The sequence below is a fragment of the Labrys neptuniae genome (genome assembly GCF_040797145.1).
In the GTDB taxonomy this organism is placed as follows: domain Bacteria; phylum Pseudomonadota; class Alphaproteobacteria; order Rhizobiales; family Labraceae; genus Labrys; species Labrys neptuniae.
In genome coordinates, this window is sequence record NZ_JBFNQD010000001.1 from 39062 (window position 1) to 96732 (window position 57671).

The 57671-nt window shown below is 63.6% G+C and carries 45 protein-coding genes and 1 tRNA gene (1 of these 46 cut by a window edge); 27 read left to right on the plus strand and 19 right to left on the minus strand.

The genetic code is table 11. From position 1 onward, the window contains the following. Positions 1-266: 266 nt before the first annotated feature. The 5 genes from ABXS05_RS00190 (at position 267) to ABXS05_RS00210 (ending at position 4107) form a co-directional block, all read left to right on the plus strand. Entirely contained in the window at positions 267-1169 is a 903-nt protein-coding gene (locus ABXS05_RS00190; RefSeq protein ID WP_367622507.1) for a cell envelope integrity EipB family protein, read from the plus strand. Between the two features lie 94 nt (positions 1170-1263). Beyond that, entirely contained in the window at positions 1264-2076 is an 813-nt protein-coding gene (locus ABXS05_RS00195; protein WP_367622508.1) for a phosphatase PAP2 family protein, read from the plus strand. A 13-nt stretch (positions 2077-2089) separates the two neighbouring features. Continuing rightward, the gene (locus ABXS05_RS00200) at positions 2090-2839 is read left to right on the plus strand and encodes a glycosyltransferase family 2 protein (RefSeq protein ID WP_367622509.1); all 750 of its coding nucleotides are present in this window, start codon (positions 2090-2092) and stop codon (positions 2837-2839) included. Further along, positions 2829-3182 (plus strand): lipid-A-disaccharide synthase N-terminal domain-containing protein, encoded by a 354-nt coding sequence (locus ABXS05_RS00205; RefSeq protein ID WP_367622510.1) that lies wholly within the window; start codon positions 2829-2831, stop codon positions 3180-3182. Before ABXS05_RS00200 ends, ABXS05_RS00205 begins: the two co-directional genes overlap by 11 nt. Before the next feature lie 145 nt (positions 3183-3327). Further along, positions 3328-4107 (plus strand): SIMPL domain-containing protein, encoded by a 780-nt coding sequence (locus ABXS05_RS00210; RefSeq protein WP_367622511.1) that lies wholly within the window; start codon positions 3328-3330, stop codon positions 4105-4107. Positions 4108-4133: 26 nt separating this feature from the next. Here the strand turns inward: ABXS05_RS00210 and metC are convergent, their stop codons facing one another. Beyond that, positions 4134-5324: a cystathionine beta-lyase gene (gene metC / locus ABXS05_RS00215; protein WP_367622512.1), complete on the minus strand. Its 1191-nt coding sequence runs from the start codon at positions 5322-5324 to the stop codon at positions 4134-4136. A gap of 727 nt (positions 5325-6051) precedes the next feature. On the opposite strand from metC, the gene ABXS05_RS00220 reads away from it, so the two are divergent. The 7 genes from ABXS05_RS00220 (at position 6052) to pip (ending at position 13809) form a co-directional block, all read left to right on the plus strand. Further along, positions 6052-7065, plus strand: a complete 1014-nt coding sequence (locus ABXS05_RS00220; protein WP_311940406.1) for an amino acid ABC transporter substrate-binding protein — start codon at positions 6052-6054, stop codon at positions 7063-7065. 110 nt (positions 7066-7175) lie between these two features. Further along, on the plus strand, positions 7176-8189 hold the full coding sequence (locus tag ABXS05_RS00225) for an amino acid ABC transporter substrate-binding protein (protein ID WP_311940404.1): 1014 nt from the start codon (positions 7176-7178) through the stop codon (positions 8187-8189). Between the two features lie 113 nt (positions 8190-8302). Continuing rightward, the gene (locus ABXS05_RS00230) at positions 8303-9316 is read left to right on the plus strand and encodes an amino acid ABC transporter substrate-binding protein (protein WP_367622513.1); all 1014 of its coding nucleotides are present in this window, start codon (positions 8303-8305) and stop codon (positions 9314-9316) included. Positions 9317-9542: 226 nt separating this feature from the next. Then, on the plus strand, positions 9543-10733 hold the full coding sequence (locus ABXS05_RS00235; RefSeq protein WP_311940400.1) for an amino acid ABC transporter permease: 1191 nt from the start codon (positions 9543-9545) through the stop codon (positions 10731-10733). 4 nt (positions 10734-10737) lie between these two features. Then, positions 10738-11895 carry an amino acid ABC transporter permease gene (locus ABXS05_RS00240; protein WP_311940398.1) on the plus strand — a complete coding sequence of 386 codons (1158 nt, stop codon included), beginning with the start codon at positions 10738-10740 and terminating at the stop codon, positions 11893-11895. A gap of 8 nt (positions 11896-11903) precedes the next feature. Then, positions 11904-12674, plus strand: a complete 771-nt coding sequence (locus tag ABXS05_RS00245; protein ID WP_068295475.1) for an amino acid ABC transporter ATP-binding protein — start codon at positions 11904-11906, stop codon at positions 12672-12674. Between the two features lie 133 nt (positions 12675-12807). Beyond that, positions 12808-13809 (plus strand): prolyl aminopeptidase, encoded by a 1002-nt coding sequence (pip, locus tag ABXS05_RS00250; RefSeq protein WP_367622514.1) that lies wholly within the window; start codon positions 12808-12810, stop codon positions 13807-13809. Positions 13810-13995: 186 nt separating this feature from the next. Here the strand turns inward: pip and galE are convergent, their stop codons facing one another. Further along, positions 13996-14973 carry a UDP-glucose 4-epimerase GalE gene (galE, locus tag ABXS05_RS00255; RefSeq protein WP_367622515.1) on the minus strand — a complete coding sequence of 326 codons (978 nt, stop codon included), beginning with the start codon at positions 14971-14973 and terminating at the stop codon, positions 13996-13998. A gap of 237 nt (positions 14974-15210) precedes the next feature. Here galE and ABXS05_RS00260 point away from each other — a divergent pair, with 237 nt between their 5' ends. The 3 genes from ABXS05_RS00260 to ABXS05_RS00270 all read left to right on the plus strand — a co-directional run bounded on the left by ABXS05_RS00260 (position 15211) and on the right by ABXS05_RS00270 (position 18677). After that, positions 15211-16491: a DUF3422 family protein gene (locus tag ABXS05_RS00260; protein ID WP_367622516.1), complete on the plus strand. Its 1281-nt coding sequence runs from the start codon at positions 15211-15213 to the stop codon at positions 16489-16491. Between the two features lie 1252 nt (positions 16492-17743). Then, positions 17744-18247, plus strand: coding sequence for an ABZJ_00895 family protein (locus ABXS05_RS00265; protein WP_367622517.1), 504 nt, complete (start codon positions 17744-17746; stop codon positions 18245-18247). A 181-nt stretch (positions 18248-18428) separates the two neighbouring features. Then, positions 18429-18677 (plus strand): hypothetical protein, encoded by a 249-nt coding sequence (locus tag ABXS05_RS00270; protein WP_068298675.1) that lies wholly within the window; start codon positions 18429-18431, stop codon positions 18675-18677. Positions 18678-19118: 441 nt separating this feature from the next. Here the strand turns inward: ABXS05_RS00270 and ABXS05_RS00275 are convergent, their stop codons facing one another. Together ABXS05_RS00275 and ABXS05_RS00280 are read right to left on the minus strand one after the other, a co-directional pair. Then, the gene (locus ABXS05_RS00275; RefSeq protein ID WP_367622518.1) at positions 19119-19973 is read right to left on the minus strand and encodes a cupin-like domain-containing protein; all 855 of its coding nucleotides are present in this window, start codon (positions 19971-19973) and stop codon (positions 19119-19121) included. Positions 19974-20746: 773 nt separating this feature from the next. Beyond that, positions 20747-20822 (minus strand) — tRNA-Lys (locus tag ABXS05_RS00280). A 178-nt stretch (positions 20823-21000) separates the two neighbouring features. Here ABXS05_RS00280 and ABXS05_RS00285 point away from each other — a divergent pair. Next, complete coding sequence (locus tag ABXS05_RS00285) at positions 21001-23316, plus strand: xanthine dehydrogenase family protein molybdopterin-binding subunit (protein WP_367622519.1); 2316 nt, start codon at positions 21001-21003, stop codon at positions 23314-23316. Between the two features lie 132 nt (positions 23317-23448). Here the strand turns inward: ABXS05_RS00285 and ABXS05_RS00290 are convergent, their stop codons facing one another. Both ABXS05_RS00290 and ABXS05_RS00295 read right to left on the minus strand, forming a co-directional pair. Further along, complete coding sequence (locus ABXS05_RS00290; RefSeq protein WP_367622520.1) at positions 23449-23877, minus strand: VOC family protein; 429 nt, start codon at positions 23875-23877, stop codon at positions 23449-23451. 69 nt (positions 23878-23946) lie between these two features. After that, positions 23947-24759 carry a helix-turn-helix domain-containing protein gene (locus ABXS05_RS00295; protein ID WP_367622521.1) on the minus strand — a complete coding sequence of 271 codons (813 nt, stop codon included), beginning with the start codon at positions 24757-24759 and terminating at the stop codon, positions 23947-23949. Between the two features lie 262 nt (positions 24760-25021). On the opposite strand from ABXS05_RS00295, the gene ABXS05_RS00300 reads away from it, so the two are divergent. After that, positions 25022-25633 carry a helix-turn-helix domain-containing protein gene (locus tag ABXS05_RS00300; protein WP_311940376.1) on the plus strand — a complete coding sequence of 204 codons (612 nt, stop codon included), beginning with the start codon at positions 25022-25024 and terminating at the stop codon, positions 25631-25633. Here the strand turns inward: ABXS05_RS00300 and ABXS05_RS00305 are convergent. The 4 genes from ABXS05_RS00305 to ABXS05_RS00320 all read right to left on the minus strand — a co-directional run bounded on the left by ABXS05_RS00305 (position 25623) and on the right by ABXS05_RS00320 (position 29440). After that, the gene (locus ABXS05_RS00305) at positions 25623-26729 is read right to left on the minus strand and encodes an S-adenosylmethionine:tRNA ribosyltransferase-isomerase (RefSeq protein ID WP_367622522.1); all 1107 of its coding nucleotides are present in this window, start codon (positions 26727-26729) and stop codon (positions 25623-25625) included. The two genes, ABXS05_RS00300 and ABXS05_RS00305, sit on opposite strands and share 11 nt — an antisense overlap. Further along, entirely contained in the window at positions 26726-27445 is a 720-nt protein-coding gene (locus ABXS05_RS00310; RefSeq protein WP_367622523.1) for an SDR family NAD(P)-dependent oxidoreductase, read from the minus strand. Before ABXS05_RS00310 ends, ABXS05_RS00305 begins: the two co-directional genes overlap by 4 nt. A 103-nt stretch (positions 27446-27548) precedes the next feature. Continuing rightward, positions 27549-28634, minus strand: coding sequence for a DNA polymerase IV (gene dinB / locus ABXS05_RS00315; RefSeq protein WP_367622524.1), 1086 nt, complete (start codon positions 28632-28634; stop codon positions 27549-27551). Between the two features lie 149 nt (positions 28635-28783). Beyond that, on the minus strand, positions 28784-29440 hold the full coding sequence (locus ABXS05_RS00320) for a TetR/AcrR family transcriptional regulator (RefSeq protein ID WP_367622525.1): 657 nt from the start codon (positions 29438-29440) through the stop codon (positions 28784-28786). Positions 29441-29547: 107 nt separating this feature from the next. Here ABXS05_RS00320 and ABXS05_RS00325 point away from each other — a divergent pair, with 107 nt between their 5' ends. Further along, positions 29548-31104 carry an FAD-dependent monooxygenase gene (locus tag ABXS05_RS00325; RefSeq protein WP_367622526.1) on the plus strand — a complete coding sequence of 519 codons (1557 nt, stop codon included), beginning with the start codon at positions 29548-29550 and terminating at the stop codon, positions 31102-31104. Between the two features lie 22 nt (positions 31105-31126). Here the strand turns inward: ABXS05_RS00325 and ABXS05_RS00330 are convergent, their stop codons facing one another. After that, positions 31127-32536 (minus strand): helix-turn-helix domain-containing protein, encoded by a 1410-nt coding sequence (locus tag ABXS05_RS00330; protein ID WP_311940364.1) that lies wholly within the window; start codon positions 32534-32536, stop codon positions 31127-31129. A 172-nt stretch (positions 32537-32708) separates the two neighbouring features. Here ABXS05_RS00330 and ABXS05_RS00335 point away from each other — a divergent pair, with 172 nt between their 5' ends. Together ABXS05_RS00335 and aceA are read left to right on the plus strand one after the other, a co-directional pair. Then, positions 32709-32942 (plus strand): hypothetical protein, encoded by a 234-nt coding sequence (locus ABXS05_RS00335; protein ID WP_068298726.1) that lies wholly within the window; start codon positions 32709-32711, stop codon positions 32940-32942. A gap of 150 nt (positions 32943-33092) precedes the next feature. Further along, positions 33093-34391: an isocitrate lyase gene (gene aceA / locus ABXS05_RS00340; protein ID WP_367622527.1), complete on the plus strand. Its 1299-nt coding sequence runs from the start codon at positions 33093-33095 to the stop codon at positions 34389-34391. 151 nt (positions 34392-34542) lie between these two features. Here the strand turns inward: aceA and ABXS05_RS00345 are convergent, their stop codons facing one another. Together ABXS05_RS00345 and ABXS05_RS00350 are read right to left on the minus strand one after the other, a co-directional pair. Next, on the minus strand, positions 34543-35916 hold the full coding sequence (locus ABXS05_RS00345) for a sigma-54-dependent transcriptional regulator (protein WP_367622528.1): 1374 nt from the start codon (positions 35914-35916) through the stop codon (positions 34543-34545). 85 nt (positions 35917-36001) lie between these two features. Further along, entirely contained in the window at positions 36002-37834 is a 1833-nt protein-coding gene (locus ABXS05_RS00350; RefSeq protein WP_367622529.1) for a sensor histidine kinase, read from the minus strand. A 243-nt stretch (positions 37835-38077) separates the two neighbouring features. On the opposite strand from ABXS05_RS00350, the gene ABXS05_RS00355 reads away from it, so the two are divergent. Beyond that, a complete protein-coding gene (locus tag ABXS05_RS00355; protein ID WP_311940357.1) occupies positions 38078-39400 on the plus strand; it encodes a dicarboxylate/amino acid:cation symporter in 1323 nt (440 codons plus the stop codon). Positions 39401-39496: 96 nt separating this feature from the next. Here ABXS05_RS00355 and ABXS05_RS00360 read toward each other — a convergent pair whose 3' ends face one another. Then, on the minus strand, positions 39497-40555 hold the full coding sequence (locus tag ABXS05_RS00360) for an Ntn hydrolase family protein (protein ID WP_311940355.1): 1059 nt from the start codon (positions 40553-40555) through the stop codon (positions 39497-39499). A 449-nt stretch (positions 40556-41004) separates the two neighbouring features. Between ABXS05_RS00360 and ABXS05_RS00365 the strand changes: the two genes are divergently transcribed. Next, entirely contained in the window at positions 41005-42339 is a 1335-nt protein-coding gene (locus ABXS05_RS00365) for an OmpP1/FadL family transporter (RefSeq protein ID WP_367622530.1), read from the plus strand. Between the two features lie 153 nt (positions 42340-42492). Here the strand turns inward: ABXS05_RS00365 and ABXS05_RS00370 are convergent, their stop codons facing one another. Together ABXS05_RS00370 and ABXS05_RS00375 are read right to left on the minus strand one after the other, a co-directional pair. Then, on the minus strand, positions 42493-43341 hold the full coding sequence (locus tag ABXS05_RS00370) for a fumarylacetoacetate hydrolase family protein (protein WP_367622531.1): 849 nt from the start codon (positions 43339-43341) through the stop codon (positions 42493-42495). A 445-nt stretch (positions 43342-43786) separates the two neighbouring features. Then, positions 43787-44212, minus strand: coding sequence for a DUF2852 domain-containing protein (locus tag ABXS05_RS00375; RefSeq protein WP_367622532.1), 426 nt, complete (start codon positions 44210-44212; stop codon positions 43787-43789). Between the two features lie 236 nt (positions 44213-44448). Between ABXS05_RS00375 and ABXS05_RS00380 the strand changes: the two genes are divergently transcribed. From ABXS05_RS00380 to ABXS05_RS00390, 3 genes are all read left to right on the plus strand, one after another. Then, positions 44449-45309, plus strand: a complete 861-nt coding sequence (locus ABXS05_RS00380) for an undecaprenyl-diphosphate phosphatase (protein ID WP_367622533.1) — start codon at positions 44449-44451, stop codon at positions 45307-45309. 299 nt (positions 45310-45608) lie between these two features. Next, complete coding sequence (locus tag ABXS05_RS00385) at positions 45609-46424, plus strand: UDP-2,3-diacylglucosamine diphosphatase (protein ID WP_367622534.1); 816 nt, start codon at positions 45609-45611, stop codon at positions 46422-46424. Between the two features lie 9 nt (positions 46425-46433). Beyond that, positions 46434-47498: a glycosyltransferase family 4 protein gene (locus ABXS05_RS00390; RefSeq protein WP_367622535.1), complete on the plus strand. Its 1065-nt coding sequence runs from the start codon at positions 46434-46436 to the stop codon at positions 47496-47498. A 52-nt stretch (positions 47499-47550) separates the two neighbouring features. Here ABXS05_RS00390 and ABXS05_RS00395 read toward each other — a convergent pair whose 3' ends face one another. Together ABXS05_RS00395 and ABXS05_RS00400 are read right to left on the minus strand one after the other, a co-directional pair. Continuing rightward, the gene (locus tag ABXS05_RS00395) at positions 47551-48192 is read right to left on the minus strand and encodes a LysE family translocator (RefSeq protein ID WP_367622536.1); all 642 of its coding nucleotides are present in this window, start codon (positions 48190-48192) and stop codon (positions 47551-47553) included. Between the two features lie 193 nt (positions 48193-48385). After that, positions 48386-55441 (minus strand): apolipoprotein A-IV repeat region-like domain-containing protein, encoded by a 7056-nt coding sequence (locus ABXS05_RS00400; RefSeq protein WP_367622537.1) that lies wholly within the window; start codon positions 55439-55441, stop codon positions 48386-48388. 399 nt (positions 55442-55840) lie between these two features. Here ABXS05_RS00400 and ABXS05_RS00405 point away from each other — a divergent pair, with 399 nt between their 5' ends. Both ABXS05_RS00405 and dgcA read left to right on the plus strand, forming a co-directional pair. After that, positions 55841-56161 (plus strand): 2Fe-2S iron-sulfur cluster-binding protein, encoded by a 321-nt coding sequence (locus ABXS05_RS00405; RefSeq protein WP_068298777.1) that lies wholly within the window; start codon positions 55841-55843, stop codon positions 56159-56161. A gap of 8 nt (positions 56162-56169) precedes the next feature. Next, a complete protein-coding gene (dgcA, locus tag ABXS05_RS00410; protein ID WP_367622538.1) occupies positions 56170-57153 on the plus strand; it encodes an N-acetyl-D-Glu racemase DgcA in 984 nt (327 codons plus the stop codon). On the opposite strand, the gene ABXS05_RS00415 is transcribed toward dgcA, so the two are convergent. Beyond that, positions 57123-57671, minus strand: partial view of an MFS transporter gene (locus tag ABXS05_RS00415; protein ID WP_367622539.1) — the end only. 654 nt of this gene lie beyond the right edge of the window; the window shows 549 of its 1203 coding nt (coding positions 655-1203); the start codon falls outside the window, past its right edge; it ends in the stop codon at positions 57123-57125. The genes dgcA and ABXS05_RS00415 overlap by 31 nt on opposite strands.

Consider the following 57671-nt stretch of genomic DNA (forward strand, 5'->3'; position numbering starts at 1 on the left):
AGGGCGTTTTCCAGCTGGCTCCTGTCGGTCTCCACCGCCCAGCCGTCCGGCGCCAGGATCGTACTCTGCTTGGCGATTCGCAGTTCGGCTCATTATGGCATGTTCGTATCGCGGCCGCGAACGGATCGTAAACGGTGTTGTTGATGAATGTGGAATGGCACAATCTTTGGGCCTAATTCCGTCATGATTGGCAGGCTCTTTGAGCATTGTGGCATCAGGGCATGCCACTTATGGTAATGCCGATTTTTGAAACGGAAATTTGCTTCATGCGGATGACACTTCCGGTCCATCCAAGGATCGTGCTTCTTCCGGCCGTGCTCTTCCTGGCTGTGCCGGGGATGGCCTCGGCGCAGGACGGCGTTGCGCCCCAGAAGGTGGCGGCGAGCGCTGCGATCCCCGCGGCGGCGACCGTTCCCTTCGTCGCGCACCGGGCCGTCTACGATCTCAATCTCGACCGCCGCAAGGACCAGTCGAGCGTCGACAGCATGCGCGGGCGCATCGTGTATGATTTCTCGGGAAATGCCTGCAGCGGCTACGCGCTCAATTTCCGGCAGGTCACCGAAATCGGCCTGAGCGGCGGCGGCGTCAACACCTCGGATCTGCGCTCCACCACGTTCGAGGACGAGAAGGGGCGCAATTTCCGCTTCAATTCCCAGAATTTCACCAACCAGAAGCTGGATGGCAGCGTCGATGGCCAGGCCAACCGAGCCGAGAGCGGCACGGTCGGCGTCGCGCTGAAGAAGCCCAAATCCACCAAATTCGATCTGTCCGACCGGGTTCTCTTTCCCACGGGCCAGATGAAGGCGATCGTCTTGGCGGCGCGGGCCGGCGAGCATGTGTTCGAGAGCCAGGTCTATGATGGATCGGATGGCGGCCAGAAGATCTACAACACCCTCGCGGTGATCGGTGCCAAGATCGGCCCCGACAAGCCGCGCGAAGGCGTCGAGGCCAAGGCCAAGCAACTCGATGGCGTCGATCGCTGGCCCGTGACGATTTCCTATTTCGACCCGACCAAGAAGGCCGTCGGCGAGGAGACCCCCGTCTATACCATGTCCTTCGAGCTCTACGCCGATGGCATTTCAGGCAGCCTGACCCTGGATTATGGCGATTTCCGCCTGAAGGGAACGATGGTGTCGCTCGATTTCCTGCCGCAGACGGAATGCAAGTGAGTGGCATGATGCGGTGGGCTGGCCTTCGGGACGGCGCCGGCCGCGCCAAGCTCGTGCCTTCGCCCGATGGCGCTGTAGAGACCGGCCACGCGTCATGAGAAATGCCATTCGTCAATGGTCGCATACGCAGAATTGGCGCGCGCTTGGCCAGCGGCTGCGGGCACCGGCGCGCCTGCCGGCACGGCCGCTGTTCGGACGGGTGGCGACGCCCGCCGCCATCGCCTTTGGCGGCGTGCTCGTCATCGCCTTGATGGTGCTCGCCGATCCGGCTTCCCTGCACATCCTGCCCGAATGGCCACATCTTGTGGTGCGGCTGGCGCGTTTCGTCACCTATCTCGGTGATTCCGGCCTTTATCTCATTCCGCTCGGCGTGGCGCTTGTCCTGCTCGGCGTGGTCGATCTGGAGTTGCCGCCACGGCTCGATGCCGCCCTGCGCCAGCTCTGGCTGCAGCTTGCCTTTGCCTTCGTCGCCATCGCGGGAACAGGGCTTGCCGTCAATGTCATCAAGCGCGCGATCGGCCGTGTCAGGCCGCTGCATGTCGAGGCGGGCGCAAGCTGGAGTTTCGAACCCTTTTCCTGGCGCGCCGCCAATGCCAGCTTCCCCTCCGGCCATGCCACCACGGCCTGGACGGTGGCTGCGGTGATCATCCTGCTCTGCGGGGCGCGCTGGCGTCCCTGGCTGTTCGTGCTGGGCGGGCTGGTCTGCCTCAGCCGGGTGATCCTCGGTGCCCATTATCCCGCCGATGTGGTCGCCGGCGCCCTGTTCGGCTGGTTCGCCACCTTCTGGTTCGCCGACTTTCTGGGTCGTCGGGGGCTTGTTTTCCGGCAAAACCGCGATGGTGCTCTTGCGTTGCGGGGGCAAGACGCGGCAAAGACGCTGATCGAGGCGTGGCGAGCGCGCCGCTGAGGTTCGACTCTTCATGTCATCACAAGACAATGCGCCTGAGATCAGCGTCATCGTTCCGGTCCGCAACGAAGCCGGCAATGTCGAGCCGCTGATCCGGGAAATCGCCGCGGCCCTGGCCGGGCGCAGTTTCGAGATCGTCTATGTCGACGATGGCTCGAGCGATGCGACGCCGACGGAGCTGGAAAGGCTAAAGGGCGAACTGCCCTACCTGCGCAGCCTGCGCCACAAGGCATCCTGCGGCCAGTCCTGCGCCGTGCGCACGGGTATTCGCCATGCGCGGGGCCGCCTGATGGTCACTATCGATGGCGACGGCCAGAACAACCCGGCCTATATCCCCGCCCTCGTCGACGCCCTGATCGCTGGCGGCGCCGCGACCGGCATGGTCGCGGGGCAACGGCTCGGCCGCAAGGACACCGGCTTCAAGCGCTGGCAGTCGCGTACCGCCAACAAGGTTCGCGCTTCTGTCCTCAAGGACGGCACGCGCGACACCGGCTGTGGCCTCAAGGCCATCCGCCGCGACGTCTATCTGGCCCTGCCTTATTTCGATGCGCTGCATCGCTTCATGCCGGCTCTGGTCAAGCGCGAGGGCTTCGAGGTCGGCCATGTCGATGTGGTCGATCGGCCCCGGCTGACCGGCGTTTCCAACTACGGTTTCTTCGACAGGCTGTGGGTCGGCATTCTCGATCTCGTCGGCGTATGGTGGCTGATCCGCCGGCGCAAGCGCGTGCCTGATGTCAGCGGAGGGGGACAGAATGCTGATTGAGTTGTCGAATGCCCTCGGCGGCTATCTCCACAATGTCTTCTACACCAATTTCGACTTCTGGCTGGTCCTCGGCCTGTTCGCCCAGGCGCTGTTCACCGCCCGCTTCGTCATCCAGTGGTGGGTGAGCGAGCGGGCTGGCAAGAGCGTCATTCCCTTCAGTTTCTGGATCCTGTCGATCGGCGGCGGCGGCCTCCTGTTCCTCTACGCCCTGGTCCGGGCCGACCTCGTCTATATCATCGGCCAGGGCTCGGGCCTGGCGATCTATATCCGCAACGTCTCGCTGGTGCTCAAGGAGAAGCGCGAGGCGAAGGAAGCCGCGGAGGGGCAGGGCGCCTCAAGCTAGCGCCATAACTACCTCAGCGCCGACGGCCTTCGCGACCGGTCATTGTGATGACGAAACTTCCGGCCGAAGAAAGCAAGATGCCGGCCCTTTCGCTCCGCATGGCGGTCAAGGATCCGGACGGTTCGCAACCAGGGGATACTGCGCGATGAAGCCTGCCAACTGGAGACTGCTCTTCCTGGGGTTTGTTTGCGCGGCCTGGCCGATGCCCTCGGCGGGACTGGCGGCCGATCTTCCCATGAACCGTGCCGAAGCGATGGCCTATGTGACCGGTGTGGACAACGCACCGAGCATGACCGTTCAGGCTCAGGCGCGAGAAGACGCAGTGCCCGATTTTGCTGTGATCCGCCTAATGATCCGCACCGAAGCACAGGATTCCGATCAAGCGACCGATGACAATGCGCGCGCGACCAAGGCGGTGTTTGATCAGGCGGCATCTGCAGGAATTGCAAGTTCCGACATCAAGACCGAGGATCTCACCCTCAGGCCCGTCTTCGAGGAAGAGAAGGCAGGGGCGGGCAACGTGGTTCACGGCAAGCAGAAGGGCTATCGCACCGACCATGTTCTCAAGATTGCGGTTCGCGATCCGGCCAGGGCAGGTGCCCTCGCCAGTGCGCTTATCCGCGCAGGTGCCAACAATGTCTTGGGTGTGACGTTCGGCGTCGAAAAACGTGAAGAGATTACGGTTCGGCTTCGCGCAAGAGCACTGGAGGCGGCCCAGCGACAGGCGAAGATCTACGCGGATGCTGCCGGCGTCCGCCTCGGTCGTGTTCTGAGAGTCATGCCGCAGACGGAGATCCTTCCCTTGGCTCTTCGTGCGGACTACCGTGTCTTTGGAAAGGACGATGCCTCTGCAGTTCCCCTTAAACTAGGCATTCAGACCATCGAAGTAAATGTCGGTATGACCTGGGAGTTGCTACCGAAATAGCAAGAGGGCGGCAGGGGCGCCCGATGCTACCCCCGCGCCGCCCTGAATCGCGCCAGGCCCGCGTCGAGATCGCCGATCAGGTCGGCGACGTCCTCCAGGCCGACATGGATGCGCACGCAGGGGCCGCCCGGATCCCAGCTCGTGGCACTGCGATAGGTCTTGCAGTCGAAGGGGAGGGCAAGGCTCTCATAGCCGCCCCAGGAATAGCCGAGCCCGAAGAATTTCAGATCGTCCAGGAAGGCGCCGATCGCCTCCATCGGCGCCGGCTGCAGCACGATGGAGAACAGGCCGGACGAGCCCTTGAAATCGCGCTTCCAGATGGCGTGACCCGGATCGCCCTCCAGCGCGGGATGCAGCACGCGGTGAACCTCGGGGCGCTTGGCCAGCCATTTCGCTACCCGCAGCGCGCTTTCCTGATGCTGGCGCAGGCGCACGCCCATGGTGCGCAGCCCCCGCATCGCCAGATAGATGTCGTCGGGCGCGACGCATTGACCTGAATCGCCGTGGAAGCTCTTCAGCGCCGGCCAGGCCTTGCGTGAGGCCGAGACCACGCCGAACATCGCATCGGAATGGCCGACGATATATTTGGTTCCGGCCTGGATCGAAAGATCGACGCCATGGCCGAATGCGTCGAAGAACAAGGGGGTGGCCCAGGTATTGTCGAGCAGCACGGTGGCGCCGTGCCGGTGTGCGACCTCGGCGATCGCAGGCACGTCCTGCATCTCGAAGCTCTGCGAGCCGGGGGCTTCCAGATAGACTGCCTTGGTATTCGGGCGAATGAGCGTTTCGATGCCGGCGCCGATCAGCGGATCGTAATAGGTCGTCTCGATGCCGAAGCGGCCGAGCACCTTGTCGCAGAACTGGCGGGTGGGCTGATAGGTGGAATCGACCATCAGCAAATGGTCGCCGGCCGAAAGGCAGGAGAGAAGGGCGGTCGAGACAGCTGATAGCCCCGAGGGACACAGCACCACACCGGCGCTGCCGTCGAGCGTCTTCAGCGCTTCTTCCAGGGCGTCACTGGTCGGATTGCCGCGGCGGCCATAGCTGTAGCGCGGCGTGTGGTTGATGAGATCCTTCGTCGTCGGAGCGAGAACGGTGGAGCCATGGTAGACGGGCGGGTTGACGAAGCCGTGATATTCGGATGGTTCACGCCCGCCGATGACCAGACGCGTATTTTCACCGAAGGTCGCGATCTCGTCCTTGCTGATCTTCTTCATGATAGATTCGATTGGGTCCTGAAACGGTTACATTCGTCCCCGGCCGCCCCTGCGTCAATCTCGAAGGCCGCGACATCTTCCACAGGCCAGTTTTGTGAATATTCGCCCGCTTTTCGCGAATTCCGCTTGACGTGGGCGGCCAAAGCGCTTGCAATCGGCTGCAAGGCACGGGTCGTAACCGGCGAGAACAAGCTGGGCGCTTTTGCCGCGGGACAGATCGATACGGGGGACCTTGCAATGACCGCTTCAGCACGCACGGCCGGCAGGTCGCTCCTCATCTCCGGCGAGGCATGTCCGGATCGTTGAGCTCGTCATCATACCTCCTCGACGGAACGCCCGTTCCTCCCGGCCATTGACCGGGAACGCTCGAAACATCCATTCGCGAACGCAGGAAGAGGTGGCGGCAGTTCAAAAAAATCACGACGTTCAACAGTCTGGCGATGGTTTCAGGCCTCGCCCTGTCGTCGATAACAAAGATGTGGTTCAAAATGCGTTCCGTCTAAGCGTGTTTTGTCCTAAAGCGTTGAGGGATTTGGCGGATACGCCGAAGATCGCCACGACGCGTCGAAACAAGAAACCAGAGTCAGAGGGCGCTCGCGACAGAACGCGCTTTGAGCTTTGGAAACGTCAAACATGCCCGGTGGGGCGGCCCGGTTCTGACGCCGCGGCCAGCCGTCCAAGGGCCTTCTCGTTACACTGACAACGAAGCGAACAGGGGCCTCCATCCATGAGAAAGACACTTCTTACCGCGGTAGCCGGTGCGGCGCTGGCGTTGAGTGGGGTCGGCGCACACGCCGATACGCTCGATACCATCAAGCAGCGCGGCCAGGTGATCTGCGGCGTCAACACCGGACTGCCGGGCTTCGCCGCCCCCAATGAGAAGGGCGAATGGACCGGCCTCGACGTCGACTATTGCCGCGCAATCGCCGCAGCCGTGCTGGGCGACGCTACCAAGGCCAAATTCGTGCCGGTCTCCACCAAGGACCGCTTCACCGCGCTGCAGTCCGGCGAGATCGACGTGCTCAACCGCAACTCGACCTGGACGCTCGGCCGCGACACCGCCGGCATGCTCTTCGCCGGCGTGAATTTCTATGACGGCCAAGGCTTCCTGGTGAAGAAGTCACTCGGCGTCAAATCGGCGACCGAACTCTCGGGAGCCTCGATCTGCGCCCAGCAGGGTTCGACCGGCCAGCTCACGATCTCCGACTACATGCGGACCCACAATCTGCCCTACAACATCGTCAGCTTCGATACGCCGGAAGAAGCGGCAAGGGCCTATGAGGGCGGGCGCTGCGACGTCAACACCGACGACGCCTCCGGCCTCTATGCGGTGCGCGTCAAGATGGCCAATCCCGACGACCATGTCGTGCTTCCCGAAATCATCTCGAAGGAGCCCCTGGCCGCGGCCGTGCGCCAGGGCGACGATAAATGGTACAATGTGGTCAAATGGGTGCACTACGCCATGCTTTCGGCTGAAGAGGCCGGCGTGACCCAGGCCAATGTCGACGAGATGGTCAAGTCCGACAAGCCGGACATCAAGCGCCTGCTCGGCACCGAGGGTGACTTCGGCAAGCAGCTCGGCCTCGACAATCAGTGGGCCTACCGGATCGTCAAGCAGGTCGGCAATTACGGTGAAAGCTTCGACCGCAATCTCGGCCCCAAGACCGTGCTGAAGATCGATCGCGGCCTCAACAATCTGTGGACCAAGGGGGGCCTGCAATACGCCCCGCCGATCCGTTGAGAATTGCGGAATAAGTCCTGAGGGACCGTTGCGGAGCGGAATTCGGGTGGCGACTGACTGCGCTGCTCCGGCCCCGCTCCAAACCAGCCACTGACGAAGGGATTTCATTCATGAAGAAGCAATTTTCTCTGGCGATTGCAGGTGCGTTTGTCGCCCTGGGTGTCGCGGCCGCGAATGCCGGGACGCTCGATACTGTCAAGCAGCGCGGCCAGCTCGTCTGCGGTTCGAATGCGGGCCTTGCCGGCTTCGGCATCCCCAACGAGCAAGGCAAATGGGCGGGCTTCGACGTCGACTATTGCCGCGCTCTCGCGGCCGCCGTGTTGGGAGACGCCGAGAAGACCAAATATGTGCCGCTCTCGGCAAAGGACCGCTTCACGGCGCTGCAGTCCTCCGAAATCGACGTGCTGCCGCGCAACACGACCTGGACCCTGTCGCGCGAGACCGGCGGTTTTCTGTTCGCCGCCACCAATTACTATGACGGCCAGGCCTTCATGGTGAAGAAGTCGCTGGGCGTGGCGTCGGCCAAGGACCTCGACGGAGCCACGATCTGCGTGCAGCAGGGCACGACCCAGGAGCTGAATCTCTCCGACTATTTCCGGAGCCTCGGCAAGAAGTACCAGATCCTGACGGTTGCCACGATCGGCGAGGCGCAGAACGCCTATGAAGGCGGTCGTTGCGATGCCTTCACGTCGGATTCGTCTCAGCTCTACGGCGTGCGCCTCGCCCTCAAGAATCCGGACGAGCATGTCGTGCTGCCCGAAATCATCTCCAAGGAGCCGCTGGCGATCGCGGTGCGCCAGGGCGACGACCAGTGGTTCAACATCGCCAAATGGGTCTATTATGCGCTGGTCCAGGCCGAGGAATCCGGCGTGACCCAGGCCAATGTCGACGAGATGCTCAAGTCGGACAAGCCGGACATCAAGCGCCTGCTCGGCACCGAGGGTGATTTCGGCAAGCAGCTCGGCCTCGACAATCAGTGGGCCTATCGCGCGATCAAGCAGGTCGGCAATTACGGCGAGATCTTCGATCGCAACCTCGGCTCCCAATCCAAGCTGAAGATCGAGCGCGGCCTCAACGCCTTGTGGACCAACAAGGGCCTGCAATACGCCCCGCCGATCCGTTGAGATCGCCAAGACCAGCCCCGGAGGTTTGCCTCCGGGGCTGGCACGCAGACAGGGCGGCAGGGCACTTCGGCGAGGGCGCTGTCGAGCCGGGCCGAGATCGAAGGGGGACATTGATGAGGCAACAACTCTGCGCGGCGACCGTTGGCTTCTTCGCTGCCTTGAGTGCTTCCATGGCAGATGCGGCAACGCTCGATACCATCAAGCAGCGCGGCCAGTTGATCTGCGGCGCCCATCAGGGGCTGGCGGGCTTCAGCATCCCCAATGAACAGGGCAAATGGGCAGGCTTCGACGTCGATTACTGCCGGGCCCTCGCTGCGGCCGTGCTGGGCGATGCCGACAAGACCAAATTCGTGCCTCTCTCCGCCAAGGATCGTTTCACCGCGCTGCAAGCCTCGGAGATCGATGTCCTGCCGCGCAACACCACCTGGACCTTGACGCGTGAGACCGGTGGCTTCCTGTTCGCCGCCACCAATTACTATGATGGCCAGGGCTTCATGGTGAAGAAGTCGCTGGGCGTGAAATCGACGAAGGAACTGGATGGCGCGACCGTCTGCGTCCAGCAGGGCACCTCGCACGAGCTCAACCTCTCCGACTATTTCCGCAGCATCGGCAAGCCCTACCAGATCCTGACGCTGGCCACGATCGGCGAGGCGCAGAATGCCTATGAGTCCGGCCGCTGCGACACCTTCACCACCGATGCCTCCGGGCTTTATGGCGTGCGCCTGGCCCTCAAGAATCCGGACGAGCATGTCGTGCTGCCCGAGATCATTTCGAAGGAACCGCTCGGCATCGCCGTGCGCCAGGGCGACGACCAGTGGTTCAACGTGGTCAAATGGGTCTATTTTGCCCTGGTCCAGGCCGAGGAATCCGGCGTGACCCAGGCCAATGTCGACGACATGCTGAAGTCCGACAAGCCGGACATCAAGCGCCTGCTCGGCAGCGAGGGTGATTTCGGCAAGCAACTCGGCCTCGACAATCAATGGGCCTATCGCATCATCAAGCAGGTCGGCAATTATGGCGAGGTGTTCGACCGCAATCTCGGCTCGAAGTCACCGCTCAAGATCGAGCGCGGGCTCAATGCCCTATGGACCGACAAGGGCCTGCAATATTCACCGCCCATTCGTTGAGGGCGCACGGCCCCGGCAAGATGCATTCCGTATTTGCCGGGTGATTTTTCAAAGCGTCGTGCGATCGGGCGGGGGCAGTCAAAATCGCAAGGACGCTCCAGCCAATCCGTCGGATTGGCCTGGAAACAAGATGTTGGGGCAGGAGGCTCAGCCGTGAGCGCACCTTGTTCCAGAGGAATCCGTAAAAAAGGGTGAGGACTATCTGCGTGTTGGGGAGAATGAGACAATGACGTTGGCAGTCGACCGGGGAGACGGCGGCGGGCGTACCCACTGGTTCAACAATCCGAAGTTACGGGCTGTTGTCTTCCAGATCGTGCTGCTGGCAATCGTCTTGCTCATCATCTTGACGGGCGCTTGGAATGCCGTCGAAAACCTGGCCAGGCAGGGCCGTTCGCTTGGCTTTGACTTCCTGGGACGCACGGCGAGCTTCGACATCGGCCAGACGCCGATCGAATATACCTCGCTGTCTACCAATGGCCGCGCGCTGCTGGTCGGCATCACCAACACACTGATCGTCGCCGCTCTCGGCATCATCCTTGCGACGGTCCTGGGTTTCATCATCGGCGTGGCCCGCCTGTCCAACAACTGGATCGTGGCCAAGATCGCCATGGTCTATATCGAAGTCGTGCGCAACATCCCGCTGCTGCTGCAGTTGCTGTTCTGGTATGGCGCCGTGCTCAAGCCCCTGCCGGGCGTGCGCCAGTCGATCACCTTCGGCGAGAGCATCTTTCTCAACAATCGCGGCATCTTCTTTCCGGCGGCCATGCCGCAGGCGGGTGCCGGTCTGGTCGGTGGTGCCTTTCTGGTCGGTGTTCTCGGTGCCATCGGCTTCTCCATCTGGGGCAAACGCAAGCAGATGGAGACTGGCAAGCGGCCACCGGTGCTGCTGGTCAATCTGGCGCTGGTCATCGGCCTGCCGCTGCTGGCCTTCTTCGCTTCCGGCATGCCTTTCACCATGGATTACCCCAAGGTCGGCGGCTTCAACGTCACCGGCGGTTTCCGGCTGCAGCCCGAATTCGTGGCGCTGCTCCTGGGCCTGACCATCTACACCGCGGCCTTCATCGCCGAGACGGTGCGCTCGGGCATCCGCGGCGTGCCGCATGGCCAGACGGAAGCGTCCGGCGCTCTCGGCCTGCGCTCGAGCCACAATCTGCGCCTGGTGGTGATCCCGCAGGCGATGCGCATCATCGTGCCGCCGCTCGCCAGTCAGTATCTCAACCTGACCAAGAACTCGTCGCTGGCAGTGGCCATCGGCTATCCGGATCTGGTGCAGGTGTTTTCCGGCACGGTGCTCAACAACACCAACCAGGCGATCGAATGCATCGGCATCACCATGGCAGTCTATCTGATCATCAGCCTGTCGATTGCCGGCTTCATGAATTGGTTCAACAAGCGCGTTGCGCTGGTGGAGAGGTAGGGCCATGAGCGACGCAACTTCCGCCGCCGGCAGCCCGGCCTTCGTCTCGACCAAGACCTTCGAGCCGCAGCCGCCGCCGGCTGCGACCACCGGCGTGCTCGGCTGGCTGAAAAAGAACCTGTTCTCGTCCGTCACCAACTCCATCCTCACCGTTCTGGCGGTGCTGCTGGTGCTCTGGGTGCTGCCGGGCGTCCTGCGCTTCATGATCTTCGATGCCGTCTGGACCGGCACCGACCGCAATGCCTGCCTCGAGGCCAATGTCGGGCGGCATGTCGGTGCCTGCTGGCCGTTCGTCGAGACGCGTCTGCAATATTTCATCTATGGCCAATATCCGGTCGACGAGCGCTGGCGCGTCAACCTCACGGGCCTGCTGGCCGCCATCGGAGTCCTTTGGCTGCTCTGGCCGCGGATCGGGGCGAAGGGCTGGGGCGTTCTCTACTTCTTCGTCGTCTTCCCGCTGCTGGCCTTCTGGCTGCTGGTGGGGGGCTTCTTCGGGCTGGTGCATGTCCCCACCAATCTGTGGGGCGGCATTCTCGTGACGCTGGTGATCGCCGTGGTCGGCATCGTGGCGTCCCTGCCGCTCGGTGTGCTCCTCGCTCTCGGGCGGCGCTCGCGCATGCCCATCGCCCGCACCATCTCGGTCATGTATATCGAGTTCTGGCGCGGCGTGCCGCTGATCACCGTGCTGTTCATGGCCAATGTCATGCTGCCGCTGTTCCTGCCCGAGGGCTGGCGTCCGGATTCGCTGCTGCGCGTGCTCGTCGGCGTGGCGCTGTTCTGGTCGGCCTATATGGCGGAAGTGGTGCGCGGCGGCCTGCAGGCCATTCCCAAGGGCCAGTATGAGGGGGCCCAGGCCCTGGGCCTGAACTACTCCTACATGCTGATCTTCATCATCCTGCCGCAGGCACTGCGCCTGGTGATTCCCAGCATCGTCAACACCTTCATCGCCCTGTTTAAGGATACCACGCTGGTGGCCATCGTGGGCATTTTCGACTTCCTGAAGACGATCGAGGCGTCCATTCCCGATCCGAACTGGGCGACGCCCGTGACCTACTATACGGGCTATGCATTCGCCGCTATCTTCTTCTGGATCTGCTGTTTCTCGATGTCGCGCTACTCGCAGGGCTTGGAGCGTCGTCTCGATACCGGTTACAAACGTTGAGGGGAAAAATGGCTAACGCCGCTCAAAACACTGCTGGAGAACTCAGCCCGATCGCCGTTCAGATCACCGATATGAACAAGTGGTATGGTGAGTTCAACGTTCTCAAGAACATCAACCTCACCGTGAAGCGGGGCGAGCGCATCGTGATCTGCGGGCCGTCGGGCTCGGGCAAATCGACGATGATCCGCTGCATCAATCGCCTGGAGGAACACCAGAAGGGCTCGATCGTCGTCGATGGCATCGAGCTCACCAACGACCTCAAGCGCATCGACGAGGTGCGGCGCGAAGTCGGCATGGTGTTCCAGCACTTCAACCTGTTCCCGCACCTGACCGTGCTGGAGAACTGCACGCTCGCCCCGATCTGGGTGCGCAAGATGTCGAAGGCCGATGCCACCGAAAAGGCGATGCACTTCCTCAAGCGCGTGAAGATTCCCGAGCAGGCCAACAAATATCCGGGCCAGCTTTCGGGCGGCCAGCAGCAGCGCGTGGCGATTGCCCGGGCCCTGTGCATGAATCCCAAGATCATGCTGTTCGACGAGCCGACTTCGGCTCTCGATCCGGAAATGGTGAAGGAAGTGCTCGATACCATGGTCGGCCTTGCCAATGACGGCATGACCATGCTGTGCGTCACCCATGAAATGGGCTTTGCCCGCCAAGTTGCGGACCGGGTGATCTTCATGGATGCCGGCCAGATCGTCGAGAGCAACGAGCCCAACGCCTTCTTCTCCAATCCCCAGCACGAGCGCACCAAGCTCTTCCTCAGCCAGATTCTGCACTGAGGATTACAGCGCGGCCGGCCTCGTCGGCCGCAGCCACTTCCGTGGCTGGCTTCCCCCGAAGCCAGCCATTCGCATTGTCAGGGCTTCCCTGCGTCCATCGGCAGGGATCACTTCAGTACGCAGGAATTTCATCATGGCGTTTGATCGCTCGAGCGAGCCCGACGGCACGCCGAGGCGCGGGCTTTATCCCGAAATCGAGGCTTATCGCTCCGGCATGCTCGATGTCGGCGACGGCCATTCCATCTATTGGGAATTGGCCGGCAATCCCGACGGCCTGCCGGTGGCCTTTCTGCATGGCGGCCCGGGTGCCGGCTGTTCGGCCAAGCATCGGCGCCTGTTCGATCCGCGCCACTGGAACATCCTGCTGTTCGACCAGCGCGGATGCGGCCGTTCCCGCCCGCATGCCAATCTCGACGCCAACACCACCTGGCATCTCGTCGCTGACATGGAGCGCCTGCGCAAGGAGGTGCTGAAGGTCGAGCGCTGGAGCCTGTTCGGTGGTTCCTGGGGCTCGACCCTGGCGCTCGCCTATGCGCAGACCCATCCCCAGACGGTGCAGGCACTCATGCTGCGGGGCATCTTCACGCTGCGCCGCATGGAACTCGACTGGTATTATCGGGAGGGCGCTTCCTATTTCTTCCCGGACAAATGGGAAGCCTTCCGCAAGGACCTGCCGCAGGATGCCTGGGCCGATCCGATCCTGACCTATCACCGGCGCCTGACGGGCGACGATGCTGCGGTTCGCCTGGCAGCGGCCCGGGCCTGGAGCGTGTGGGAAGGCGAGACCTCGACCCTGATGCCGGAAGGCCCCGCCACCGGCCATGCCCAGGAACAGTTCGCCCTGGCCTTCGCCCGCATCGAGAACCATTATTTCGTGCATGGCGGCTGGATGGAGGAGGGGCAGTTGCTGCGCGACGCGGGCAAGCTCGCCGATATTCCCGGCACCATCGTACAGGGGCGCTACGACGTGGTCTGTCCGCCGGTCACGGCCTGGGAACTGGCCAAGCGCTGGCCCAAGGCGGAATTGCAGATGGTGGAGGATTCCGGCCATTCCTTCTCCGAGCCGGGCACGCTGCATCGTCTGGTCGAGGCCACAGACAAATATGCACGCCTGCTGGGAACAGACGGAGCTTAATACAACAACTGCATTTGTGGTTCGGCGATTTCGGGATGTCAGCCTCACAGCTCCATCAGGTGATGGAGCGGGGCTGGCATTTGGCCTGCCGGCAAGCGGTTTGTTTCAGATGCCAGCCGGAGGCCGACACGCCAAATCCTACTCAAATGGAAGCCGCGACTACAGTTTGGAGCCCATTGGCATCGCTCAGCCCGGCGACTTCTCGATCCAGGCCGCGGCGCTGGCGACGATGCCATGGAGGTCGCTGTTGGCCGGGGTCCAGCCCAGCACATCGGTTGCCCTTTCGATATTCGCATAGAGGGCGGCCGGGTCGCCGCTGCGACGGGGGCGGGGCTCGATCGGTACCGGGCGTCCGGTGACGGCTTCGATCGCATTCAGCAGTTCTCGTACAGTGACGCCACGGCCACTGCCGAGATTGAGCGTGAGGCTGCCGCGTCCTGCCTGCAGGTGATCGAGGGCCCGCAGATGTGCATCGGCAATATCGGCGACATGGACATAGTCGCGCATGGCGGTGCCGTCGGCAGTGCCGTAGTCCGTGCCGAATAGCTTGAAGGCGGGGCCGAGGCCCAGGGCAGCCCGGATGGCCTTGGGTATGGCGAGGCTGCTCGTCGCATGCCTCTCGCCGATCTCGCCGTCGGGGTCGGCGCCGGCTGCGTTGAAATAGCGTAGCACCACGCTCGGCAGGCCATAGGCCGCGTCATAGTGCCGGAGCGCCTGCTCGCCGATGAGTTTGGTGGTGCCATAGGGGCTGACGGGCGCCGTGGCAGAGGTTTCGGTCACCGGAAGAGCCGGAGCGTCACCATAGACGGCGCAGGTCGAGGAGAAGACGATCGGGCAATTGCCGTTGTGCCGGGCTGCCTCGGTCACGGCGAGCGTGCCTGCAACATTGGCCTCATAGCAGGGCGAGGGATCGGTGACCGACGACCCCACGTCGGCATAGGCGGCAAGATGCATGACCGCCTCGGGTCGATGGCGAGCGAAAACGCCGGCCAGCCAGTCCGCATCGGTGATGTCGCCCCGTTCGAGGGGCCCCCAGCGTACATGGGCTTCTCTGCCGTTCGAGAGGTCGTCGCAGGCGACGGGGCTGTACCCGGATGAGGCCAGGGTCTTGCAGACATGGCTGCCGATATAGCCGGCGCCCCCGGTGACCAAGATGATACTCACGATGGCTCTCGTGCTCCTGACGGGCGATTGCGACATGCCGGTGTAAGGGCCGCAACCGTCGATGAGAAGCAAAGAATGGGCGTGCCGCGTCAAATGGAGGCGGGCGAGAGCGCCTGTTCAGCCTTTCGCACTGCAACGCTGGCGTGTATTTCCTGCGGGTACGGGTGGGTGAACCAGCAGGCCATGGCCCGGAAATTGCTTCGAAAGGCTCGGCGCAATGGAATTGGAGAAATCACGATGACGGCGATCGGCGTCTCGGAAGCGAGCGAGCCCCCGTTTGTCGACCATCCGGAGCGAGCGGCCATCTATGCCGAATTGCATGCCCGGCCGACGGAGCCGATCGCAACCTCGGCTCGGATCCGCAGGATCGCCTTCATGCCAACGGGCGCCGGACCTTCGCTGGAGGAGGTGGCACGGCGCTTCGCCCTTTTCGCCGGCCAGTCCCTGCTGCCCTTCGATGACGCCCGTACACGCCATATCAAGGTGGAACGGGGAGGGCGCAAGGCCACCTTCGAACTCCACAACGAATTTGCGACCCTGACCTGGCAGTCCGATCTCACCGACCGCGAGCCCTGGCCGGAGGATATCGGCCTGGATTGCTTTGCGGGGCTGCAGCGGGTCAGCGCCACGCGTGTCGACCTGACAGAAACCCACACGATCGCGGAAGCGGCGCTGGTCGGCTTCAACCCGGTCAGCCTGTGCTATTCCGAGCTCTATGACGGCAGGGCCCAGGTCGCGACCGACTTCAATCGTGATCGCGACGGCTTCACCCGCTACGAACTCGCGGCCGGCCAGTGCAACGTCTTGCGCCGCGGCGTGCTCGTGCGCCGGCTCCTGGAGATCGAGACCTACAGCAATTTCGTCCTGCTCGGCCTGCCGGTGGCTCGGGCGCTCGGCTCGACGATCCGCCAGTTCGAGGGGGCTGTGAGTCAGGTGATGGGACGCGTCGGCCATGCCCACTCGACCGGGGAGAACCGGGAGGCACTGGAGAGCATCCACGCGCTGTCGGCCGCGGTCGGCCGCAGCATCGAGGAAACCAGCTTCCGTTTCGCGGCGAGCCAGGCCTATGCGGCCGTGCTCGACACCCGTCTGCGGCAACTCGTCGAGCGACCGATCGGCGAGTTCACCACCATCGACCGCTATCTGACCAATCGGACCACACCGGCGGTAGCCACCTGCCTGGCGACGGAAAAGCGCCTGCAGGCGGTAGCGATGAAGCTGGAACGTTCGGCGGAACTCTTGAACGCCCATATCAGCCTGAGCCTGGAAACCCAGAACCAGACGATTCTCGATACCATTTCGCGCACATCGGAAAGCCAATATCGTCTGCAGGAGACGGTGGAGGGGCTCTCCATCATCGCGATCTCCTACTATGCCCTTGCCATCATCGGCTACATGATCGAGGGCGTCAGCCATATCTGGCATGTCGACAAGGCCATTGCCATGCTGTGCGCGGCGCCGGTGGTGCTGTTCCTGGTCTGGCGCGGCATCAAGAGCCTGCGCAAGCGCGCTGCCTGAAGGGCCTATTCGAACTACGCAGAAGGGTAACGAAGGGCTCACGGGCCCTTGGGTCCCTCTGCTGCCGGCCGATGAGGGGGCAATTCGGCAGTATCGGTCGTTTTCGAGGTGTGTCGGCTCCCGTCAACCGTTGGGAATGCATTGGCCGGCGTGATTGGGACGCTGCGATGGCGGACACACGTCGATATTCTTGCGATGCTCCGATGTCTGGCCGACCGAAGCACTCGACACCATGCGTCGGGGATCGAATGCATCGCGACTGGCGTCATTGATGGAGCGGTTGGGTACGCATCTGCGCCACTGATTGAAATGGAAGCCTGGAGCGCAAGCGGAGGCCGTTGCAGGAGCGTTCGCCATGGCGGCCTCTTGAGCGGCAAGCCCGGTGGGCGCAAGCGCGACCAGGCACATCAACGCGGCGGGCAGCAGGATAGGGGCTCTGGCGATCATGGAGCGGGCTCGGGTCTGATGGAGATGTGTCGAGATGCACTGCGTGGACCATCGAGATGATCCATGCGCGGCTTAGCCTGTGCCGCGGCACATGGTTGTGCGTTTTCGCACAGGGCGCACATTGCCTCGCTCACTTCTTCCCGACCGAGGATCAGGACAGATGGGCTCGCGTCCTCCGCGAGAAAAAGGTCAATCGCGGTTGCATATGCAAAGGATGGATCGCCCAAAAAGGGGGGAGGCCCGGGGAGGACGCCTTGCTGAGGTTGTCATCCGGGCCTCCGGGTTCCCGGGGTGGGAACGCCCGTGAGTTAGACTGCTGAAACTTAGATGAGAATTAGACGTCAGGCGCAGTCGGGCCATACATAGGTATTGGCGTTGCATACCTTGATATAAACGAAATTCCCGATCTTGGTATATGGTGAAGAACATTTGGAATACAGTCGAGGTCCAAGGATATGATCCGACGGGGCAATGGCCAGTTTAGCTGCATCGCATCCCTGTCATGCTCTTCGATCTATTGATCGATTGTTGCTTACCGCGCTCTGACCTCGGTGACATCATAGCATCCGGAGATCCCGGCACGGAATGCCTTGTCGCGTCGGGCTTTTCTTTGGCTATATGCATCATGCTCCCATACGCCTCGATCCGGCGTTCCTATGTAAGCAGAGGTGACGATGCGTTTCGCTTGGAACTGCCTAGTCCGAACGTACAACTCATAACAGCAAGGAGAATCAGCTAGAGGGACGCTCGAATGCTGGTTGAGTACAGCCTGCTGAGTTTCGTTTGAGCCTTGGGGGGCTTGTAAGTGGATAGTTACGTTCCGGCGACCAATACCGTTTCATTCGGAGCAGCGGTCTTTCGCTTTTCATGGATATATGTTCTTGCGGCGGTCGCCGTCGTGGTCATTGCCTTCTTGCTGGAGGCCTTCTTGCATATCGACATGAGCAAGAATTCCTTCCTGGGCGTGCTGCCCTTGATGACGGCGGGCTCAGGAACCGGAAAATACTATGCCACCCGCACCGGCACGAAACCCAGGGGCGGCAAAGCGTGGCTGATAGCGCTTGTCGGGCTCGTCATATCGCTGGCTTTCAATCTGGCAGTGGTCCTCGGCTTCGTTGCCTTGACCGACAGTTGGCAGGAGCTGGGCAGTCTCGGCTCTTTCCGCCTGCGCGGCGAAGAGCAATGGTTGGTACCCTTGGTGCTCGGTGGGTTGTTCCTGCTCTTTGTGGCCCTGACGCGCCTGTTCCTGTGGATGGGGGCCAATCCCGTCGTGAAGAAGATGCGCAAGGACGCCACCAACGCGTTCTGAAGCAAAACGCAGGAAGCTCCTCCAGCCCGAAGGCCGGAGGGGCAGGTCGTCCTCTTCAGCAGGAGCGGCGAAGGAGGGCTGTCGTCGCGGAGGAACAGCGGGTGTGAATGCCGGACTTGCGTGATCGACATAGCTGCGTCGCAAACATCGGGCTATGTTACGCAAGGGCATAGGAGACCTGATGTTCAAACTGTTTTACGACATGTCGATGCTTGCTTTTGAATCGCAGCAGGCCATCTGGCTGCGTACGCTTCGGCTGGCACAGGGTGGCAGCCGTGCCGAGCGCGAGGCCAAGCTGATGATCAGCGAGAAAGTCGCTGCCGCACAGAACGCCGCTGGCAAGCTGATGACGGGCGCGGCGCCTGGTGCCGTGGTTCGAGACTATCGACGCAAGGTTCGGTCCAATGTGAAGCGGCTATCCAAGCCGTGACGGCCGGCGATGGCAGCAGGGCGCAGAGATGGGGTAGCAAGCGGTCTCTTCATCAAGAAACTGGCTGCGATGAATGGCGGAGGCATAGCGGGCCGAGCTCTATCACGCTCCCGTCACACCATTTGGTCTAATCATCGCGCGTTGTCGGCCGTCCCAATACCGGCCCGATACGTCGCATCCGATCTTGGCCCGGCAGGTAGCGTATCGCCGGGCTTTTTCTTTGGTGGGGAACGCCGGGATCAGGGCAGCGTGTCCGTCCAGCTTTTGCGTCCCAGCTTTCGCGTCACGCGCGTATCACGTGATATGAAATTTATCACCGCTGCCTCGCGATTCAGCGAGACAGCAACCACCTTGGCCCGGCGTTCCGACAGCGCCGGGTTTTTCTTTTTGGCAGCCCCATCGATCGCTCGAATGGCGCGCGACCGGAAGGCACCTCGACTTTCAGGCGCTCCCTCGATGGCCGGAAACTTTCTTCAGGAATTGCATGGGCGATTTCAGCCGGGTCATCGGGGAATAGACGATGTCCTGGAAGGTCTTGGGATTGGGCATTTCGAGGGCTGAGACCAGCTTGGCCTTGAGGGCATCCCGTCTCGGGGAGAGGCCGGGCGGTCTGGGCTTCAGCCGAAGCTGACGCAGCATGAAATTAGCCTGATAGATCCTGGCTCGCTGCTCCAACGGGCGCATGCAGAAGGAAATGCTCAGGCTGACCGAGATGTTGCTGCCGTTCTTGACCCAGTGGGGCGCCACCGGCGGATGGTGCACGGCTTCGCCAGGCGTCAGCTTGAAGATCTGGCCGTGGCTCTGCAGTTCGGGCTTGTAGCGCGGGGTGTTGTAGCTGCTGGCATAGAAGCGTTCGAGCTCGATTTCCGGCAGGACTTCGCGATCCCCGGGATCGAACAGGCAGACATCCTTCTCGCCCTGAATCTGGAACAGGAAGTTTGATTCGTGGTCGATATGGAAGGGGGTGGAAATCCCCGGCGAAGTCAGAATCACGGTCAGGGTTGCCCAGGTCACCTCCTGGCGGAACGGACGATCGGCATAGATCCCGATTTCGTCGATGAGCTTGGCCAGAACCCGGGCATAGTCGCCATTGTAGTCCTGCGTACGCGAAAGCCTGATCCAGGAACCGCCCTCGCCGAGGCGCTCGATCACCTCTGTCAGGCGATCATGCTGCGCAGCCTCGGTGAATTTGCTGCTGATCGATTCCTTTCTCAAATCGAGTGCGAGAAAGTCGGCGGCATTGCCACTCTCGATGATGCTGCGAGCAGTTTTGACGATCTCGGGGATCTCGAACAAGCCGCTCCGGCAAAGTGTGTGATGAACTTTGAAAGGTCGAATGTTGTAATTTTCTTTGAATGCTCGTTCGCTGGTCTCGAGTATGTGATCTATTTCAACGGAATTTGATGGCGGTCCTCTCTCTATTTTGCTTTCAAAGGCGATGTTCATGGTCAGTAACTCGCTCTTTCTGGAATGCCCCCAGTCCAGTAACACTGATGATATCACTTGGGTGAAATTTTATAAGGAGTAGAGACGGTACAAATATTAACTCTTTAGGAGGGGGAATGCCGAAACCATGTCATCATCTGAGATGATTAGTTTCGAAGATTGTCTCGTTGAGGAAAATTCGTTTCCGATATGAAGGATAATTGGGAATTCAGGTCGTGATAACATCCGAATTCCGGCCAATATACATTACGATGCGGCACCCTGTAGTTATTGCCGACGAAAGCAATATTCATCGCGAATGGACCAGCCAGAACTATGGATGCCGTAAGCGCCTGCCGCGGGTCCGGCTTGTTCTCAAGTAAGCTTCCGGGACAGCGCGCCGACTTTTTATTGGGCAACGCCGACATCATCCGGGCTCGATGGCGGCATGATTTACCGGCATCTTCTGCCTCCAGGAGGCTTGTCCGAGCCACAGACCGGCGAGCATCATTGCGCAAATCTCTGCGCCTTGCGCATGACGGAAAGGAAAGTGGAGGGGCCTTACGCGGAGTGGTTCGGTTTGAAACGAAAGAAGGCGCCTCGAAGGGCGCCTTGCTTTTCGTCAGCGATATCAGGAGTTTCGATGGTGGGCGCACTAGGGCTCGAACCTAGGACCCGCTGATTAAGAGTCAGCTGCTCTACCAACTGAGCTATGCGCCCATCGAAACCACCGAAGCGCGACGCGGTGCCGCGTTCGATGGCCGCGATGTAGCAAAGCTCTTTGTGTGTGTCTAGCGTGTGACGGAAAAATTCTTCAGCTTTTTTGAAATTGCGCTTCGGCGTGCTATTCGAAGGCTCTATTCAAAAGCGCCATTCATTAAATCGCCGGAGGTCCCCTATGCCGCCCACCAAATTTGGCGTTGGCCAAGCCGTGCGCCGCAAGGAGGATCAGTCCTTCATCACGGGCGCCGGCCGTTATGTCGACGACGAATCGCGTTCCGGCGTGCTCAGGGCCTATGTCCTGCGCTCTCCCTATGCCCATGCCCGCTTCAGCATCGGTGATCTCTCCGACGCCGCGGCGATGCCGGGTGTCAGGCTGATTCTGACGGCCAATGACCTCGACGGGCTCGGCGACCTGCCATGCCTGGCCTTGATGAAGAACGCCGACGGCTCGCCGCAACGCCCGCAACCCTATCCGCTTTTGGCGCGTGACGTGGTGCGCCATGTCGGCGATGCGGTGGCTTTCGTGGTCGCCGATTCGCTCACCGAGGCCCGCGATGCCGCCGAGGCGATCCCGGTCGACTATGATTCGCTCGACGCCATCGTCGGATCCGTCGCGGCCCTGGAACCCGGGGCTCCCCTGGTCTGGCCGGAGCACGGCTCGAATCTGGCTTTCGATGCTCAGATCGGCAACACCAAGAAGGTGGCCAAGGCCTTCGACAAGGCGGCCCGCGTGGTCTCCCTGGATGTGGTCAACAACCGCCTGGTCGCCAATTACATGGAAACTCGCGGCTGCCTCGCCGAATGGGACGGCAAGCGCTTCACCCTGACGGTCGGCAGTCAGGGCGTGCACTCCATCCGCGATACGCTCGCCAATCATGTCTTCAAGGTCGAGCCCGACAAGGTGCATGTGAAGACCGGCGATGTCGGCGGCGGCTTCGGCACCAAGGCCTTCATGTATCGCGAATATCCGCTTTCGCTGGAGGCGGCGCGGCGTCTGGGCAAACCCGTGAAGTGGTTCGCTGATCGCGCCGAGCATTTCCTCGCCGACACCCAGGGCCGCGACAATATCAGCCGCATCGAGGCAGCGCTGGACCGGCGTTCGCGCATCCTGGCGGTCAAGATCGACATTATCGGCGACCTCGGCGCCTATCTTTCGCAGTTCGGGCCCTTCATTCCCTGGCTCGGCGCCCTGATGGCGACCGGAGCCTATGCAATCGACGCCATGGATGTGCGGGTGCGCGGCGTCTTCACCAACACGCTGCCGGTCGATGCCTATCGCGGTGCCGGCCGGCCGGAGGCCGCCTATCTCATCGAGCGGCTGATGGACGCCATCGCCTTCGAGACCGGGCTTTCGGTCGATACGGTGCGCTCGCGCAATTTCGTCAAGCCGGAGCAGATGCCGTTCAAGGCGCCCACCGGCCGTACCTATGATTCGGGCGAGTTCGAGGGCCACATGCGCAAGGCCATGGAGGTCGCTGGCTGGGGCGACTTCAAGGGCCGCTGGCAGACCTCGAAGAAGGCGGGCAAGTTCCGTGGCATCGGCATGTCCACCTATATCGAGGCCTGCGCCGACGGGCCCAAGGAAGCCGCCAGCGTCACGCTGGAAAAGGACGGTACCGCCACCGTGCTGATCGGCACGCAGACCAACGGGCAGGGCCACCTGACGGCCTACGCCCAGTTCGTCTCGCAATATCTCGATCTGCCGCTGGAGCGTATCAACGTGATCCAGGGCGATTCCGACCTGATCAAGACAGGGGGCGGCACAGGCGGCTCGCGCTCGATCCCGGTGGGCGGCGCGTCCGTGGCCCGGGCCAGCCAGACCCTGGCAGAGAAGCTGAAGACGCTCGCCTCCGACGAGCTCGAGGCCGGTATCGCCGATCTTGAAATCGTCGACGGCCGGGTGCGGGTGGTCGGCACCGACAAGGCGATCGACTTTGCAGCGCTCGCCCGCCTGCCGAAGGCGACGCCGGATCTGCTCAGTGCCGAGACCGACTATCAGCCCGGCGAGGCGACCTATCCCAACGGCACGCATATCTGCGAGCTGGAGATCGACCCGCAGACCGGCGTCACCGATATCCTCGGCTATACCATCGTCGACGATTTCGGCATGGTGGTGAACCCGCTGCTGCTTGAGGGACAGGTGCATGGCGGCGTGGTACAGGGCATCGGCCAGGCCTTGTTGGAGCGCACGGTCTATTCGGAAGACGGTCAGTTGCTCACGGCTTCGCTCACCGATTATGCTCTGCCGCGGGCCGACGATCTGCCCTTCATCCATTTCGAGACGCGCAACATCCCCTGCAAGAACAATCCGCTCGGCGTCAAGGGGGCCGGCGAGGCCGGCACCATCGGCGCTGCCCCGGCGGTGATGAATGCGGTGATCGATGCCCTCAGGCGCGGCGTCGGCGTCACCAGGCTCGACATGCCGGCGACGCCGGAGGTGGTATGGCGCACGATCCAGGATGCACAGGCAAGGAAGCTGGCGGCGGAATAGCGTGAAGGCAGCCGCGGCGCCGGCCCCGATTCCGGAAGAAGGTCCGACGCCGCGGATTGTCTCTGCCGCGGCGTTCGTGTCGAAAACCTCTATCTGCTTTCCGGTGGCTTTCGTGACTGCCGCCCTTGCTTTTCAGGGGGCGGCCGGCTCGGATGCCTTAGGCCAATAGGTGCCGAAAGCCCAGATATTGCCTTCCGGATCACGGCAGATGAATTCGCGGCTGCCATAGTCGCGATCGACAGGTTCTTCCTCGATCTTTGCCCCAGCGGCCTTGGCGCGCTCATAGGCGGCATCGGCGTCGTCGACGGCGATATAGATCGACTTGCCGCCGCCCGATCCCGGCGAGCCGACGATCTTGCAGAAATTGTCATCGCGCGCCGTGCCGAGCATGATCATCGAGGAGCCGAGGGCAAGCTGGGCGTGCTCGACGATGTCGCCCTTGGCGTAGCAGGCGTGCAGGGTGAAGCCGAAGGCCTCCTGCAGCCAGTCGATCATGGCGCGGGCATTGGCGTAGCGCAGGGCCGGGTAGAGGCGTGGGGCTTCGGTCGATGATAGCGGCATGGGGGATGTCTCCGTTTGCGAACCGGAGCGATCCTTGTTCGCATGGCCATGGGCCGTCTTGAAGAAATGTTACCCGCCCGTGCGCCACGCCGTCGGCGAACAGCCGGCCAGCGCGGTGAATTCGCGGGTGAGATGCGCCTGATCGGCATAACCGCAAGCCGCTGCGATATCGGCCCAACCCGTTGCCGTGCCCTTGGTGGCGAGATCCTGCGCGGCATTGAAGCGGATGATGCGGGAGACGGATTTCGGATGGAGGCCGATCTCTTCGCGAAAACTTGCGACCAGGCGCCGGCGGCTCCAGTCGAGTTTTTCCGCCAGCGCGCCGATGCGCACGTCGCCGCCTTTTCGCATGAGCTGGCAGAACGCCCAGCCAATGGCGGGATTGGCCTGCGAGGCCCGTCCAAGGCGGGTTGCGACGAAATGTTGGGCGAGATCGAGGCGCGCTTCCCAGCAGTTCAGGTCAGCGAGCCGTCGGGCGAATCGGTTGATGCCGGCATCGGCCAGATCATCCAGTGCGACCATGCTGTCGGCCAGCTCGCTCATCGGCAGCCCGAAGAACAGCCGGCCGCCGAGTGGCGTGAAATTGATCTGGATGCATTCGGCCGCACCGTCCGAATCCATGACGATGGGGCCGGCAAACAGGCCAGCGGCAAAGCTGCCATAAGTGTCCGTGCAGGTCGGTGGCTGGCCGAGGCCGATGCGGAACGGGCTGCCGAAATTGACGATCAGCGGCACGGTCAGCGAGGCCGCTTCGGTGAGGCCCTGCATGGCAGTGCCGTTCTCCCGATAGCCGTAGATCCCGCTGACCAGCGCGTTCAGGCCGACGGCCGGAGGCCGGTACCAAAAGACAGGCTCGCCCGAACTGTTTTGCCCACGTCCCATCGTCGTCCCATTGTCGATCCTGCAGCCCGCTTGCATGCAATCGAGAGGCCGATCTTAAGACGATCTGCTTCGCTGAGGGAGTCTCGCGCCAAAGTTCGCCTTCCGCAGCTTTGACAGCGTCGGCACCATGCAAGGTTCATAGAGGATAGACAGGGCACCGGACTGTCCCTGTTTCCCATCAAAGGGCTTTTCTCCTGCGCGGCTTGGCCGTATTGTCCGCCAGAACAAACAATCGTTCGTCATAACAAACGAAAGGCTGGCAATGAGTGGGTTGGACAGGCGGGGTGAGCTCGATGCGGGCGCGGTTGCGCTATCGGGACAGCTCGGCAAGACGGTCCAGCGCCTGCGCAAGGCCTATAATCTCTCGCTGTCGGAACTGGCCGAGCAGTCGGGCGTGGCCAAGTCGATCATCAGCCAGATCGAGCGCAACGAGACCAATCCCACCTTGGCGACGATCTGGCGCCTGTCCCAGGCTCTCGACGTTTCGATCGAAAGAGTGCTGGGTTCGAGCGACGACGAGCCCTTCATCGAGAAGACCACCCGTGTCGATACGCCCGTGATCATTTCCGACGACGGCAAGTGCCGTCTGGCGGTGGTCGGTTGGCTGAAGACGGTGGAATGGCTGCAATGGTATGATTTCCGGGCAGAGCCGGGCGGGGTGCTCGAAAGCGACGCCCACCAGCGCGGCTCGGTCGAATGCCTCTCGATCCTGGCCGGCATGGTCGAGGTCGACGTGGCCGGCGTGCGCGAACGGGCGGAGCCCGGCGAGACGCTGCGCTATCGCTGCGACCGGCAGCACGCCATCCGCGTGGTCGGCGACGAGCCCGTCCACGCCACCATGGTCTGCTTCATGAAGGCGGCCCTCATGGAGTAGGGGCCGTGCCCGCCCATAAGGAGCTTGCCGTCAGGCGCCCCGGCCGATCTGCGCCCTGTTCTTTCCGCTTCGACGCCCGGCGCTCGATCAGCACGGAGTCGCCGAATTCGTGGGCGCGATAGTTCCAGGCTTCCAGCATCAGCGAGACGCGGTCGAGAGTGAGATCGTCGGCGAAGGCGCGCAGCAGTTCGAAATGGCTCTCGCCCGGCTGATGGACGCCGCTGAGCACGGCATCGACGAGGCGAAGCCTCGACTTCGGCCCGATTCGGCCCTGCGCCAGGCCGTCGCCGGCCCTGAGGCCGCCAGGAGCCGAGGCGGCATGTTCGAGGGCCCGCACCACGCTGGTCCCGATGGCGATCACACGTCCCCCGGTGGCTTTCGCGCGTGTGATCGCGGCCGCTGTCGCTGCCGGGATGCGATAGGGCTCGTCGAAGGGCAGGCGCAGATCCATCACCGCGTCGCCTGTCGAGGAAATGCCGGCGGCGTGGGTCAGGCTGGCAAAACCAACACCGCGGCGTCGCCAGGCGGCGATCGTGCGCCAGTCGAGCGCGAAACCGGCCGAGGGTGGTTCGAAGGCGAACGGTTCGGCCGCGATTGCCGTCCACATGGCCCAAAGAGCGAGAGGCTCGGGCACATGGGCATATTGGATCGGCCGCCCGTGCCGCGCCAGCCCGGCGAGAATCCGTTCCGGGGGACCGGAGAAACGCAGCGATACCAGGCGGGGATAGCCGTGCAGGCGCTCGACCACGGCCGTCAGTGGGCCAAGCTCAAGCTTGTCGCCGGCGAGAAGCTGCGGTGGTGCGGGGCGGTCTTCCGTGCGCATGCGGTGATCGCCGGCTCCGAAGACGATGGCGATGAAGCGACGGGGATCACCGGCCGCGACCCAGGCGGCGAGCCGGACCTCGAGAGGCCTGCCGCTGTCGGCATGGCTGCCGGCAAGGCTGGCGGGAAGCGTGGCCGCATCATTGGCGACGACAAGGTCGCCAGGATTGAACAACAGCGACAGGGCGCTGCGCGGCAAATGGCGGATCTTGCCGGAGTTGGAGACGGCGAGCAGCCGCGCAGAGCCTGGTTCAGGGTTGCCGGCGGCGATCATGGCCGGGTCTCCAGGGTCAAGGCGAGACGCGGTTGGTCCAGGCCCAAGGCACCGATGATGTGGGCAGCCGCTTCCTCCGGGCGCTTGAGCGCGGATCTGTCGGCCTCCGGAACGGCTTGCGCGTGCAGGGGCGTGTCCATGTCGCCGGGGTCGATGGCGAGGAAGCGCACACCCTCTTCGCGGGCTTCCTCGGCCCAGATGGCGGTGAGATGCTGCAGCGCAGCCTTGCTGGCGCCATAGGCGCCCCAGCCCGCATAGGCGTTGACGGCCGTATCGCTGGTGATGTTGACCACGACCGCGTCACGCCCTTGCCGAGCCGAGGCCGTGAGGGCACCGAACAAGGCCTTGGTCAGGCGAAAAGGGCCGACCAGATTGGTGGCGAGGGCCTCTTCCAGTTCCTCGCATTGGGTATCGGCCAGCAAGGCGAGGGGAACCGGCCCCAGGCTTGAGGCATTGTTGACGAGGAGATCGAGGCCGCCGAGATTGCCGGTGATCTGCAGGGCGATGGCATGGATATCGGTCTTGCGTCCGACATCGCCGACAATGCCGAGCGCACCGGTTTCCACGGACACGCGCTCGACGGCCTCCCTGGTGCGGGCGACGAAGGCCACCTGCGCGCCCCTTTTGGCCAGCGCCCGCACGAGGGCCAGCCCGAGCCCGGAGGTGCCGCCGGTAACGGCGGCGCGCAGGCCCTTGAGATCGCTATGAACGCTCATCGATCGAGACTCCCTGAATCACTCAGGGCATATTGATAAAAGTTCAAGTGAACTTTAAGTCAAGTGGCAATTCGACGGGCGGCTGGGCACGCTTCTTCGGCGGTCATGGCTCCCCGAAGCCGAGTTCGAGCTGTTCGCTGTCCGACGCGTCCTCAGAGGCAAAACCGGACATGGTGACACCGAGCAGGCGGATGCCCTTCGTCGGCGGAAACACGCTGCGGATGAGGTCCAGGCTGACGGATCGCAGACTTTCATGGGTGTGCACCGGTGCGGCCAGGGTGCGGCTGCGGGTGGCCTGCTGGAAATCGGCATATTTGATCTTCACTGTCACGGTGCGGCCGAAGGCCTGGGTTTTCTCGCACCAGGCCCAGACTTCGTCGGCCATGGCGAGGACGCCAGCCTCGATATCCTCGGGTTTCGTCAGGTCGTCGGCGAACGTCGTCTCCGAACCGGAGGATTTGCGCGGGCGGTCCGGTTCCACCGGCCTGTCGTCCTCGCCCCGTGCAATTGCATGGTACCAGGCGCCGGCCTTGCCGAAATGGCGGACGAGATCCTCCAGGGGCTGCGCCTTGAGGTCGCCGCCGGTCATGATGCCGAGCCGGTTCATCTTCTCGGCCGTGACCGGGCCGACGCCGTGGAACTTGGCCACCGGCAATGTCTCCACGAAAGCCGGTCCCATCGCAGGTGTGATGACGAACTGGCCATTGGGTTTGCGATGATCGGAGGCGAGCTTGGCCAGGAACTTGTTGTAGGAGATGCCGGCAGAGGCGGTTAGGCCGGTCTCTTCGAGAATGCGGGCGCGGATGGCCTGCGCCGTTGCCGCAGCGCTGGGCAGGCCCTGTAAATTCGCGGTGACGTCGAGATAGGCCTCGTCAAGTGATAGAGGCTCGATCAGCGGCGTGAACTCGGCGAAGACAGCGTGGATCTGACGCGAGACGGCTCGATAGACCTCGAAGCGCGGCCTGACGAAGACGAGATCGGGGCAGTTGCGCAGCGCGGTCGAGGAGGGCATGGCGGACCGCACGCCGAAGGCTCGCGCTTCATAGCTTGCCGCCGCCACCACGCCGCGGCGTTCCGAATAGCCCACCGCCAGCGGCCGTCCGCGCAGTGAGGGATCGTCACGCTGTTCGACGGAGGCGTAGAAGGCATCCATGTCGATATGGATGATCTTGCGGATGAGGGCGGACATGGAGACAGTCTATACCAATGGTCGCGATGACGGTGCCTCATCGGGCAAGCAGCAATACCGTCGGCACCAGCAAAGCTGCAGCGATGAGGAGAGGTTGGCTGTGAGGCCCAGCCTGCGTTCTGACGCCTCGCTTCGGAACAATGGCCGCTTCAGAACTCTTTCGCCAGCAGGCCGAAACTTTGTTCGACATAATGGGCGAGAGGAAGGGCCGCCTCGTCCTGCTTCCATCTCTCCAGGGCCAGTCGCAGTGTACCGAGCGCCACCATCGCCACCAGCCGAAGCCCATCCCGCCGTTCCGGCGATGGCCATAGTTCGCACATCGCTTCGAGCAGGATTCGCTCGGTCTCGACGAAGCCGGCCTCCTTGCGCGCACGCAGGGCCTCAGTCGATTGCATCAGGCGGTCGAAAATGACGGACTCTTTGGTCTCACGCCGTGAGGCCAGCTTGACCAGGCAGTTCTGGACGGCAGCGAGCGGACGCTGCTCGGGAGATTCCGCCAGCATGGCCGGCTTGAGTTCCTCACGGAAGCCGCCGTCATGCGCGGCCAGCAGCACATCCTCCTTCGACTTGAAATAATAGAAGAAGGTCCGGCGTGAAATGCCGGCGGCCTGCGCGATCGCTTCCAGCGTCGTGCCTTCGTAGCCGTGCTTCACGAACAGTTTAAGGCCCTGTTCGACGATGCGCCCGGAGGTTTCACGCCGCTTGCGTTCCCTTAGGCCATCAGGCCTTTCCGAGGCGTTTTTCATGCGAACCGGTTCCATTGCGACCTCTTGCAAAATTACACTGAGTGTAATAAAAAATCGCACTCAGTGTAATTTTTATAATGATATTGGTGACATGCCTCAAGGGATGATTGGGCCTATGGCGACGCCTTCGAGCGAGGTAATGCCGCCTGGCATGCCGGCGTGTACCGATGCGATGGAGGATCGGTTCCTTGCTGTATGATGTCGTGATTGCCGGCGCGGGGCCGGTCGGGCTGTTCCTTGCCTGTGAACTGCGCCTTGCCGACCTGTCCGTGCTGGTGCTGGAGCAGAACGAGGACACACGGTCCCCTCTGAAACAGCTTCCCTTCGGCCTGCGGGGCCTGTCGGTGCCCAGCGTCGAAGCTCTCTATCGTCGCGGTTTGCTGGAGGAGATCGCGTCCTCGCAGCCCGCGAAAGACGGTTCGGGCCATGGTGCCCAGGCCAGCGCGCATTGGATGCAGCAGCCCCGCCGTCCCGGCGGGCATTTCGCCGGTATCCAGTTCTTTCATGACAATATCGATGCTTCCAGGTGGCCCTATCGCCTGCCAAGCCCGGCCGACTCCGGCATCGCAGTCACGATGGAGCATCTCGAAACCGTCCTGGCCGCGCGTGCCCATGCCCTGGGGGCGGAGATCCGGTACGGTGTTGGTGTCGAGAGCTTCGATCAATCGGAGGAAGACGTGACCATTCGTGCCGGCGCCTCGACCTTTCGCGGGCGCTGGCTCGTCGGGTGCGACGGCGGCCGCAGTACGGTGCGCAAGGCCGGCGGCTTTGAGTTCGCCGGCACCGATCCCGAGTTCACCGGCTATTCCGTCGACGTCGACATGGCGGATCCGGACAGGCTCAGCCCGGGCCGTCACTATACCCCGACAGGCGTGTACACCTATTCACAGTCCGGGACGATCGCGATGGTCAATTTCGACGGCGGCGCCTGCCATCGAAGCCAGGCGATCACGCTCGACCATGTCCAAGCGGTGCTGCGCCGTATTTCCGGGACCGATGTCACCCTGACCGCCCTGAAGATGGCCGCGACTTGGACGGATCGCGCCTATCAGGCCACGGCATATCGGAAGGGGCGAGTGCTGCTGGCCGGCGATGCCGCGCATATTCATTCTCCGCTGGGCGGGCAGGGCCTCAATCTCGGCGTTGGCGATGCGATGAATCTCGGCTGGAAACTAGTCGCCACCATCCGGGGCGATGCTTCGGCCGGCTTGCTCGACAGCTATTTCGAGGAGCGTCATCCGGTGGGTGCACAAATCCTCGACTGGTCCCGCGCTCAGGTCGCGGTCATGCGGCCGACCGCCAGTACACGCGCGCTCGAAGCCATCATCCGCGACCTCGTCGAGACGCGCGATGGCGCGACCTATTTCGCCGAGCGCGTCTGGGGGGTGTCGCTGCGCTATGATCTCGGTGACAGCCATCCGCTGGTGGGCCGCAGTGCCCCCGACTTCGCGTTGAACGACGGTACCAGGCTGGCCGAACTCCTCAGGACAGGCAAAGGCGTCTTCCTGGACTTCGAGGCCCAGCCCCATCGTCGCGCCCTTGCCTCGCAGTGGAGCGACCGGATCACCTATGTCGCCGCTGGCGTCCATGATCGGCTCGACCTGAGCGCCGTTCTGGTTCGCCCCGATGGTGTCGTCGCCTGGGCCAGCGATGGCACTGCCGCCGACCCGGAGGAAGCTTCTCAGGCCCTAGCACGATGGTTCGGCAAGCCTGGTGAGGCGTAGTATTTCTTCCCGCAGCCGGTTTTCAGATACGCGAATAGAGACTTTCGGCATGCTCGTGCTCGTTCAGCACCAGCTTGTGCTCGGCCGGAGGATGGGCCCGTTGCCCGCAATCGAGACGCGGACAGATGCGGCAGCCCACCCCAATCGCCACCGCCTGGGCGGCATTGGAGACGTCCATGCCGTCGGAATAGACCATCTCGGCGGCATGGGAGATGTGACAGCCCAGGCCTATCGAGAGATGGCGCCGGGGAGCGTTGTGGCGATGCCCCCCCTTTGTCAATGACTTCGCAATGCAGAAATAGCGCGTGCCTTCCGGCATCTGGCTGATCTGGATGTTGATCTGCCCGGGCAGCAGGAAGGCGGCATAGACGTTCCAGCGCGGGCAGGCGCCGGAATGGCGCGGGATGTGAATGCCGGAGAGCGAGAAACGCTTGGAAATGTTGCCGGCAATGTCGGTGCGGATCAGGTGCAGCGGGATGCCGCTGGCGCCGGGGCGCTGCAGCGTGGTCATGCGATGGCAGACCTGCTCGAAGCTGGTCTTGAAGCGCCGGGCGATCCTGTCGATGTCGTAGCGCGTCTCCCGGCAGGCGGCGAGGAAGGGCTGATACGGCATGATCACGGCGCCGGCGAAATAGGCGGCGAGGGCATGGCGGGCCAGGGCCGGTGCATCGGCCGGCAAGGCGCTTTCGGTGATGAGATGCTCGATCTCGCGCGAGGCGGCGAGCAGGCCGAGGCGGTGGGCAGCCGTGAAGGTGGCGCTTTCGGGTGAAAGCACGTCGGCCGTCTCGAAGGTTTCCTCGTCGCGGCCGAGGCGACCGGCCAGGCCCTGGGGCAGGGGGGCCAGCCGCCACTGCACGCCGAATACGTTGGAGAGGTAGAGCTTGAGGCCGGGCTCGAAGGAATCGGAGAGATTGTCGATCTCGCCGCGAATGCGTTCGGCCTGGGCCTCCAGACCCGGGAAATAGTTGGCGTTGGCCTGCAGGAAGTCCGAAACCGCATCGGTGGCGACGTGATAGCCAGCCTCCTGCGCCGAGGTGGCGCCCTGATTGGCATTGCGCAGCGAGCGGAAGCGATCGAACAGATGGACGATGGCCCGGCCGATCTGCGGGTTGGAGCTGGCGAGATCGCGCACATCCTGGTTGGTGACGTCGCTGTCGGCGAAGAGATCGTCGCCGAACAGTTCCATCAGGTCACCGGCCAGGCGCGAATCGTCGTTCTCGGCAAGCTCGGTGGCATCGACACCGAAATAGCTCGCGGTTTTCAAGAGAAGCGGCACCGTCATGCGCCGGCGATTGTGTTCGATCAGATTGAGATAGCTCGCCGAAATGCCGAGCGAGCTGGCGAGCTGCGCCTGCGAAATCCGGCTCTGCCGGCGCAGTCTCTGAATCTTGCCGCCGATGCGCGGATCGGCTTCTTGCATGGCGCTTGTCATGGCTCGTCCCTGGTCCCGACACGTTGTAAATATTTACAGGATTTACAACATTACAAAATTTTCTTTACAGCGCTTTTCCGGTTGACGCCCCGGAATTGCGATACGTCTTGCTTTATTGCGCCGCAGTGTCAATCATTGACTTAACACGAAACGCGGCACGGAGGAACGTGTTATGGACCAGATGCGCCAGAGCAACGAACACGACGAATTCATCACCATCATCGGTGCCAGCATGGCCGAGATCAACGCCGAGTATCACGCCCAGGGACTGGCGGATCGGGACTTCTCGATCGTCCACAAGATCGGCCGGCATCGCTTCACCCGCGTCGGCGGCGGCGCTTCCGAACACATGTTCGACGGGCAGTCGATGATCGCCGCCACCTTCACCCGCACCCGGCGCAATTGAGCCGTAGGACCGCCGGTATCTCGGCCACGACCGCAGCATGGTCGTGGCGACAGCCGGCCTTTCCTTGCCAGCAGGTGGCGCAGCACCAAGGCAGGCAGGGATGCTGTCACCGTCAATCTCTTTACACGTCTCCACGTTAGGAACTTTGTGATGCTCGATACCCAGAAGAACCGCCCCGCCGAGACCTTCCCCGCCCCGGAATGGGCGCCGGATCGCTGGCGCAACGTCCGCCGCAACTACACGCCGCGTGACGTGGAGCGGCTCGCCGGGTCGCTGCCGATCCGCCATACGCTGGCCGAGAATGGTGCCAAGCGCCTGTGGGAGCTGCTGCACAAGCGCGACTATGTGCCGACGCTCGGTACCTTCACCGGCAACCAGGCGGTGCAGCAGGTCAAGGCCGGTCTCGAGGCGATCTACCTGTCCGGCTGGCAGGTGGCGGCGGATGCCAACACCTCGGGCAACATGTATCCCGACCAGAGCCTCTATCCCGTCGACAGCGTGCCCTCGGTGGTGCGCCGCATCAACAAGGCCCTGCAGCGTGCCGACCAGATCCAGACCATGGAGCGCGTCGACGGCAAGGGCGGCGAGCAGCTCGATTATTTCGTGCCCGTCATCGCCGATGCCGAGGCCGGCTTTGGCGGCCAGCTCAACGCCTATGAATTGATGAAGGCGATGATCGAGGCCGGCGCCGCCGCGGTGCATTTCGAGGACCAGCTCGCTTCGGAGAAGAAGTGCGGCCATCTCGGCGGCAAGGTGCTGGTGCCGACGCGCACCTTCATCAAGACGTTGAATGCGGCGCGCCTTGCGGCCGACGTGATGGGCGTGCCCACCTTGATCATGGCCCGCACCGATGCCGAGGCGGCCCGCCTGATCACCTCCGATGTCGACGAGGCCGATCGGCCCTTCATCACCGGTGAGCGCACGCCGGAAGGCTTCTATGTGCTCAAGGGCGGCTTCGAGGCGGCGATCGCCCGTGGCATTGCCTATGCGCCCTATGCCGACCTGATCTGGTGCGAGACCTCGACGCCCAGCCTGCCGGATGCCAAGCGCTTCGCCGAAGCGGTGCGCAAGGTCCATCCCGACCAGATGCTGGCCTATAATTGCTCGCCGTCGTTCAACTGGGCCAAGCATATGGATCCGGCGGCGATGAAGGCGTTCCAGCGTGAGTTGGGTGCGATGGGCTACAAGTACCAGTTCATCACGCTGGCTGGCTTCCACAACACCAGCTACACCACCTTCGATCTCGCCCGCCGCTACAAGCAGGATGGCATGGCCGCCTATTCGCAGCTGCAGCAGGCCGAGTTCGCCGCGGAAGCCGACGGCTTCACTGCAACCCGCCACCAGCGCGAAGTCGGCACCAGCTATTTCGATGCCGTCGCCACCATTCTCGGCGAAGGCCAGAGCTCGACCACGGCGATGGAACATTCGACCGAGACGGCTCAGTTCTAAGGCGATAGCCAGGTCCTGAAGTCATGGAGGCCCTTCCCGCGACAGTGGGGAGGGCCGTTGTGTTTCGGGCTGCGCGGATATCTTGCCCGCTCTTGGAAATGCGACGCACTCTGGAAGGGGAGAACGGCCAAGATGCCCGTGCACCCGCAGATTATGGTTCTCCCGCTTCGAAGCTCGCGCGGTTGATGCCGTATTTCGTCAGCTTGTCGTAGAAGGTCTTGCGCGGGATGCCGAGGGCTTCGAGGCTGGCCCGGACATCCCCCTTGTGCTGGGTGAGAACCTCGCGGATGAGGTCGGCCTCGTAGCGCTCCAGGCGTTCGGGCAGGGAGGCGCCTTGCGGCCCGGCCGAAGGAGGGGAGGCTTTCCCCGTCGCGGCGAGGTCGATCTCGGCGAGGCCCAGCACTACGCGCTCGGCGAAATGCACGATCTCGCGCACATTGCCGGGCCAGTCGTGGCTGGCGAGGTGATGGCGCACGGCCGGTGTCAGCATCGGTACCTCTCGTTGGAAGCGCCGGCAGGCCCGGTCGAGATAGACGGCGAACAGCAAGGGCACATCCTCTTGCCGTTCGCGCAGGGGCGGAATGCGCAGCGTCACCACATTGAGCCGGTGAAACAGGTCTTCGCGGAAGCTCGCTTTGTGCGCGGAGGAACCGAGATCGCTCTTGGCGGCGGCGACCACGCGCAGATCGACCTGCCGGGCCGTATTGGAACCGAGCGGCGTGATTTCGCGCTGTTCGAGCACGCGCAGCAGGCGGGCCTGTGCGCTGAGCGGCATGCTCTCGATCTCGTCCAGGAACAGCGTGCCGCCGCTGGAATGCTCGATCAGGCCAACCCTTTTCTTCAACGCGCCGGTGAAGGCGCCGCTCTCATGCCCGAACAGCTCGCTTTCCAGCACCGTCTCGGGCAATGCGCCGCAATTGAGGGCGACGAAACGCCCGCTGCGCCGGCGGCCAAGATGGTGGAGCTGGTCGGCCACCAATTCCTTGCCGGTGCCGGTTTCGCCCACGATCATCACGTCGACATCGGCATCGGCCACCGCCTTCAGCGTCTCGCGCAAACGCTCCATTGCGGGAGCATCGCCGAGCAGGGGCGAGGGGGCATGGGCCTCCTCCGCCGCCTGGCGCAGGCGCCGGTTCTCCATCACCAGCGCCCGCTTTTCGGTGGCGCGCCTGACGCTCTGGATCAACCTGTCGGAGGCGAAGGGCTTGGGCAGGAAATCATAGGCCCCTTCGCGCATCGCCTCGACGGCGGTGGCGATGTCGCCATGGCCGGTGATCATGATCACCGGCAGGTCGGGATCGCGAGCGCGCAAGGTCCGGAACAGTTCCATGCCGTCGATGCGCGGCATGCGCAGGTCGGTGATCACCACGCCCGGAAAGCGCTCGTCGATGGCCTTCAGGGCCTCGACGGCGGATTCGAACAGGAAAGGCTCGAAGCCGGCAAGCCGCAGCGTCTGGGCATTGGCTTCGCGCAGGACGGCATCGTCGTCGACGAAGGCAACGGGCAAGGCGGAGCTGGCAGTCATAATGCGCGCCTCGCCGGGAAAAGGCTCGCAATGACGGGAGGCGAAGACCGAATGAAGTGGAATACCAAAGTGTTGCCCATTCCGTTCATCCTTCTTTCTCGGCTCGCTTCAATGTCACCAGGAAGCGGCAGCCCTGTCCCGGCTGGCTTTCGACCTCGAGACGGCCACCGAATTCCTCTACGATGTCCTTGGAAATCACCAGCCCGAGGCCGAGCCCGCCGGCTTTCGTGGTGGTGAAGGGCGTGAAGAGGTTGGCCGTCACCTCCGGCGCGAGGCCGGGGCCGTTGTCGGCGACGACGAGCCGGACCAATTCGCCCTCGCAGGCGACGCCGATCTGGATTGTTTGCTCGGACCGTCCCTCCAACGCTTCCAGGGCATTCTGCAGGAGATTGACGAGCACCTGCTCGAGCCGAACGCGATTGGCAGCCACCTGGAGATCCTCGGCGACCGGCTCGACCTCGATCTCGGCCCCTTGGCGCCGTGCCCTGATGCCTACGAGCAGCAGTGCGCCGTCGAGCACGTCCTGCAAGGCAACTGGACCGACATCGCCACTGGCCTTGCGGGCAAAGCGGCGCAGTTGCGCGATGATGTCGGCGATCTTCTCGGTCAGCCCGGCAATGGTCGCCAGGTTCTGGCGTGCTGGCTGCGGCTCGCTGCGATCGAGGAAAATGGCGGCGTTGTCGGCGAAACTGCGGATGGCGGCGACCGGCTGATTGACCTCATGCGCAAGGCCCGCCGTGATCTGGCCGAGGATCGCAAGGCGGTTGGCCTGGGTGAGTTCGTCCCGCGCGGTCTGCAGCTTGGCCTCGACCTTGCGGCGCTCGTCGATCTCGGCCGAGAGGAGGGCGTTGCTCTGGCTGAGGTCGAGCGTGCGTGCCTCGACGCGATGCTCGAGTTCGATCTGCGCCTCGGTGAGTTCGGCGGTGCGCGCGATCGCCCGCTGGCGCCTGTGCAGCAGAATGCCGAGCAGGACCAGAATGGCGCCGACCACGGCAAAGGCGATGGAGCGCAAGGTCGCGGCGCCGGCCGCAAGCGCTCGTGCGGCGGGCTCGAGCAGATGCAGCTGCCAATTCGTGGAAGGGACCTCGCTTGCGCTGGCAAGATGCAGTCCGCTGCCGCGCAGCGAGACGAAGTCCGCGCCCGGCGTCGCCGCCTGGCTGCGTCGGATCGGCAAGACGGCCAGTGGCGAGTCGCCGAATTGCAGAGAGGCGCGGATCTTGGCTGCCTCCTCGGCGGTGATCGGGGCCTGCGCCATGAAACGCCATTCCGGCTGGCTGGTCAGCAGCACGATGCCGCGAGGGTCGGTGACGTAGACGATGGCGCCCGAGCGATGCCAGTCTTCCTCGACCGAGAAGAACTCCACCTTGACCACGATGACGCCCTGCATGCCGCCTGGGCCGTCGATGCGTCGGGCGATGTAGAGGCCGGGCCGCTGGCTGACGGTACCGAGGGCGAAATGCTCGGTATCACCCTTGGCCACGGCTTCGGTGAAATAGGGGCGGAAGGCATAGTTGGTGCCGACGAAGCTGATGTCCTCCTTCCAGTTGGAGGAGGCGATCGCCAGGCCCGTGCGGTCGATCAGATAGATCACGGCCGAGCGCGCGCCCGCGTTCAGGCTTTCGAGCTTGGCGTTCATGGCGCCGATATGGGCCGTATCCGGCGTGCTCAAGGTAGTAAGCACATCGGGATCGCGCGACAGCACCAGGGAAAGCGTGCGCTGTTTTTCCAGCTCGCTGCGCAGGACCGCGATATCCAGCGTGGCGCTGCCGGCAGCCTGGGCCCTGAGGGCGTCGGCGGCCTGGCGCGTGCCGTAATTGCCGGCGAGCCAGACGGAGAGTGCCAGGCTTGCCAGGCTGAGGGCAGCAAAAATCAGCCATTCGATCCGTCGCCTTCGCCGTCTTTGTGCCGCTCCGCTCATCGGTTTCCGCTGTCATCCTTCATATCGAGCATGTGCGGAAATCCGCACAAGAGCAAGGTCGATGTGCGGGACTTCGCTCAATGCTGCCGGCGCCGTCATCGGGTAAGAATCGTGAAGGCAAGCAATATCAATATCTTGGAAGGTTGGCACGAGACTTGCTGTTCACAGGGAAGCCGCTAGCAGAAAGCGGCGTCGAGGAAACCCATGGGCCAGGCTGCCTGCCAAGGCCCCACGGAGGAACAGATGATCGCCCTCAGCGAGACGCCCAAGGCAGAAGCTCCGCGCAAGCGCCCCTTCTATGCAAACCTCTATTTCCAGGTCCTTGTCGCGATCGCGCTGGGGATTTTGCTCGGTCATTTCTATCCCGATATCGGCAAGTCCCTGAAGCCGCTGGGCGACGCCTTCATCAAGCTGGTGAAGATGGTGATCACCCCGGTGATCGCGCTGACCGTGATCACCGGCATTGCCGGCATGAGCGATCTCAAGAAGCTCGGCCGTGTCGTCGGCAAGGCCTTCATCTACTTCCTGACCTTCTCCACACTGGCCCTGATCATTGGGCTTCTAGTCGGCAATGTCGTGCAGCCGGGCGCAGGACTGAACATCAATCCGGCCACGCTGGATCCCAAGGCAGTGGCCGATTATGCCGCCAAGGCGCATGACCAGACCATCACCGGCTTCCTGATGAACATCATCCCCAACAACCCGATCAGCGCGCTGGCGGGCGGGGACGTGTTGCAGGTGCTGTTCTTCTCGGTGGTGTTCGGTATCGCGCTGGCCCAGATCGGCAGCGCGGCCGAACCGCTGATGATCGTGCTGAACTCGATCTCGCGCGGCATGTTCCGGCTGGTCGCCATCCTGATGAAGGCCGCCCCCATCGGCGCCTTCGGCGCCATGGCCTTCACCATCGGCGCTTATGGCATCGGTTCGGTCGCCAATCTCTTGATGCTGATCGGCACCTTCTACCTGACCTCGCTGCTTTTCGTGCTGGTCGTGTTGGGGGCAGTCGCCTGGTATAACGGCTTCTCGATCCTTGCCTTGATCCGCTATATCAAGGAAGAGCTCTTGCTGGTGCTCGGCACTTCTTCTTCCGAGGCGGCGCTTCCCAGCCTGATGGACAAGATGGAGCGGGCCGGCTGCCGCAAGTCGGTGGTGGGCATCGTCATTCCGACCGGCTATTCCTTCAACCTCGACGGCACCAACATCTACATGACCCTGGCGGCGCTGTTCATCGCGCAGGCCACCGGCATCCAGCTGAGCTGGGGCGACCAGATCCTGCTGCTTCTCGTCGCCATGCTGAGCTCGAAGGGCGCGGCTGGCATCACCGGCGCCGGCTTCATCACCCTGGCGGCGACGCTGGCCGTGGTGCCCGCCGTCCCGGTTGCCGGCATGGCGCTCATCCTCGGCATCGATCGCTTCATGTCCGAATGCCGCGCCCTCACCAATCTGGTCGGCAATGCCGTCGCCACCATCGTGGTGGCTCGCTGGGAGGGCGAACTCGACAAGGCCCAGCTCGCAGCGGCGCTGAGCGGCGACGACGCACCGCAAACGGTCGCTGCGGCGGCCTGAGGTCCCACGACAGGCAATACCGGAGAGGGGCGGGCCAACGGTCCGCCCCTTCTTCTATGGTGACGCGAGTGCGCGTGTTTCCCGCCAGCGCTGTCGTCAGACCTGCAGCTCAAGGTCGGCAGTGACGGGCATGGCATCGCTGCGGTCCGGTGTTGCCTCATAGCCGCGGACACGCAGGCTGCCCTGGCGGGCGTCGGCCTCGACGGCAAGCCGGGTGATGGCATTGCGCAAGGGGGGCTCCACCCAGGCGAAGGGCGCCATGGCCCGGCCGGCATGGGAGGCGATCGCCAGTCGGCGGCTGGGACTGTCGCTTTCGCACAGCATCCCATTGTTCCAGCTCGGCGCATTGGCCCAGTCATTGGCGGCGGCGACCGGGCCGGGCTGCGTGACGAAAGCCTCAGGCCTGCGCTCGATCACGCAGGTCTCGGCAGGCGAGAGGCCCGTCAGCGTGAAGATCGTCTCGGCGGCGATCGGTATACGTTCCATCAGGTCCCGCGCGGTGGCGAAATCGGGAGCCTCCTCGAAGACGCGGCGAAGCAGGTGCATGGCGGGCATCAGCCCGCGCCGCAAGCCGGACAGATCCGGCACGATCGCACCGCTGGCGCTGGCCGCGCCGGCTGGTGCCGGACCCTTGTTGATCGTGGCGGCAAAGCGGCCGGGCGCCAGAGCCGTCAGCACCCCCACCGCACCAGGCCAGGTCACGTTGAGGAATTCTCCTGCAGGGCCGCGCTGGCGGACCACCTCGACGAAGCGGCCGAGACCGTCGAAATCCCAATCGAGCGTCCGCAGCAGCCGGGCACCGCGTCCGTCCGGAGCGGCCGCCGCCAGGGTTGTGCAGCCCCACTCATAGGCTGCGTTGATCAGGAAGGCGCCAGGCATCGGCAGGAGCGCGGCGATCGCCTCGATCTCGCCGACATAGGGGGAGGGGCTGGCGAGCAGCCAGGCATGCGCGCCGGCATCGAGTTCGGCCACCTTGCCATGGGCCTCCGCCGGCATCGAGATCAGGCAGGAGCGCAGCAGCGCCCGCACCGTATCCAGGCGGGCCTGGGCGTGCAGGGCCAGGCCGCTGTCGCGTGCATCGAAGATGGGAATGGGCGGCAACAGGGCTGCAGGGCCTTTCTGCAGGCCGACGCGAGGAAAAGGGATGACGCTCATTGCCGAGCTCCCGCCTGAAGAAGTTCTCGGGAATTATCTAAGCTTTGCGATGTATTGTCATCCAACAAGATGATGATGGAGACGTTTGTGTTTCACTCCTCTTTCATCGAGCCGTCGGAGTGCCCCCGACCCGCGTGGTCGCGAGCAAACGAGCTTTGGGATGGTTTTTCACTCGGTAAAGCATGTTTCTCGCCCCAAGTTGACGTAAAAACCGAGTGTTACAGGAACGCAACAACCCCGCTGAATTGAGACACAGGTGTGACGGAAACACGATGAAACGGCGACCCCGGCCGTTACGAAGCGTCGAATATTCTGGTACGAAGAATCATGAGTTCGAATGAACCGTCCGCAAGCAACACTTACTTGCTTGTGGTCAGACAAAAGCAATAGGCAGCTGAGATTACTCAGCCGGACCTGCCGTAGCGGCGGGTCATGATATGGGGGAACGAATGGCAAGAAACACCCAACTCGCATTCCTGCTGATGGCCGGCGTTTCGCTGGTTGCGAGCCAAGCCTATGCCGGCTCTTTCGCGCTGCGCGAGCAGAGCACAATTGGTCTTGGCCAGGGCTTTGCCGGTGTTGCGGCCGGATCGGGGGGCCTCAGCTCCATGTATTGGAACCCGGCGACGATGACCGCCATTCCTGGCTGGCAGTCCCAGTGGTCTGTGAGCGGCATCTTCCCGCAGGCTGAAATCACGCCGACTTTCGTCGGTTTGCCGGCGCCTTTGTGGCAGGGGACCAGCACCGGCGACATCGCGCAGGACGGCATCCTGGCGGCGGGCTATACGTCTTATCAGGTCAATGACAGGCTCTGGATCGGCCTTGCCACCAACACGCCCTTCGGCTTGGTCACCAAGAATCCCTTCAATTCGCCGGGACAGGTCTATGCCCGCACCTCGAGGGTGATCTCCTTCGATGTTAATCCGACCATCGCCTACAAGGTGACGGATTGGCTCTCGGTCGGCCTCGGCTTTCAGGCCATGTATTTCAAGACCCGCCTGACACAGGCTGCTCCGTTCCCAGGACTTCCGCCGGGCAGCGCAACTCTTCCTGGCGCGCCGACCGCCTCAATCGAGGGCGATAGTTGGGGCTATGGTCTGACTGCCGGTCTCACGATCACGCCGGTCGACGGCACCCAGATTGGCATCGGTTACCGTTCGGCTGTTAAACAGGATCTTGAGGGGACCCTTAGAAATCCGGGCGCTGCGTTGCCTATTTTGCGCCAGATGCGCGTCAAGGCCGATCTGACTTTGCCCGATCAGCTCACCATCGGTATCACACAAAGGGTGACGCCCGAACTCACGCTCTCCGCTGGTTTCGAATGGACGAATTGGAGCCGCTTCGGCGTGATTCCCGTCGTTGCGACGTCAGGACCCGCGGCCGGCCGCGAGGTCACGACCCTGCCATTCAAGTATGATGATGGCTACTATGCCTCGATCGGCGGAGAGTATGCCTGGAGCCCGGAGCTGACACTGCGGGCTGGTCTCGGCTATGAATGGTCGCCGATTTCCGACACCAATCGCGACCTGCGCCTGCCTGACAGCGATCGCATTCATGCCTCGATCGGCTTGGGCTACAAGTTCAACAACAAGCTTTCGGTCGATCTTGCCTATTCGCACCTGTTTGCTTTGAATGGCGATATCAAGCTCGATTCTCGCAATCCCCATTATTCAGGATTGCCCTATTTCGGCAAAGTCGATGCTTCGGTCGACATCGTCTCGGCGGGCCTGACCTATCGCTGGGATGATCCGGGCGAACCCAACCAGCCTGGTATCTTCAAGTAAGACGCTGAATTTCCAATAAAAAAGCCTTCGCGCAGGTTCATGCCGGCGCGAAGGCTTTTTCATGTTGTGCTGTCCAGCCTTGCGACACCTGGCACCCTTCCTCCCGTCGAGCGGGGAAGGGCGCCGGTCATGCCGTCAGGGCTGGCGGACGGCTCAGGCGCTCCAGGCAACCGTGGTCTGGCGCTGGTCGCCGAGCTTCTCGATGCCGAGCGTCATCACATTGCCGGGCTTGAGATAGCGCGGCGGCTTCATGCCCATGCCGACGCCGGGAGGCGTACCGGTGGTGATGACGTCGCCCGGTTCCAGGATCAGGAACTGCGAGATGTAGTGCACGATGTGGGCGACACCGAAGATCATGGTCTTGGTCGAGCCGGTCTGCACGCGCTCGCCGTCGACATCGAGCCACATGGAAAGGTTCTGGACGTCGCCGACTTCGTCGGGGGTAACCAGCCAGGGGCCGAGCGGACCGAAGGTCGGGCAGCCCTTGCCCTTCATCCACTGGCCGGAGCGCTCGATCTGGTAGGCGCGCTCGGAGACGTCGTTGCAGACGGCATAGCCGGCGACGTAGGAGAGGGCGTCCTTCTCCTCGACATAGGAAGCGCGGCTGCCGATGACGATGGCCAGCTCCACTTCCCAATCCGTCTTCTCCGAACCGCGCGGAATGACGACGTCGTCATTGGGGCCGACCACGCAGGACGGTGCCTTGTTGAACAGCACCGGTTCCTGGGGGATCGGCATGTTGCTCTCGGCGGCGTGGTCGGCATAATTGAGGCCGACCGCGATGAAGTTGCCGGGCTGGGCGACGCAGGAGCCCAGGCGCGGATTGCCGGTCACTTCCGGCAGCGAGGCTGGCGCGAGGGCGGCGATCCGGGCCAAAGACTGCGGCGAGAGGGCGTCGCCCTTCCAATCGGCGACATGGGCCGACAAGTCCCTGATCTTGCCATCCGCATCGATCAAACCGGGCTTTTCAGAGCCCGGCACGCCAAACCGTACCAGCTTCATTGTGGGGTCCTTTAGACGAAAGTTGCAGCCCTTCGGCTGTCGTTGAAATTATCGATCCTGAAAGCCGGTCCTCGCGAGGCAAATGCCATCAGCCGGCCGGTGCGGACCATGCCCGATCGGGGGGGCGGTCGCAAGCACTGTGTGGGATGCCACACCAATATTTGTCAGATGAATGGTTGGAATCATGTCGAGAAGAGGGAAGACACCCCTCAATCTGCGGGCAAAATGTGGTGGAAGCGCGCTTTGCGCAAAAAGAACGGATAGTCCTTCGCGGGTTTCGCGAAGGTTGCGCCCAAGCCTGTCGTCCCCAAGCCCCGCACATGACAAAGCCCGCACAGCCGGGCTGTGCGGGCCTCGTGATCGGTTTGGAAACATTGGTGGCCTGAGCAAGGTGCGACCCGCTCGGTCTACATCGCTCCCGCCCAAACGCACCTTGCTCTCGGGATCAGGCGGAGTGTCCCTCGCCACCATTGCGAGCGGCATTGCGCTCGGCCATGAAGCGATCGAACTCTTCCTTGTCGCGGGCACGACGCAGATTGGTGACGAATTCGGCGAAGGCGCGGCCTTCTTCCTCGAGGCGCCGGCGTTCCTCTTCCAGGCGGCGCAGCGTCTCGCGGCGATAGTCGTCGAAAGCGGCATTGCCGGTGGCCGACCAGCCATGGCCGGCATAGCTGCGCTGATCACGCGAGAAGCCGGCGAATTCCGCCTTGGCCCGCTCGAAGCCTTCACGCACCTTTTCCCGGGGAAAGCGGTCGCCCCAGATGAAATAGGCCAGCGCCGCCAGGCCAAGCGGCCACCAGATCAGAAAGCCGGCGATGACCGCCACGACATGAAGCGGATGCCAGCGGCCACGCGTAGAACAAGAGGTCATTATCCTCTCCCATGTTGCAACCCAGCACCCGAGCAATTGGGGGTGGCTGGGGGCAGCTTCAAGGGTACAAGCCGAAGTTGTGTCCGATTTAATCTTGCCGCTCGCCGCAGCGGCAACACGCCGTCACATGAAGCGCACCGCAATTTCATCGGCGACGCTGGCCTGCCGTAAAGTTGCCGCGATCGAAAGTTTTGTGGGTGCGCGTGCTGGGTCGGGCGCAATCCTTGAGGTGTGGAATGAGTGGCGCTTGCACCGACGGCGTCGACACCGGCTTTATGACGTTGGGGGTGGCAAAGGTCGCTTTCCTCGGCGTGGTCCAGGGGATCACCGAGTTGATGCCGATCTCCTCCACGGCCCATATGCGATTGGTGCCGGCCCTGCTCGGCTGGCAGGACCCCGGCTCGGCCTTCTCCGCGGCCATGCAGCTTGCGGCCCTGTGCGCGGTGGTCTGCTATTTCTGGACGGATATCCGCTCGATCACCCTTGGGTCGCTGGCGGCCGTACGCACGGGGGATTGGATGTCCCCGAAATTTCGCCTGGCGGTCGGCGTGGTGCTGGGTACGGTGCCGATCGTGCTGGCCGGCCTGCTGCTCGCGCCAACGCTCAATCGTTGCGACAGTCCCCTGCGGGCCCTGCCTGTGATCGGCCTTGCCTGCCTTGTCATGGGCGGCCTGCTCGCTGCTGCCGAACTCCTGGCTCGCCATCGGCGCCGGGTCGAGGACATGCGATTGCGCGATGCCCTGATCGTCGGGCTCGCTCAGGTGGGCGCCCTGATCCCCGGCGTGTCGCGGTCCGGCTCGACCCTGACGGCGTCGCTGTTCTGCGGTTTCTCGCGCGAGGAGGCGGCACGCTTTTCCTTCCTTCTGGGCATTCCCGCGATTGCCCTGGCCGGCCTGCACGAAATCGCCACGCTTCTGCGTGCCCATCTCTCCGTTGAAGGCTGGCTGATCCTCCTGGTGGGCCTGGTGGTCGGGGCGATTTCCTCTTTTGCCGCCCTTTGGGGACTGATGCGCATCCTCGAGCGCTTTTCGACCTGGCCCTTCATCATCTACCGCATTGTGCTTGGTGCCATCGTGCTCTGGGTTGCCTATCACTAGAGCGAAAGGCCCTCATGAGTGAATGCCTGTTTGCTGCAAGTCTTTGTTTCGGCGCGTCTTTGCAAATCGAGCTGTTTTCGTCTCGGCTCAAGACGCCATCAGAGAAAAAGCGGGCGAATGGGCAGCGATCCCCCTCGGACATGTCGCCTGTCATAAAACCATGAACTGAATCGTGTTTGTGACAATCAGGATGCGTCGTCGATTTCGCTGATGTCTGCAGCAAAGCGCATCAAAGCAAGCGCCGCGTTCTCATGCTTCGTTTCGACGACAGGTTTTTTGGACCAGGCGAGGATGGTGCCATGAACAGCGACAGCGAAGGCACGCGCTACCGAGCGCTCTTTATCTCGGATGTGCATCTGGGGACGCGTGGCTGCCAGGCCGGCATGCTGCTGGACTTCCTGCGCGCCTATGACGCCGAGACGATCTACCTCGTCGGCGACATCGTCGATGCCTGGCAGTTGAAAAGCGGCTGGTACTGGCCGCAGGCCCACAACGACGTGGTGCAGAAGCTGCTGCGCAAGGCCCGCAAGGGCGCGCGCATGGTCTATATTCCGGGCAATCACGACGAGTTCCTGCGTGATTTTCCCGGGCATCACTTCGGGGGCATCGAGGTCATCGAGCAGACCGTGCATGTCGCGGCGGATGGCAAGCGCTACCTGGTAATGCATGGCGATGCCTTCGACGTGGTGGTGCGCCACGCCAAGTGGCTGGCCCTGCTCGGCGACTGGGCCTATGTCACGGCCCTGGGTGTAAATACCTGGCTGAACGCCATTCGCCGGCGCCTCGGCATGTCCTACTGGTCTCTGTCCGCCTGGGCCAAGCTCAAGGTGAAGAACGCCGTCAGCTTCATCGGCCATTTCGAGGAAACCCTGGCCAAGGAAGCCAAGCGTTTGAATTGCGACGGGGTCATCTGCGGCCACATCCACCACGCCACGCTGCGCGACCTCGATGGCGTCACCTACATCAATTCCGGCGACTGGGTGGAAAGCTGCACCGCGATCGTCGAGCATTTCGACGGTCGTTTCGAACTGGTGCGCTGGAGCGAACTGGTCCGGCAGGCCGACAAGCCTCCGGCCCTCCAGGACGAGACGCTGGTTCCTCAGCGCGCCGCCTGAGCCGGTCCCATGAAGATCCTGATCGCCACCGATGCCTGGCGCCCGCAGGTGAACGGCGTCGTCCGGTCCCTGGAGCAGACGGCTGCGGCTGCAGCGCGACAGGGCGTCGAAATCGACTTCCTGGCGCCGGATCGCTTCTGGTCGGTGCCGATGCCATCCTATCCGGAAATCCGCCTTGCCATGCCGCCGCTCGGCGCTATCGAGCGGCATATCGAGGCCGAGAAGCCGGATTATGTCCATATCGCCACCGAAGGGCCGATCGGCCTGCTGACCCGCCGGGCCTGCTTGAAGAAGGGACGCCCTTTCACCACCAGCTATCACACGCGCTTTCCCGAATATCTCGCCGCGCGCGTTCCGGTACCGCTCGACTGGACCTATCGCTGGATCCGGCGTTTCCACAATGCCGGGGCAGGGACGATGGTCTCTACGCCGGCTCTCGAGCGTGAACTGGCGGCCCGCGGCTTCAAGCGGCTGATGCGCTGGTCTCGCGGGGTCGATGCCGAACTGTACCAGCCGAGACCGGTGCGCATCTTCGACCTGCCGGGCCCAATCTTCCTCTATGTCGGCCGGGTTGCGGTCGAGAAGAACATCGAGGCCTTCCTCGATCTCGACCTGCCCGGCTCGAAAGTGGTGGTTGGCGGTGGGCCGGCCCTGGAGATGCTGCGCTCGCGCTATCCGGCCGTTCATTTTGCCGGCATGCTGGAGGGAGAGGACCTGGCGAGGGCCTATGCCTCGGCGGATGTCTTCGTCTTCCCGAGCCTGACCGATACATTCGGCATCGTCCTGCTCGAAGCGATGGCCAGCGGCCTGCCGGTGGCAGCCTTTCCGGTGACGGGGCCGATCGACGTGATCAGCTCCGGCAGGACCGGCATCCTCGACAACGACCTTGCCGTCGCGGCGCGCGCCTGCCTCGACCTCAAACCCGCGGACGCCCGGGCGGAGGCCTTGAAATATTCCTGGGACGCCTGCGCCCACCAGTTCGTCGCCAATGTGGTGGATGCCTGCAGCCGGGCAAAGACCACGCCTGCGCCAGCCAGTGCGGTCAAACAGGGCCGTGCCAGCCTGCCGGTTTGACTATCAAGGTTGAAGCCCGGCGCGCGGCCCTATGACCAGGCGATGTCTGGACTCACATCCGCGACAGCAGCAGGCGGATACCGGCCAGGCCGAAGAACAATGCCAGCGTGGCTTCGATCCAACGCCGCGCCTTCTGATAAAGGCGAACCATGGGGCGGGCGGAAAAGACCAGGGCGTAACCGCCAAAGGTCGTCAGTCCGATCATGGCGCAGCCGACGATGATGGCCAGGGCCGTATAGCCGGGAGCGTCCGATTTCAGGCCGAGCGACATGATGGCGATCCAGGCCAGGATCGACTTCGGATTGGTCAGATGCAGCATCAGGCCGCGCCAGTAGAGCCGGCGGTAGTCGATCGGACCCCGTTCTTGCCTGGTTTCGTCCTGGCCGGCCTTGAAGGCCGAACGCGCCGATTTGACGGCCAGATAGAGGAGATAGAGCCCACCGCCGATCTTGATGGCGGTGATGGCGTTGGCATAGGCGGCCAGCAAGGTGGAAACCCCGGTGGCCGCCAGCATTGCCCAGATCATCGAGCCCGTCATGATGCCGGAAGCCAGTACCAGCGCCGGCAGGCGCCCCTGTCCCATGGCCACGCCCATGATGGCCATGTTGCTCGGGCCGGGGCTGGCGACGGCGACGGTGTACAGCGCATAGACCGCCAGCAAGGCATGGAACTGATGGAGCAGGGCGTCAACCATCGCAAACGTCTCACTGCAAGCCGGGCGTCGGCATGTTGGCTGAGGATTGACGGACAATAGCGGCGCCTGGCTTCAGCGCAAGCTCGGCTTCGGCATGGCAGCCATCCTGCCGACACAACGAAAAAGGCCCCGGGATTTCGGGGCCTTTTCCATGCTCAACCGGGCAGTTGAGAAAGGTCGTTTCCAGCCGGGCTCAGGTGAGCTTGCCGGCGGCGTGCGCCAGGATCGTATAGACCTTGCCGGAATCGGCGGTGAGATAGGTCCTGGCCATGTTGCCGCTGCGATCCTCGCGGTCCACTTCGGTGATGAGCTGTTCGAACTCCTGGACGTAGCGGTCCACCGTCGCCTGGAAGTCCGCGTCGCGCCGATAGCGCCGGCGGATTTCCTCGAAGGCCTGCTGGCCCTGCAGCGTGTAGAGCCGGCGCGAGAAGGCGTTGCGCTCGCCACGACGGTAGCGGTCCCAAACCTCGGCGACGGCGTCATGCTCGACCATCTTGGCGATATCGACCGACAGCGTGTCGAGGGAGGAGGCCATCACGGCGGGCGTGTTGGCCTGGGGAGCCGGTTCGGGCTCTTCGCGCGAGGCGCGGGCCAGCACTTCCGAGAGCCAGCCGGTACCGCGACGTTCACCCCGCGAGGCGGGTGCTGCCACAGCGGTGCTGCGGGCCGGCGCGGCAGGCTTCAACTCGGGCACCGGAGGCAGCGTGCCGGCGCGCGGCATTTCCGCCCGGCGAGCAGGGGCCTCGGCCGCCACGTCGGCACGCTCGCGCAGCCGGAGCGGGGCAGGGATCGGCCGGTCGGTCGGCTCGGCGATATCGAGCGAGCGGCTGGAGCGGCTGACGATATCGGCGAGGTCGTTGAGAGCCTGGATCTGCTCGGCCACGACGCGGCGCATGGTGGCGGTGGAGTCCGAGGTTTCCTTCGGGATCTCCAAGAGGCCGCGCTTGAGCTCGGAGCGGGTGGCTTCCAGCTCCTCCTTCACGGTCTGGGTCATGCCGCGCATCTCCTGGGCCACTTCGGCGAAACGCTCGGTGGCGCTGCCGAACAGGCCGGAGATTTCCTGCACTGCCTGCTCATAGGTCGATTTGAGGGCCGTGGAGGTGCGGTCGCGCTCCTTGCCGGTGGTAGCGCGGATGAGCTCGAACTGGTCGGCGATGGCCTGCGCCGTGGTGTTGGCGTTGTCGGCAAGCAGGCCGCTGGTCTGGCGCGCCTTGCTTTCGGCATTGGCGAGCTTTTCCTCGATCACTTCGGCGAAGGATTTCATCATCGCTTCCATCGCCTCGACCTTGCCGCCGACGGTGGAGACCAGGGCCTCCAGGGTGGCGCGACGTTCGTCGAGGGCCTGGTCGACACGGGTCTGTGTGTCGGTCAGGACAGCCGCAGCGCTGCTGAGGTGGTTGCTCTGTTCCTCCAGGCGATTGGCCATGGTGCCGACATCGCTGATGACGTGCGCGGCAAGGTCGCGCAGCGTCGTGACCTGATCACCGACGCGATCGGTCGCGCCGCTGGTCTGGTCGGCGAGATTCAGCATGGTCGACTGGAAGTCGCGCAGGCGGCCGGCCAGGCCACCCTCGATGGCATCGAGGGCCTTGGTGGAATTGTCGAGCGACTCGTGCAGGGCGGTGTTGGTGCCCGCGACCCGATCCAGCAGCCCGGTGATCTCCTCGCGCAGACGGGCCTGCAACGAACCGAGATCGCCGATCGCCTGGCTGGCCTTGGTCTCGATGGAGGAGGAGAGGGCTTGCGACGAAGCCTCCAGCGCCTGGCTGAGTTCGAAACGCTTGGTCGAGAGTGCTTCGACCAGGTCGCCGCCCTTCTGGCCGATCAACTCGGCAAGCTGGCCCGCACGCTCGTCGAGCGCCTTGGCCACCGTGTCGGCGATGTCGCCGAGTTCGTTCGACATGCTGGTGCTGCGCGTCGACAGCGTCTCGACCAGAAACTGGCCGCGCTCGTCGAGAATCCGGGCGATCTCGCCGGAGCGGGCGCCCAGGAGGCTGGCGAGGGCGCTGGTCTTGTCGCGCAACTGCGTGCTGACATCGCCCGAGATCTGGTTCAGCGTGTCGATCAACTGCTGACCGCGTTCGCTGAGTAGGCCGGCCATGGCATTGGCGCGGGTGTCGAGCAGGGCATTGATCTCCTCTGCACGCTCGCCGAGCTTGACGCTGACGTCGCCGGACAGGCGGCTCAGCGTGGCATCGACCGAAGCGACGCTCTGCAGGAGGTCGACCGAGACGTTCTGCACCTTCTCGCTGAGGGTGTCGGCAATATGCAGGCCGCGCGAGTCGAGCGAGTCAGAAAGATCGGCGAGGCGGCCGAGAACGTCCTGTTCGAAGCGGGTGATCCGCGAGTCGAGCGTGTGCGCGATGTCGTCGGCACGCGTGCTGAGGGCGCGATCGATTTCGCCGACCTTGCTGGACAGCGCGTCCGCAATGGCCGTGGTCTTGCTGTCGAACTGCGCTGCGATTTCGGCCGCCTTGACCGTCAGGTCGTTGCTCATCAGCGAGGAGCGGCTGTCGAGATGCGAGGTCAGGTCTTCGGCGCGGGCGCCGAGCGTTTCGGTCAGGTCGGCGCCCTTGTTGCCGAGCGCCACGACGATGTCGTCGGCGCGGCGCGACAGGGTCTCGGTGAGCGCCGCGCTGCGGCCGTCGATGAGCGAGGTGATCTCGCGGGCCCGCCCGTCGAGCAGGGTGCCGATCGCCTGCGTCCGTTCGTCGATGAGGGCACTGATCTGCGTGGCGCGGCCGCCGAGCAATTCGTCGATGGCGCTGCTGCGGCCATCCAGGAGGTCGCTGATCTGGGAGGCGCGGTTGTCGAGCACGCTGCCGATGGCGGCGGCGCGGCCGTCGAGCAGGTCGCTGGCCTCGCGGGCCTTGGCTTCCAGCGTGGCGCCGACTTCCTTGCCGCCTTCGCCGAGAAGCTTGGCGAGTTCGAGCGTACGGGTCGCCAGGGTCTCGTTGAGCGAGCGGGCGCGGCTGTCCAGGCCCTGATCGATCCGGGCGAGGCGGCCCTCGATGGCCTGGGCGACGTCGCTCGCCTTGGTGGTCAGGCGGTCATCGAGATCCGACAACTGCCCGTCCAGTGCCGCCAGCTTCTCTTCCAGCGTCTGGGCGACGGAGGCCGTGTGGGTGCCAAAACGGGCATCGAAGGCTTCGAGCTTGCCACCGAGCAGTTCGGCTGCCTGGGCGGTGTGACCCTGCACCTGGTCGGTGAGGCGGGTACCGTGCAGGCGGATTGAGCTCTCGAAGCCGAGCAGCTTCTGGGCGAGGTCGTCGCTGAGGGCCCGGGAATCGTCGCCGATGCGGGCGGCAAGGGCTTGGCCGCGGTTGCTGACGATGTCGTCGAGCTCGGAGATCTGGCGCCCCAATGACTGGTTCACCTCGCCGATACGCTGGCTCATGCCATCCTCGAAGGCCTTGAGCTGATTGTCCAGCGTGGCGTGGATGGTGGTCGCGTTCGACTGGAACTTGGTCTCGAAGGCGTTGAGCTTGTCGGCAATCGCGCCATGGATGACGTCGGTATTGGCCGCGACCTGCGCCTGCAGCGTAACCAGACGTTCGTCGAGTGCGTCCTGCAAGACGGAGGAGTTGTTGAGGAAATGCGTCTCGAAGGCGCCGAAGCGCTGGTCGAGCGAGGAGCGCACCAGAGCGGTGTTGCTGGCGAAGCGCATCTCGAAGGCGGCCAGGCTGTCGTCGAGCGCGGCCTGGGTGTTCTGCACATCTCCGTTGAAGCGGCTCTGGAAATCGCCGAGACGGGCGGCGAGATCGGCCTGGTTGGCTTGCAGCGTGTCGCTGAAGCTGGCCTGGAAGTCGCTGATGCGGTTCTCGAAATTCGAGGCGGCCGTCGAGGCCATCAGCTGGAAGCGGCGCTCGAAATCATTGAGGCGGGTATCGAGCAGGGTATGGGCGTCATTGGCGCTGCCGGCAAAATACTGCTCGAACTGCTTGAGGCGCGTGTCGATCCGGCCATGCGCATCCTCGGCACTGGCACCGAAGCGCTGTTCAAATTCGCCCAGGCGCTTGTCGAGAGCCGATTGAGCGCCGTTGGCGCTGGAGCCGAAGCGCAGTTCGAACTCGCCCAGGCGCTTGTCGACCGAGGCCTGGACCTGGTCCGCGCTGGCGCCGAAGCGCTGCTCGAAATCGCTGATGCGCTGCTCGATCGCGGCCTGGGCCTGATCGGCGCTGGCGCCGAAGCGTTGTTCGAAACCACCCAGCTCGCGGCTGAGCGTGGTCTGGATGTCGCGGGCGTTGGAACCGAAACGCTTCTCGAACTCGCCCAGATGCTGGTTGAGCGTGGTCTCGATCCCCTGAGCACCGGAGCCGAAGCGCTGTTCGAACTCGCTCATGCGCTGGGCGAGGGCGGTCTGGATGTCGCCCGCTCCCGACATGAAGCGCTGTTCGAATTCGCTCATGCGGTCGGCGAGGGCAGTCTGGATGCCGCCCGCTCCCGACATGAAGCGGTGCTCAAACTCGCCGAGGCGCTGCGAAAGGGCAGTCTGGATGTCGCCGGCGCCCGACATGAAGCGCTGCTCGAAGTCACCCAGACGCTGGCTGAGGGCGGCGTGGATGTCATCGGCACCCGCACCGAAGCGCTGTTCGAAGTCGCCCAGACGCTGATTGAGCGTGGTGTGAATATCCTCGGCGCCGGCGCTGAAGCGCTGCTCGAACTCGCCGAGGCGCTGGCTGAGCGAGGCATGGATGCTGTCGGCGCCCGAGCCGAATCGCTTCTCGAAGTCGCCCAGACGCTGATTGAGCGTGGTGTGGATGGTCTCGGCGCCGGCGCCGAAGCGCTCTTCGAATTCGCCGAGGCGCTGGCTGAGCGAGGCATGGATGCTGTCGGCGCCCGAACCGAAGCGCTTCTCGAAGTCACCGAGGCGCTGGCTGAGCGAGGCGTGGATATCCTCGGCATTGGTGCCGAAGCGCTGCTCGAACTCACCGAGGCGCTGGCTGAGAGCACCATGCGCCTGCTCGGCATTGGCGTTGAAGCGCTGCTCGAAGCCCTTGAGCGTATCGTCGAGGCCCGAACGGTTGTTCTGGATATTGGTGGCGAAGCGCACCTCGAATTCGCCCAGGCGCCGGTCGAGATCGGCATGGGCGAGGGTGGAGAGCGACTTGAAGCGATGCTCAAACTCGGACATGCGGGTGTCGAGCCCGGCATGGATGGTGCCGGCGCTTTCGGCAAAGCGCGTATCGAAGCCCTTGAGCGTGTCGTCCAGGGCCGAATGTACCTTCTGGGCATGGTCGAGGCTGCGGGATTCCAGGCCCGACAGGCGCTCGTCGAGACGCGCATGCAGATTGTCTGCGATCTCCTGGCTGCGCTTCTCGTGGCTGTCCAGCCGTTCGGCGAGAGCCTTGCCGAAGGCGTTGGTCTGGGTTTCGACGGTGTTCTCGAGCCGCGACACGCCGAAATTGATCTGCGAGACGGCGGCAGCGCTGCGCTCGCCGATGACGCGGGTCAGCGTGTCGCCACCAATGGCGAGAATGCCGGAAGCGTCGCGGGCGGCCGTGTTGATACGGGCTGAAAGCTGTGTGCCTTCCTCTTCCAGCACGGCCTGCAGGCGCTGTGCCGATGCCGTGACAGCAGACTCGGCTTCGGTGCTGCGCTTTTCGATGTTGGCCACGATGGTCTGGCCGGTCGCTGCCAGCCTGCGATCGATGTCGCCGCCGCCGACCACGATGGATTCGTGAATGCGCTCGCCGGTCTGGGTGAGGCGATCGGCAAGGTCGCCGCCGCGGGTGGTGATGATCTCTGCGATCTGGGTGGCCGTGCTCTCGAGCTTGCCGGCGACGTCCATGCCGCGGTTCTGCAAGTCGCCGAGAATGGCATCGCCCGTCGAGCGCAGCGTGCTATTGACGTCGGCCACGGAGCCGATGATCTGCTCGACCATCTTGGCGCCGGTATCGCGAATGGAGCTGACCACCACGTCGGTGCCCTCGGCGAAGGCATTGGTCAGGCCCGAACCGGTGCGCACCAGCGTGTCGTTGACCGCGGTGCCGCGTTCGACGATGTCGTCGACGATGCGCTGGCTGCTGGTGGTCAGGGTCTCGTTGAGCTCGAGGGCGCGCGAGGACAACGTGTTGCTGATCTCGTTGGCGCGGGTCGCGAAGTTCTCGTTGACCTGGTTGGAGGTCGAGGTCAGGTGTTCGGTGATCTCGGCGACGCGGCGGTTGAGCTGCTCGGTCACCTGGTCGGACGAACTCGACAGTGCCTTGTTGACGTCCTGCGCGGTCGTCGTCATGCGGTCGATCAGCGAATTGCCACGATCGGCCATGGCGCCGACCATGTGGTCGCCAACTTTGGCGAGCTCCGACGTGAGCTGGCTGCCGCGCTCGCCGAAGGAGCGCATCACCTGCAGGCCGGCTTCGGAGACTTCCGAGGAAATGCGGCCGGCGACGGAGCCGAGCGCCAGGGTCAGGTCGTCATGCGCGACCACGATGGCCGAGCGTACGCGGTCGGCATTGCCGACGATGGCTTCGCGCTGGGTCGAAAGATCGTCCACCAACGAGCGGATGCGCTGCTCGCTCTCCGTATAGGAGCGCTCGAGCATCGAAACCTCGTTATGCACCATGATTTCGAGTTCGCTGGCGCGGGCGAGGGCGCGGTCGATGCCGTCGCCCATGGCGGCGACTTCCCGGCGGATGGCCTGGCCGACGGAGGTGACAGCCTCGGCCGCGGCTCCTTCAGGCTCCGCCAGACGCAGGGCGACTTGCGTCATCGAACGGGTGACGAAGCGCATTTCCTGAGAGCGCCAGATCAGGCCGGCCACGGCAAAGAAGAAGAAGGGCGGCAGCACCACGGCGAGAATGCCGAGCGCCAGGCCCGGATTGGCCTGGTAGGTCGAAGCCTGGAACAGGTTGGCGAGGTTGAGGTTGCCGAGGATGCTGAGAAGCAGGGCGCCGCCAGCGAGCCAGACGACGGAAAGGGCGAGGGCGGTCCAATAGGGCGTGCGCGAGGGGCGGCGCTGGAGGGCCTGCAGCAATTGGCCAACGCTGGCGCGATCGTCATTGGCGGGCGAGCGGGGTTCACGGGCGAGCGGGCGGTCGGCAGCAGGCTTGTCTTCGGCGCGAGGTGCGGCGGCCGGTGGTTCCTGTGGCTCGGGTTCCACTTCGAAGTTGAAGCCCTCGTCGGCCTTGGGCAGCTGCGCGGGCTCCTTGTCAGGCGTCTGTGAAGCAGCCGTGCTCAGATTGAGTGCTTCCTCGATCGCAGACAGGGCGGCATCCGCCGGATCCTGCATCTTCGACTTGTTCGCCATAATCTGCCTCACGCTACTCAATTCAACGCCGCCCGCCTGGGATCCGGACGACCCCAGGCTGAAATCGCTGCACCTGTTTCGGCCCCCATCCCAGACGAAATGGGGTTCGCATCGGTCCGCCTATGCGAAGGACAATGCTGCCAGCTTGAAATCCTATCCTGCACGGCTGGGAATGGAAACCGCTTCGGCACGCTTTCCAGCAGCATCGTTAACGACTTTTTTACCACGTCGAAATCGCGCGAAAATGAGGCAAATTCGAGGTTTTCCCGGGATTGGGACCGCGTTGGTGAAAAGTGGAGCGTCCGGAAAGCCCGCCTCGCGTGCAATCTCGATGGGGCCGGACTGGAACCTTGCCAATGCGCTCTATATAGAACGCTTGTCAGAAAGCTGAGATGGACGATGGTCAAAATCATATTCCGAGATCACACCGGCGAAAGCCGGGAGGTGGAGGCCGAGCCGGGCTCGACGGTGATGGAGGCGGCGATCCGCAATGGCATTCCGGGTATCGTGGCCGAGTGCGGTGGCGCCTGCGCTTGTGCCACCTGCCATGTCTATGTCGACGAGGCCTTCATGCCTCTGGTCGGTGAGCCCGAGCCGATGGAGGAAGACATGCTGGACTTCGCCTTCGACGTGCGCCCGACCTCCAGGCTCTCCTGCCAGATCCGCGTTCGCGACAATCTCGACGGATTGATCGTCAACACCCCCGAAAAGCAGGCCTGATCTTCGCCATGGCCGCGCATCTTTCCGTCGCCGTGGAGCGCTGGCCGCTCGCCAACGTTTTCACCATTGCCCGCGGATCCAAGACGGAGGCCGTTGTGGTCGTCGTCGAGATCGTATGCGACGGCCTGAGGGGACGCGGCGAATGCGTGCCTTATGCGCGCTATGGCGAGACGGTAGAAGGCGTGATCGAGGCGATCGAGGCACGGCGTGGGGCGATCGAGGCCGGGCTGTCGCGTGCCGCACTCCAGGACCTTGTCCCAGCCGGTGCTGCCCGCAACGCCATCGATTGCGCCTTGTGGGATCTGGAGGCCAAGCTTACCGGCAAGCCGGCCTGGGCCATGGCGGGCCTGGCCGAACCCGGCCCGCTGACGACCGCCTATACGATTTCACTGGGCGAGCCGGAGGCCATGGCCGAGGCAGCGGCCAAGGCCGCGCATCGGCCACTGCTCAAGATCAAGCTCGGCACGCCCGATGATGCCGCGCGCATCGCCGCCGTCCGCCGCCATGCCCCTCAGTCGCAATTGATCATCGATGCCAACGAGGGCTGGCGGGCCGACAATCTCGCGGCCAATCTGCGCGCCTGCGCGGAGGCCGGCGTCGCGCTGATCGAGCAGCCGCTGCCGGCCGGGGATGATGGCGCCCTTGCGCAGGTGGAGCGGATCGTGCCGGTCTGTGCCGATGAATCCCTGCATGACCGCGCGTCGCTGCCGAGCCTCAAGGGACGCTATGACGCCATCAACATCAAACTCGACAAGGCGGGCGGCCTTACCGAAGCCATCGCGCTGGCCGGGCAGGCGCGTTCGCTGGGGCTCGACCTGATGATCGGCTGCATGGTTGGCACGTCCCTGGCCATGGCTCCGGCACTGCTGCTTGCCAGCCAGGCCGTCGTCGTCGATCTCGACGGGCCGCTGCTGCTCGCCCGCGACCGGGACCCGGGTCTGCGCTATGACGGCAGCACCGTCTATCCACCCGAAGCCGGGCTCTGGGGCTGAGCGCCACTCCTGCGCTCGACCGTGCCGGCGACGACCACCAGGCCGGTGCCGATCATGGCGATCAGGGCCATGGCGAAATAGCCATGGGCTGAAAACAGGCCGTAGAGTTCGCCGGACAGCACGGTGCCGAGGGTGAGGCCGATGCCGATGACCGAGGCGACCACGCCCTGGCGCGCCGAGGGATTGCGCGTGAAGCGGGCGACCCATCCCATGGTGGCCAGATGCACGCAGGCAAAGGAAAAGCCGTGCAGGGCCTGGAGCCCGGCCACGGCGAAGCCATTGGCGGGAGCAAGGCCCAGCAGGATCCAGCGTGTGATGCCGACAGCTCCGCCGAACAGGATCAGGCGGTAGGGACCGAGCCGCCCGGCAATATTGCTGCCGAACAGGAAGACGCTGGTTTCCAGCACCACGCCGATGGCCCAGAGCACGCCGATCTGCAAGGAAGAAAAGCCCTGATCCTGCCAGATCAGCGTGCCGAAACTATAGAGGAAGGCGTGGGCCCCCTGCAGGCAGGCAAT

Bases quoted from the DNA above. Each gene is read 5' to 3' on its own strand.
- ABXS05_RS00190 (WP_367622507.1), top strand. From the start codon at position 267: ATGCGGATGACACTTCCGGTCCATCCAAGGATCGTGCTTCTTCCGGCC.
- ABXS05_RS00195 (WP_367622508.1), top strand. From the start codon at position 1,264: ATGAGAAATGCCATTCGTCAATGGTCGCATACGCAGAATTGGCGCGCG.
- ABXS05_RS00200 (WP_367622509.1), top strand. From the start codon at position 2,090: ATGTCATCACAAGACAATGCGCCTGAGATCAGCGTCATCGTTCCGGTC.
- ABXS05_RS00205 (WP_367622510.1), top strand. From the start codon at position 2,829: ATGCTGATTGAGTTGTCGAATGCCCTCGGCGGCTATCTCCACAATGTC.
- ABXS05_RS00210 (WP_367622511.1), top strand. From the start codon at position 3,328: ATGAAGCCTGCCAACTGGAGACTGCTCTTCCTGGGGTTTGTTTGCGCG.
- metC (WP_367622512.1), bottom strand. From the start codon at position 5,324: ATGAAGAAGATCAGCAAGGACGAGATCGCGACCTTCGGTGAAAATACG.
- ABXS05_RS00220 (WP_311940406.1), top strand. From the start codon at position 6,052: ATGAGAAAGACACTTCTTACCGCGGTAGCCGGTGCGGCGCTGGCGTTG.
- ABXS05_RS00225 (WP_311940404.1), top strand. From the start codon at position 7,176: ATGAAGAAGCAATTTTCTCTGGCGATTGCAGGTGCGTTTGTCGCCCTG.
- ABXS05_RS00230 (WP_367622513.1), top strand. From the start codon at position 8,303: ATGAGGCAACAACTCTGCGCGGCGACCGTTGGCTTCTTCGCTGCCTTG.
- ABXS05_RS00235 (WP_311940400.1), top strand. From the start codon at position 9,543: ATGACGTTGGCAGTCGACCGGGGAGACGGCGGCGGGCGTACCCACTGG.
- ABXS05_RS00240 (WP_311940398.1), top strand. From the start codon at position 10,738: ATGAGCGACGCAACTTCCGCCGCCGGCAGCCCGGCCTTCGTCTCGACC.
- ABXS05_RS00245 (WP_068295475.1), top strand. From the start codon at position 11,904: ATGGCTAACGCCGCTCAAAACACTGCTGGAGAACTCAGCCCGATCGCC.
- pip (WP_367622514.1), top strand. From the start codon at position 12,808: ATGGCGTTTGATCGCTCGAGCGAGCCCGACGGCACGCCGAGGCGCGGG.
- ABXS05_RS00260 (WP_367622516.1), top strand. From the start codon at position 15,211: ATGACGGCGATCGGCGTCTCGGAAGCGAGCGAGCCCCCGTTTGTCGAC.
- ABXS05_RS00270 (WP_068298675.1), top strand. From the start codon at position 18,429: ATGTTCAAACTGTTTTACGACATGTCGATGCTTGCTTTTGAATCGCAG.
- ABXS05_RS00285 (WP_367622519.1), top strand. From the start codon at position 21,001: ATGCCGCCCACCAAATTTGGCGTTGGCCAAGCCGTGCGCCGCAAGGAG.
- ABXS05_RS00290 (WP_367622520.1), bottom strand. From the start codon at position 23,877: ATGCCGCTATCATCGACCGAAGCCCCACGCCTCTACCCGGCCCTGCGC.
- ABXS05_RS00295 (WP_367622521.1), bottom strand. From the start codon at position 24,759: ATGGGACGTGGGCAAAACAGTTCGGGCGAGCCTGTCTTTTGGTACCGG.
- ABXS05_RS00300 (WP_311940376.1), top strand. From the start codon at position 25,022: ATGAGTGGGTTGGACAGGCGGGGTGAGCTCGATGCGGGCGCGGTTGCG.
- ABXS05_RS00305 (WP_367622522.1), bottom strand. From the start codon at position 26,729: ATGATCGCCGCCGGCAACCCTGAACCAGGCTCTGCGCGGCTGCTCGCC.
- ABXS05_RS00310 (WP_367622523.1), bottom strand. From the start codon at position 27,445: ATGAGCGTTCATAGCGATCTCAAGGGCCTGCGCGCCGCCGTTACCGGC.
- dinB (WP_367622524.1), bottom strand. From the start codon at position 28,634: ATGTCCGCCCTCATCCGCAAGATCATCCATATCGACATGGATGCCTTC.
- ABXS05_RS00325 (WP_367622526.1), top strand. From the start codon at position 29,548: ATGCGATGGAGGATCGGTTCCTTGCTGTATGATGTCGTGATTGCCGGC.
- ABXS05_RS00330 (WP_311940364.1), bottom strand. From the start codon at position 32,536: ATGACAAGCGCCATGCAAGAAGCCGATCCGCGCATCGGCGGCAAGATT.
- ABXS05_RS00335 (WP_068298726.1), top strand. From the start codon at position 32,709: ATGGACCAGATGCGCCAGAGCAACGAACACGACGAATTCATCACCATC.
- aceA (WP_367622527.1), top strand. From the start codon at position 33,093: ATGCTCGATACCCAGAAGAACCGCCCCGCCGAGACCTTCCCCGCCCCG.
- ABXS05_RS00345 (WP_367622528.1), bottom strand. From the start codon at position 35,916: ATGACTGCCAGCTCCGCCTTGCCCGTTGCCTTCGTCGACGACGATGCC.
- ABXS05_RS00350 (WP_367622529.1), bottom strand. From the start codon at position 37,834: ATGAGCGGAGCGGCACAAAGACGGCGAAGGCGACGGATCGAATGGCTG.
- ABXS05_RS00355 (WP_311940357.1), top strand. From the start codon at position 38,078: ATGATCGCCCTCAGCGAGACGCCCAAGGCAGAAGCTCCGCGCAAGCGC.
- ABXS05_RS00360 (WP_311940355.1), bottom strand. From the start codon at position 40,555: ATGAGCGTCATCCCTTTTCCTCGCGTCGGCCTGCAGAAAGGCCCTGCA.
- ABXS05_RS00365 (WP_367622530.1), top strand. From the start codon at position 41,005: ATGGCAAGAAACACCCAACTCGCATTCCTGCTGATGGCCGGCGTTTCG.
- ABXS05_RS00370 (WP_367622531.1), bottom strand. From the start codon at position 43,341: ATGAAGCTGGTACGGTTTGGCGTGCCGGGCTCTGAAAAGCCCGGTTTG.
- ABXS05_RS00375 (WP_367622532.1), bottom strand. From the start codon at position 44,212: ATGACCTCTTGTTCTACGCGTGGCCGCTGGCATCCGCTTCATGTCGTG.
- ABXS05_RS00380 (WP_367622533.1), top strand. From the start codon at position 44,449: ATGAGTGGCGCTTGCACCGACGGCGTCGACACCGGCTTTATGACGTTG.
- ABXS05_RS00385 (WP_367622534.1), top strand. From the start codon at position 45,609: ATGAACAGCGACAGCGAAGGCACGCGCTACCGAGCGCTCTTTATCTCG.
- ABXS05_RS00390 (WP_367622535.1), top strand. From the start codon at position 46,434: ATGAAGATCCTGATCGCCACCGATGCCTGGCGCCCGCAGGTGAACGGC.
- ABXS05_RS00395 (WP_367622536.1), bottom strand. From the start codon at position 48,192: ATGGTTGACGCCCTGCTCCATCAGTTCCATGCCTTGCTGGCGGTCTAT.
- ABXS05_RS00400 (WP_367622537.1), bottom strand. From the start codon at position 55,441: ATGGCGAACAAGTCGAAGATGCAGGATCCGGCGGATGCCGCCCTGTCT.
- ABXS05_RS00405 (WP_068298777.1), top strand. From the start codon at position 55,841: ATGGTCAAAATCATATTCCGAGATCACACCGGCGAAAGCCGGGAGGTG.
- dgcA (WP_367622538.1), top strand. From the start codon at position 56,170: ATGGCCGCGCATCTTTCCGTCGCCGTGGAGCGCTGGCCGCTCGCCAAC.